Raw genomic sequence first — 57671 nt, 5'->3', positions numbered from 1 at the left:
ACACAATGGTTGCCGCCCCCCGAAACGCAGGAGAGTATAATACACATAATTTTTAAAGCTAAGATTCTTCAGCTATAGGCTGAACGATACTTTAAAACCAACAACAATATGGCGAGATACACAGGACCTACGTCCAAAATAGCCCGTAAATTCAGGGAACCGATTTTTGGGCCAGACAAAGCATTAGAACGAAAAAACTATCCTCCGGGACAGCATGGGATGTCCAAAAGGCGCGGCAAGCAATCAGAGTATGCTGTGCAGCTGCTTGAGAAGCAGAAGGCGAAATACACATATGGTGTACTGGAACGCCAGTTCGCCAACCTATTTGCCAAGGCCTCTTCCAAGCATGGTATCACAGGTGAAGTCTTCTTGAAGTTGCTGGAGGCCCGTTTGGACAACACAGTTTATCGTTTGGGCATTGCATCGACTCGTGCTGCTGCTCGTCAGCTGGTCGGCCACAAGCACATTACAGTGAACGGAGAAGTGGTTAATATTCCGTCTTACAGCCTCCGCCCTGGTGATATTGTGGCGGTGCGGGAGCGCTCAAAATCGCTTGAATCCATTACCAATGCTGTTGCCGGCCGCAAGATCAATAAGTTTAGCTGGCTGGAGTGGGATGCAAACGAATTGACCGGCAAGTTCCTTAATTATCCGGAACGCACTGAGATCCCTGAGAACATCAAAGAAAACTTAATTGTCGAGTTGTACTCGAAATAAGTAACACGCAGGAGAAGCATAGCCTTTGGGGTTATGCTATTCTTGCTGTATAGCAATTTTGTAACAAACATTAAGAATAAATAAATGGCAATCTTAGCATTTCAACGACCTGATAAAGTTATCATGCAGAAATCGACGGATTTCGATGGCACGTTTGAATTTCGGCCATTGGAACCCGGTTTCGGTGTGACCATCGGTAATGCTTTACGCCGTATTCTACTGTCCTCATTGGAAGGATATGCAATTACGTCGGTTCGTTTCTCAGGTGTATCGCATGAGTTTTCTACCATCAAGGGTGTTGTGGAAGACGTCACCGAGATCATTCTGAACTTGAAACAGGTACGTTTCAAGAAGACTGGCGAAATGGGCGATTCCGAAAAGGTTTTCATGGTAATCAACGGACAGGATCAACTGACCGCGGGAGACATAACCAAATTCTCCACTAATTTTACGGTATTGAATCCGGATTTGGTGATTTGCAACATGGAAAGCTCCATTACCCTTGAATTGGAAGTTAACGTAGGAAAGGGACGCGGGTATGTTAACGCAGAGGAAAATAAAGTAGTTGATGGTCCCGTGGGCTTAATCGCCGTGGATTCTATTTTTACACCGATTAAGAACGTTAAATATACCATCGAGAATTATCGTGTAGAACAAAAGACCGACTACGAAAAATTGTTGCTCGATATTTCAACAGATGGATCTATCCATCCGGAGGATGCACTGAAGGAAGCGGCTAAGATCCTGATTCAACATTTCATGTTGTTTTCTGATGAGAATATGCTCCTGGAATCGCAGGCAAAGGAAGAGACAAAGGTGGTGGATGAGGAAATTCTGCATATGCGCAAAATACTGAAAACCGAACTGGTGGACTTAGATTTGTCTGTGCGCGCGCTTAACTGTCTGAAAGCAGCTGATATTCGTACGCTCGCCGAGTTGGTCACCTACGATGTGGCAGATATGCTTAAATTCAGGAACTTTGGTAAAAAATCCCTGAGCGAAATCCAGGAATTGGTTAAGTCTAAAGGCTTGTCATTTGGTATGAATTTAGCCAAGTACAAACTGGACGAAGAATAAAAAAAGTTAGCGACCTGTTGCATAATTCCCCTTTGATTCCTTGTTTCCTAAGGTTTATTCAAAAAAGGACGGTATGCACAAATTTTAAAATCAAATGAGACACGGAAAAAAATTTAACCATTTAGGCCGCACAGCAAGTCATCGTAAAGCGATGTTATCAAACATGGCCACTTCGCTGATTAAGCACAAGCGTATCACGACTACATTGGCCAAGGCGAAGGCACTGCGTCAGTATGTGGAGCCCCTGATTACTAAATCGAAGGATGACACGACGCATTCCCGCCGTACGGTATTCAGTTACTTGCAGGATAAAGAAGCAGTGACCATTCTTTTTCGCGAGATTTCCGAAAAGGTAGCGAATCGTCCGGGTGGTTACACCCGCATCATCAAGCTAGAAAACCGTTTGGGCGACAATGCCGAAATGGCGTTTATCGAGTTGGTAGATTATAACGAAATATACAAGAAAGACGGAGTTGCTACCGAACGGAAGTCGACCCGACGACGTGGTGGCAAGAAGAAAGCAGGCGCGGGTGCCCCGGCTGCGGATAACACCACCGGCGAAGCGGCGGTCGCCGAAGTAGCGGAAACCGAAGCGCCTGCAGTAGCCGAGCAACCGGCTGCCGAAGCGGACGATTTGCAAGAAAAGACCGAAAAAACGGACGAAACTCCAACAGAACGCAAAAAAGAGGACTAACACGATTAGTTCGTTAATGAGTTAAACCCGTTTTTATCCGAAAACGGGTTTTTTTATATATAGATTTTTTAACTTTATCGATAAAGATGAACCTATTTGACGTATACCCGATTAATCCCGTGGAAATAGCAAAAGCGGCGGGAAGTACGGTTTGGGATGCCAACGGGAACGAATACCTCGACTTGTATGGAGGGCACGCCGTTATTTCCATCGGTCATACCCACCCGCACTATGTAAAACGCATAGCCGAACAATTGAACCGGATCGGCTTCTATTCCAACTCTGTGGAGATTCCCCTTCAGGTTCAATTGGCGAGCGCGTTGGGCAGCATGTCCGGCAAAGACGATTATCAGCTGTTTCTATGCAATTCGGGGGCTGAAGCTAACGAAAATGCTTTAAAGTTAGCCTCGTTTCATAATGGGCGCAAGAAAGTGATCGCTTTCCATGGCTCGTTCCACGGGCGGACCTCGCTAGCGGTCGCCGCCACGGATAATCCCAAAATTGTGGCACCTGTAAACCAGACCGCTAACGTGATCTTTCTTCCGCATAACGATGTGGAAGCGTTGGAGCAGGTCTTTAGGGAGCAAGGGGAGGAAGTCTCTTCCGTCATCATTGAAGGTATACAGGGGGTAGGTGGGGTAAGGGTCGCCTCCGACGAATTTCTTCGAAAGATTAGGGAGCTTACGACAGCCTACGGGGCGTTATTTATTGCCGATGCGGTACAATGTGGATATGGCCGCACGGGTAGATTTTATTCGCACGACCACGCGGGAGTTAGTGCCGATATTTACAGTATGGCCAAGGGAATGGGTAATGGTTTTCCGATAGGGGCGATTTCCATATCGCCTGCGGTAAAGCCGTCTTATGGTATGCTCGGCACTACTTTTGGAGGCAACCACCTGGCATGCGCGGCTGCGTTGGCCGTCTTGGAGGTCATGGGCGAAGAAATGTTGATGCAGAACGCTGCAGAAGTAGGAGCCTATATTATCGGTGAGTTGCAGCACTTTGACCGCATTCGTGAGGTGCGTGGAAAAGGTTTGATGATCGGCATCGACCTGCCCGATGAGTTAGCAGCGGTCAAGAAGAATTTATTGGTCAAAAACCGTATCTTCACGGGCGAATCAAAACCGAATGTAATTCGGTTGCTTCCGGCGCTGAATATTTCAAAGAGGCATGCAGACCGTTTTCTTGAAGCGTTGGAGGAAAGGCTGAAAGAACTTTAACGTGATCAGTTGGGTATAACGGACAATTTGGATTGCCGTCACAGAAAGGCATGAGGGCGATAAAACAAGTAATTTTCGAATGAAACAGTTTTTTTCGGTAGCGGATGTGATTGATCTATCCGGCATAGTTGATGAGGCGTTGCGCCTGAAGCGCGAACCATTTGCTTATTCGAATTTGGGCAAGCGGAAAACCTTGGGGCTGGTATTTCTAAACCCAAGCTTACGTACACGCCTAAGCACACACAAGGCAGCCGCCAACTTGGGCATGGATGTCATGGTCATGAATATGGACAAAGACGGCTGGGCGCTTGAAACACGTGACGGCGTGGCTATGGATGGCACAACGGTAGAGCATATCCGGGAAGCTGCCGCGGTAATGGGCCAATATTGCGATATCCTCGGAATACGCTCATTTCCAAAACTGGTAGACCAAGAGGAAGACTATAGTGAGGACTTGTTTGGAAAGTTTATCCGGTTTTGCGGGGTGCCGGTCATCAGTTTGGAAAGTGCTACGCGACATCCGTTGCAAAGCCTTACTGACCTGATCACCATCCGCGAGCATTGGAAGGATGATCGAAAGCCCAAGGTTGTAATGGCTTGGGCTCCACACGTAAAAGCGTTGCCGCAAGCTGTGCCCAATTCGTTTGCCGAATGGATGTGCCGGGCGCAGGCGGAAAATATCCTCGACTTTACTATCGCGCATCCCGCCGGATATGAACTTTCCAGTGTATTTACTCAGGGAGCTACGGTCAAGTATGCGTTGGACGACGCATTGGAAGGCGCAGATTTTATATATGTGAAGAATTGGTCGTCTTTCAAAGATTATGGCAAAATCCATTCCGTACGCGAGCAGTGGATGCTTGATCAAGGTAAGCTGGAGCTTACCAATCAGGCCAAGGTCATGCATTGCTTACCCGTGAGGCGGGATGTCGAGCTGGCCAGCGAAGTGCTGGACGGACCACAGTCACTGGTAATCGAGGAAGCAGGAAACCGTGTATGGGCAGCCCAAGTGGTATTGAAACGGATGCTCGATGAACTGACCACTCTTAATCAATTGTAGTACCATGGCGGCAAAGATGTGGATAGTTAAAATCGGCGGTAATATTATCGACCACTCCGAAGGGTTAAGTCGTTTTCTCGAGCACTTCGCAAACCTGCGCGGGAATAAGATCTTGGTGCACGGAGGTGGAAAAATTGCCACGCGGACGGCTGCCGATCTGGGTATTGAGGCGGTGTTGGTGGAGGGGCGGCGTATTACGGACGAGGCTATGCTGCGTGTCGTAACCATGGTGTATGCTGGGTTGACCAACAAGCAGTTGGTAGCAGGGTTGCAAGCTCGTGGCTGCAACGCGATCGGCCTCAGCGGGGCGGACGGTAATACCATTAAAGCAGAGCGGCGCCCCGTGAAAGAAATTGACTACGGATTTGTCGGTGACTTGTGGCCCGGTTCGGTCGATGCCGACGCCATAGCCACACTTGTTGCCGGTGGCTTTACGCCTGTCTTTTCAGCAATTACGCATGACGGCCGTGGGCAGTTGCTTAATACCAATGCCGACACAATCGCCTCGGCATTGGCCGTTGCTTTGTCCGCAAAATATGACACATCATTGGTGTACTGTTTCGAGAAGCGAGGGGTATTGCGTAATATTCAAGACGATAATTCCGTTATACCCGAAATACGGGCCGCGGAATTTGAGCAACTGAAGATGTCGGGTGTCATCGCCGACGGCATGGTGCCCAAACTACATAATGCTTTTCAAGCCATCGCCCGAGGGGTAAGTGAGGTGTGCATCGGCCATGCCGATGAGCTTTGCTTGCTGCGCCAACAGCAATTTGGCACCAGGATGATAAGGTGAGATTTATTTACGACTTACGACTAACAAAATGAATAAAATAACCATCATTGGAAGCGGCAATATCGGGCTTTCGTTGGCAAAAGGCTTGGTAAGCAAAGCGTATTGCAAGGCTGAGGATATCACTTTGACGCGCAGAAGCCTTCGATCACTCAGTGATGAGGCTGCCAAGGGATTCAAGGTGAGCGATAATAACAAAGTTGCCATCTATAATGCCGACGTCATCGTACTGGCCGTCCTTCCACAGCAATTGAAAAGCGTATTGGAAGAAATTGCCCCTGCGGTTTCACCGGAAAAGCAAATCGTTGTGTCGGTAGTATCGGGGGTCACCTGTGCTGACGTGCGCGATAAACTGGGCAACAACATGCAGGTAATCCGGGCGATGCCGAACACCGCCATTGCCATCGGCCAGTCAATGACCTGCATCGCAACCGACAATGCATCCGATGAGCAGCTGGAGCGAGTAACCAAGATGTTCGAGACCGTAGGTGCCGTCGTGACCATCAATGAGGATCTGATGACTTCAGCGACGGCCCTATGCGCGTGTGGAATCGCATTTTTCCTCCGTAGCATCCGCGCAGCATCACAGGGTGGTGTCGAGATCGGATTCCATGCGCATGACGCATTGAAAATGGCCGTGCAAACGGCCAAGGGAGCCGCTGATTTACTGCTACAGACCCGAAGCCACCCAGAGGGAGAGATTGACAAAGTAACATCGCCAAAGGGTTGTACCATTGCCGGATTGAATGAGATGGAGCACAATGGATTCAGCTCGGCCTTCATCAAGGGAATTAAGCTTTCGGCACTCAAAGCTGGAGGACTGTATAATGATTAGCGTTTAGATCTTGAGCTACCGAACGGCTATAAATCTGAAACTAAAAATCGTCACGTTGAAATGACAGAAAAACTTACTGAAGATAGCGTTTCGCTGTTGCGCGACCTCATCCGTATTCCTTCCTTCAGCAAGGAGGAAAATCAAACCGGCGATGCAATCGAACGGTTTCTGCAGCAGCGTGGCGTTAGAACCTATCGTAAGCTGAACAATGTGTGGGCGTACAACAAGTTTTATGATCCGTCCAAACCCACTATCCTGCTCAATTCTCATCATGATACTGTGAAACCCAATACGGGTTACACGCGCAATCCGTTTTCGCCCGACATGGGGGATGGAAAACTGTTTGGCTTGGGAAGCAATGATGCCGGTGGATGTCTTGTATCGTTAATTGCTGCTTTTTTGCACTTTTTCCCGCAAGAAGGTCTCCGCTATAATTTTTGTCTTGCTGCAACTGCGGAGGAGGAGATTTCCGGCACAAACGGACTTGAACTTGTTGTCCCTGATCTCGGTCCGTTGGCATTTGCTATTGTGGGGGAGCCAACGTTGATGCACTTGGCAGTTGCCGAACGGGGACTCATGGTGCTTGATTGCACAGCCCATGGCAAAGCTGGGCATGCTGCGCGCGAGGAAGGAGATAATGCCATCTATAAAGCGCTGCGGGATATTGAATGGTTTATCAGCTACCGCTTTCCCCGGGAATCTGAGGAATTCGGTCCGATTAAGATGAGTGTTACCGTCATCCACGCGGGCTCGCAGCACAACGTGGTTCCAGCGTCGTGCGAGTTTGTGGTGGATATCCGGGTAACCGATGCTTATCGCAATGAAGAAGTGCTGGAGATTATCCGTAAGCACGTAAGCTGTGAAGTAAAGCCCCGTTCTGTAAGACTGAAACCATCATCTATTCCGAAAGATCACCCCATTGTACAGGCGGGTATTGCCCTGGGTCGCACTACCTATGGGTCTCCGACGACCAGCGATCAAGCGCTGCTGGATATTCCATCGCTGAAGCTAGGGCCGGGCGATTCTGCCCGTTCACACATGGCGGACGAGTTTATTTATATCGACGAAATAGGCGAAGGTATTCGCCTATACATCGCCATATTAGATAAGGTGGTGAAAGGAAACTGATTCCGGTAGCGATCCGAAGAACATCAGTTTTCAATAATCGGGTATACCCGGACGTAGTCTATCTCCATGGTGGCTGGGAAAATCTCATCGTCTACACCTTCGATGCCGCCCCAGTTTCCGCCGACTGCTATGTTGATAAGCCAGTGGAATTTTTTATCAAATGGCCATACATGGAATCCGGTGCCTTCATTGGTGAAGCTGAAGATTTGTGTGCCATCAACAAATCCGCGTATATATGTGGGCGTCCAATCTACTCGGTAAGTATGAAATGCTGTTGTTGCACGTTCAATTTTTTTTTTGGCGGTTTTCTGGGTGCCAATTGCATGATTATATGCGGCCGTATGGACACTGATGTGAATCACATCCTCATCGTGGCCCACATGTTCAAGGATGTCGATCTCGCCGGATGCGGGCCATGCGCCGTACTCCCAGTCAGTGGGTAGCATCCATACCGCAGGCCATGTACCACGCCCTGGAGGTACTTTTGCGCGCACCTCAAACCTACCATATAAGAAATCGGCTTTGCCGCGGCTTACCAGCCTTGCAGAAGTATAGTTAAAGCCCTCGTATTCTTCTTTTACGGCAGTGATCTTTAAAACCCCATCCGCCACACGGGCGTTCTCCGGCCGTTTCTCGGTGTAATATTGCAGCTCATGATTACCCCAGCCGTTGTTTTGTGAACCCACATCATATTCCCATTTTTCATCATCGGGCAATCCGTCGTAGTCAAATTCGTCCGCCCAGGATGGCGTGCTGGCAAAGGTATATTCTTTTGGCTGTGGCGGTTTGGGTGTAGGATTATTCGGTGCCGCAGTGTCTTTTCCATGCGTAAGGAGAAGCAGCGGAATCAAAAAAAAGCTTGTCATGCAATAATCATTTTTGTTACCTAAGGCGGTCCGGCATTGGTCCGACGAGTTTATTCGGCAACAAAGGTAAGGATAATTGCATAGTTTAAGCATTTTGAGTAGGTTTGTATCAGATACACTATTAACAAGCAGTTTGCATGGCTCAATTCGCACTTAGGCTGATATTGGGTTTATTGGTTTTGCCGTTCGTTGTGGCAGTGCCTGTCTTTTCCCAAGATCAGGTTTCCATTATTCCCCAGCCCAGTACATTGGAAATCCGTGAAGGAACCTTTGTGTTTCCTGCGGTCACATCGCTCTATGCATTCGAACCGTTTATGGAAGTAGCTTCAGTGTTGTCAGAGCATCCATACACCAGTTTTTCAGCCGTCGAACGTATCCGATCACACAGACGTATCCCGGAAACCGGCGTGCGGCTTATACAGGCCCGTGATATAGATCGGTTGCCCGTCAATGCCTATCGGCTGGAGGTCGACACCTCGGGAATCCAGATTACAGCCCATGGGCCTGCTGCCATGCTCCATGGGATATTTACCGTGCTGCAACTGTCCTATACATTGCCGAACGGGAGGGAGTTGCCGGCACTGTTGATCGAAGACAAACCAAGGTTTGGTTACCGCGGACTTCATCTCGACGCCTCGCGGCATTTTTATCCTGTGTCATTTCTGAAGAAATTCATTGACATCATGGCGCTTTACAAATTCAACACCTTTCATTGGCACCTCACGGACGGGCCGGGCTGGCGGTTGGAGATCAAGCGCTATCCCAAACTGACCCAAAAGGCGGCATGGCGGACGCATGTGGAGTGGCAGGATTGGTGGCAGAATGGGCGGCGGTACCTGGATGAAGGACACCCCAATGCCAGCGGAGGGTATTATACCCAAGAAGAGGCAAGGGACTTGGTTACTTATGCGGCACGGAAAGGAATCACCATTATACCGGAAATCGAAATGCTGGGGAATTCCGGTGAAGTGCTTGCGGTTTATCCTCAATTGTCATGCACGGGTACGCCGTACCGGCACCCCACGTTTTGCGTGGGCAATGAAGAAAGTTTTACCTTCGTGAGAAATGTATTGCAGGAAATCATTCCCATTTTCCCGTCTGAATATATTCATATTGGGGGAGAAGCAGTGGACAAGGAAGCTTGGAATACTTGCCCTAAATGTAAGGCATTGATGGAAAAAGAGGGATTGGAGGATGTAGAAGAATTGCAAGACTATGCCGTAAAACGCATTGGGCGTTTTCTGCAATCGCAGGGCAGAAAACTCATCGGATGGGATGCACTATTGGAGGGCGGGCCTCCGCCTTCAGCAGTCGTGATGAGTTGGCTCGACAGAGAAAGCGGCGTGCAAGCAGCAAATGCGGGACACGACGTAATCATAACAGCCCCCAGTAAAGAACCCGAAACAATCGGCGAAGATATACCCCTGAGGAGTGTATACGAATACGAACCGGTCAGCGGCATATCGGCCGATAAGCAGAAGCATGTCTTGGGGGCTCAAGGCAATGTATGGACGGAATACCTCCCTACACCAGCTCATGTAGAAAACATGGTGTTTCCGCGTGCTTTGGCGTTGGCTGAGGTCGCCTGGTCAGCACCCGAACGACGCAATTGGGACGATTTCGCAAAGCGCGTGCATCAGCACTATCTGTTGCTTCAGCGACTGGGTGTCAACTATCGCAGGCCTTCTTTCAACGTCGACCTCACCGTTGATTTCAACGCTGACACGCTGACGAATACTGTTTCGATGACGTCGGAGCAGCATAAGCTGGGCATTCGCTATACAACAGACGGTGAAGAACCCGATGCCAAATCACCGTTGTATACCAAGCCTATTGAACTGGCAGTCCCTGCTATCGTCAAAGCAGCTTATTTCATCGATTCGGCGCGTGTTGGACCGATTGCTGAAGCAAAGGCCGATATTCATAAAGCTATCGGCAAAAGCATCCAGTACCAAACGCCATGGGATACCTATGCCGCGCAGAAAGACAGTACACTCCTGAACGGACAGAAAGGCGGGAAACGTCCTGATGATGGGCAGTGGCAGGGCTTTTCAAATAATTTCGATGTGACTATCGATTTAGAACGCAGGGAAGCGATCAACTCAGTAGCTGTTGATTTCTTGCTCGATCCTGCAGCCAATGCACAGCTTCCGGGAGAGGTGAAGGTATTATTGTCCGACAATGGTAAAAATTTCAGGGAGGTGGGTACAGTGAGGGATGACGGGCCATCCGATAGCAGTATAAGGAAAGTCAAAACCTTCCAACTTGATTTTGACACCGTGCACACTGCAAGGTATGTGCGTGTGGTGGCTACCAATGTCCAAAATGCACTGTTGCTTACAGATGAGGTGGTGGTGTATTGACGGCTTATAGGCTTCAATTTACAGAAAAATCGTACCTTTGTTGTTAATTGAATACACTAACAGCCAGGGATGTTATCCAAAAAAACGAAATACGCGATTAAAGCGTTGATTGTTCTGGGCCGCAATTACGGCAGGGAACCCATGCAGATTGTGCGTATCGCCGAGGAAGAGCGCATCCCGAAGAAATTCCTCGAACAGATTTTGTTGGAGATGCGCAATGCTGGTATCCTTTATAGTAAAAAAGGGGCTGGTGGTGGCTATAGCCTCAATAAGGCGCCAGCGGATATCCGGTTGTCGCAGGTAATGCGGCTCATTGATGGCCCGATAGCGTTACTACCCTGCGTAAGTCTAAATTTCTACCGAAGCTGCGACGAGTGTAAGTCGGAAGAGGTGTGCGGCATCCGCGACACCTTTGTTGACGTGCGGAACGCCATGCTGCAAATTCTCAACGACACCAGTATTGCAGATATCATCAATAAAGAAAAGCGGTTGTCGCTGGGTATGTAAAAACATTTATCTGGATCAAAACGTTTCTTCCCTTAATGAAGCCTATCTGGAAATTGGGCCTTGGCATCGCCGCTGGCTTGCTGGTCTTTTTCGTAATTGCCAATTGGTATGTAAGCCATCGATGGGTGCCGCGGCTGGAGACGCAATTGGAAGCCTTAGTGGCTTCGGAAACAGATGGCTTGTACCGATTAGCTTATGACAGCCTTAGGGTATCGCTGTTTACGGGGAGCGCGGAGGCAACAACTGTGCAGCTTATTCCCGATACCGCCGCCCGGAATACCGTGTATGATATTCGTATTGGGCGTCTGCAAGTAAAAGGGGCGGGGTTGCTGCGGTTGCTCTTTTCAGGCAAAGTATCAATCAACACCGTGGTCATCGATAAGCCGACAGTGCGCTTGATCCTAGGTGGCCAATCAGACACGGCAAACGCCGACACAGCAAATGAATCTTTTTTCGAACGCCTCCAACACACGCTAAATGGGACACGGGTAAAGCACATAGTTTTGAACGAAGGGCAACTGGCGCTTACAGCTCGGAATGATGCGACACGCTTGCTAATAGACCAGATGGACGTAACAATCGGAGATCTCCGCATTGATTCGGTAGCTTGGCGCGATACCACGCGACTGTATTACGCTAAGAATATGGAAGTGGACGCAAGGAACGTTAGCTATACAAGGGGCGATAGCTTGTACCGCCTCCGTTTGAAAGCATTGAAAATGAGCATGGCGCAACGGGAGCTGCTGATACGGGATCTCCAGTACGGGCTGACGGTGAGCAAAGCGGCATTTTACCGGCAAGTGGGCCTGGCGGAGGACATTGCGGATGTAAACATAGAATCGGTAAGGCTGGAGGCTATCGATGCAGCGCAATGGACCGCCCAGGGGCTACTTGCCGCCGGCGCGCTACACATTGATAGCGGAGCCATTTCGATTTATAAGGACAAGCTACAGCCTAATCCGCCGGAAAATAAAATCGGCAAGTCGCCCCACCAGCAACTGATGAGTTGGGAGCAGCGGATAAGAATCGACTCAGTGCGTTTAGGAGCACTAGATATCCGGTTTACAGAGGTGAGCGATCAAACGGGAAAGGCGGGATCAGTGACGTTCGAACAGACAGAGGCCATGATCCGTAATGTAACGAATGACACCGTTGGGTTGAGGCACAACCGGTTTCTGACGTTTGATGCGAGATCAAAGGTGATGGGGGCGGGCGACTTGTCTGTCAGTTTCCGTTTTGATCTGCTAGATAGCCTCGGCGGGCATACTTATGAGGCCGAGCTTGGGCCGATGAATGGAAATGCATTCAACCGCATGCTAACCCCGCATCTGAACGTGGAGGTGGAGCATGCTGACATCCAATCGATGCGCTTAGAGATGAAAGCTGACGACCGACGCACCGAAGGCACGTTACAATTCGATTATCAGGGGCTGAAAGTAAACCTCTTGGAAGGCTCTGGCCGCAATGCCGGCGAAAGGAAATCGGTGGTTTCTTTCTTCGCAAACCGGTTTTTGCTGAATGATAGCAACCCTGACGCCAATGGTGTGTACCACACCGGTACGGTTTACATTTCCCGCCCGGAAACGTTTTCCTTCTTCAAGATGATCTGGCGCAGTATCCGCGAAGGGACGAAAGCGTGCATCGGCCTTGGAGATTAGCGGATCGTTGCTGGCAAAGCAATCCCGAACTTTGATCCAAGGGCTTCCAGGCTCTCGACCACTTTGCCCGCCAAGGGTATGCCCTGCTTTTTGCGTTGGTGCATAGCTTGATATTCCGGCTCTCCGGGGATGATGACCCCCTGCTCGGGATTGACACGCCGGGCGTTTTTAAAGCGGGTGATCCATTGGTCAATATGGATTTTAAACTCGGCAACCGGCCGGAAGCCGTCTACGCGCATAGCACCTACAAAGTGGCCTATTCCTTGCCCTGGTTGATCAGCCAAAGGCTGAAGGTATGCTACGAATGGCGGTACCCAAGGGCCATAGTTTGCGCCCGATAATACCCCAGACAGGATGTCTACCGTGGCTGAGAGGGCGAACCCTTTGTGGCTGCCGCGCCCGTACTCGCTTCCTAAGGGCAGCAGCGCCCCGCCGGCCGTAACGGCATTAGGGTCCGTGGTTGGTTTTCCATCCGGTGTGAGCGCCCAGCCTTCCGGGATAGGAACGTTCATCCGCTGGGCAATTTCCAGTTTGCCGTTTGCCGCCGCGGAAGTAGCCATGTCTACCACTACAGGTGGGTATTGACCTGCCGGAAAGGCGTAGCATACCGGGTTGGTGCCCAAGAGACGTTCGGATGAAAAGGTGGGCGCCACAAGGGGGCTGGCGTTGGTCATGGCATAGCCGATCATGTCGTGCTGCACCGCTTTCAATGCATGATAGGCGGCAATGCCAAAGTGATTGGAATTTCGGATGGCCACCCAGCCGGAGCCATATTGCCGGGCTTTCTCCAAGGCGATATCCATGGCGTATGGTGCAACAACCAGCCCAAGGCCGCGGTCGCCATCGAGTGTAGCCGTTGTGGGCGTTTCATGTGCCACGCGAATACTGGGCGTGGGATTGAGCCGACCGTTTTCCCACAGCCGCACATACCCGCTTAGGCGGGCCACACCATGCGAATCAATGCCACGGAGGTCGGCCGAAAGAAGTACATCTGCCGCCAGTGCTGCGTCAGCGTCCGGGCAGCCAATCGATTTAAAGACTTCATGGGTAAACGCACGCAACTGCTGCTCAGTAATTTTCATTTAGTAGTGCTTTATGTGTATTGCCGCAACCAGCTGCCAGTCAGTCTTCCAGATCATCAAACCCCCCATTGAATAAGCTGCCCAGCATGTCGGCGAAGCCGATACCGCCATTGAGGTAGTTTTTGCTGAGCTGCGAGTACTCCGCTAATCCATGTAGTACAAATTCCATGAGCAGCAATTGCTGGCTTTCGGCAAGTTTGGGATGCAGCTTTTTGACCAATGTGTGCAAGCCGGGAACCTGCATGAGTGTCTTTTTGTATTGGCTGTCAGAGAGGTGATCCGTCAGCTCGAGATGGTTTCCCAGCGTAAACCAGTCGATGACGGCGGAATAAGGGTTTTCGACTTTTGATTTTTTTGCCTTCTCAGGATGTGGAAAGTACTGCGTAAAGAGCGTTTTGACCGCAGATCCAATCAGTCGGTGCGCTACATGCACCGGGCCTTCCAGCTCACCTTCATATACCAGTTCGATCTTTCCGGTGATGGCAGGGATAATGCCTGCAAAGTCTGATAAGCGGGCTACAGTTTTCCGCTGGCCGGAAACGAGCATCCGCCGCTCAGCGGCGCTTATCAAGTTTTCATAGGCTGAAATGGTGAGCCGGGCCGATACCCCCGACTTTTGATCGATGAACTCACTTTGCCGCGCCTCGAACGCCACCTGTTCCACTAAATCTTTCAGCAAGCCATCGACATCGACAGCAGCTTGTTGCTCAGGTGTAATGCGAGCTTCCTGAAAGGTTATTTTACGGGAAATGTCTATATTTTTCGGATAATGGGTTAGAATTTGGCTTTCGATACGGTCTTTGAGCGGGGTAACAATGGCTCCCCGGTTGGTATAATCTTCCGGGTTCGCGGTAAACACAAACTGGATATCAAGGGGCAATCTAAGTTTGAAGCCCCGTATTTGGATGTCTTTTTCCTGCAACATATTGAAAAGGGCTACTTGGATTCGGGCTTGGAGGTCTGGCAGCTCGTTGATGACGAAAATGCCTCGGTGCGCTCTTGGAATCAATCCGAAGTGGATGACGCGTTCGTCATTATAGGTCAGTTTCATTGTGGCAGCCTTGATGGGATCGACATCGCCGACCAGGTCGGCTACGGTTACATCAGGTGTGGCTAGTTTTTCGGTGTAGCGTGCTGAACGGTGTAGCCAGGCAATGTGGGTGTCGTCGCCTTTCGTGTCAATCTCATGGCGGGCATACCATGAAATGGGCGCCAATGGATCGTCATACAGCTCACTCCCGGCGACATAAGGTACGTATTCATCCAGCAGGTGTATCATCAGACGTGCGATACGGGTTTTAGCCTGACCGCGCAGACCGAGCAACAGGATATTGTGCCGCGAGAGAATGGCTGTCTGTAGTTCAGGGATCACGGTGTCATCATATCCTACGATCCCTTGAAAACCTGCGTTGTTTTCCTGCAACTGCTTGATGAGGTTAGCTCTTAGTTCTTCTTTTACGCTTTTGGGTTGGTAACCGGTTTTTTTTAATTCGCCTAACGTCGTGATGTGGTCGGTGACCAGTGATCTGTGATCGGTATTCATTCGTTGTTTTTAGTTCTTGATTTTTGTTCTTGATTCATTAGGCCACTAATCACTTTAGTGTCTTTCTCCGGTTTCGGATGTAATCTTCGAAGATGTACTCACCCAGCCCTTGCAGTGAGCTATAAAAAGCTTTGCCTCCATTGGTCTCGGTAAACTGGCGGACGAATTGCTGTAAATACGGGTCTCGAGCGATCATGAAGGTGGTGATGGGTATATTGAGGCGCTTGCATTGAGCCGCCATGTTCAGTGTTTTGTTAACTACTTTGCGATCTAGCCCCACGCTGTTTTTGTAATAGCGCCCATGCTCTTTGAGACACGTTGGTTTGCCGTCTGTGATCATGAAGATCTGCTTGTTGTGCGTCTTACGCCTGCGCAACAGATCGGTGGCCAGTTCCAGCCCTGCCAGTGTATTGGTGTGGTAGGGGCCTACTTCCAGGTAAGGGAGGTCCTTGAGGCTAATAGGCCACGCGTCATTACCAAAGACGACAATGTCCAGCGTATCTTTCGGGTAGCGGGTTCGGATAAGCTCTGCCAATGCCATGGCTACTTTCTTGGCCGGCGTGATGCGGTCTTCGCCATAGAGGATCATGCTGTGTGATATGTCGATCATCAACACGGTAGATGTCAAAGTCTTATAGTCTCGCTCCTCGACTTCCAGATCGCGTTCAGTAAGCAAAAAATTCCCGATGCCATGATTGACCTGAGCGTTGTGGATGGATGTGGTCATGTCGATCTGATCAAGGCTATCACCGTATTGGTATTCGCGCCGGTCCGCATTTTTTTCATCGCCCAACCCCGAAAAATTGGTGTTGTGGTTGCCCTGGCTGGTTTTGCGGAGTTTGCCGAAAATCTCTTCCAGTGCTGACTGGCGGATGGTTTGCTCACTCTTGGCGGTGATGCGCAATTGCCCGGCAGATGGATCGTCGGTTAGGTAGCCTTTGTCTTTGAGCTCTTGGATAAAGTCGCCGATGCCATAATTGTCATCGGTAAGGTTATATTGCTTATCCAATTCGTTGAGCCAAGCCAACGCTTCTACGGCATCACCTGCCGTGTATTGCAGCAACTGCATAAAAAGGTTCAATAGCTCATCGAATCCCCCCTTGGGCAGGCTAGATGGGGTGTATGGTGAAAAATGGTAACCGCGCATGTTTTCCTGTCAAATCATTAATTTGTTTACCCCTGCTTCGTTTTGGTGATTAGTCGCTAAAAATCGTTTTCACAAGGGTACCAAATCGAGCAGGAAATCTACTACTATTTCCTATATTTACAAAAACATAGCTAGTCAATTATTGTTTCTCGTTCACACTTGCAGTTCTGTTTATGAAATCGGTTTGGAAATGGGTAATTGGCATTGCGGTTTGTTTGCTGACTGTCATCGCGATAGGAGCGTGGTATCTAAGCCGGCATTGGAAACCCATACTGGATGCTCGAATCAAAGAAGCAATCATCAGCTCCACCGATAGCCTTTACCTGATCGCTTATGACGATTTAAAATTCAATCTGATTACCGGCCATGCCTCGATTAAAAACTTACGCCTAACGGTGGATACCAACAGGTACGCAGTGATGGAGCTCGAACGGCAGGCCCCTGACAATGTTTACAACATGAGTATCGAAAATTTACGGATCAGGCGCTTCTATCCAAGGGATGTTTTGTCTGACCGGCGGTTGCGGATAGACGACATCATTATTGACACGCCAACCATTCATGTGGTCAATACCTATCACGCCTACAACGATACCTTAACAACCAAGCGTGATACGCGGACGCTGTACCAACGGATATCTAGCATACTCACCGAAGTCAGCGTAAGCAATATCCACTTCAACGGTATTCAGTTTAGATTTTCCAAGCGAACGGACTCCACGATGAATGAAACGGTTTTGCAAAACTTAAATGTAAAAGTAAGTGACATCCTGATTGATTCGGTTTCCCAATTTGACACTACCCGATTCTACCATACGCGGGCTATTGAAGTGGATATGCCCGGATTCAGGTATGAGACTCCAGATAGTTTTTACTACATCAGTTTTGACCACCTTCAGATAGCAACTCTGTATAGACAACTAACGTTGACCGGGCTGACTTACGCCCCCCGGATGAGCAAAGCTGAGTTTTACAAGCGAAAACAGGCAGCCAAGGATATGGCCGTTATAGCGTTCCCATCCATACGCTTGGAGGGCGTCGATTTTCAGCGATTTGTAGATCATAATCAGCTTTATGCCGGAAGCTTACATATCGACAGCGGCACGGTGGCCATCTCCAATGATTTGCGGTATCCGAAGCAGCCCACGGACAAGATTGGCAAGTCTCCTCATCAGCTGTTGCAGAACATACGGCAGCCGCTAAAGATCGACTCCGTGGTATTGAAGGATGTGTACATCAGCTATGCTGAAGTGGGCCGCAAGTATAAAAAAGAAGGAAAAATTACGTTTGACCGCACAAGCGGCGTGTTCAGGAACGTCACGAATGACTCCCTCGCCTTAGTGCATAACAAGACGATGGAAGCCGATCTGACGACCTACTTGATGAACTCCGGCAAATTGAATATGGTATTTGCCTTTGACATGTTGGACGAACGAGGGGCGTATACCTATAGGGGAAAGCTTGGTGCCATGGATGGGAGGCCACTTAACCGCATTATAACCCCCTTACTAAATGCGGAAATTGCCAGTGCAACTATCAGATTCGTAAGTTTCGATGTTCAGGCTGACGATCGCCGTTCGCGGGGATCCTTGCGCTTTAATTATGATAACATGCGGTTACACTTGCTAACCGCGGATGACAATGCGAAAAGCTCCTCCATGCGGGTGGCCTCTTTTTTGGCAAACAGTTTTATTATCAATGATAGCAATCCGGACGCCAACGGGAAATACCACAGAGGCCGAATCAATTACACGCGCCCGCGAACAGCGTCTTTTTTCAAAATGCTCTGGCAAAGCTTGGCTCAAGGTATCAAAGAATGCGCTGGCATTAGCCCCGAGCGAGAACGGCGGCTGTTGAATGCGGCCGAAGAGGCCAAAAAGGCGTCTGAAAAAACAGGCGACTTTTTCCGGCGAATATTCAAGAAACGGAGTGAGGGGACGCAGTAGCAGCGCATAAGCTTGGCTCAGTCAGCCAGTTCCAACACCACCGGACAATGGTCCGAGTGTATAGCTTCCGGCATCAGCGACGCGTGGAGCAGGCAGTGTTCGAGCGACTTGCTGACCATGTTGTAATCGATACGCCAACCAAGGTTTCTGGCGCGGGCGTTCGCCCGGAATGTCCACCAGGTGTAATGATGCGGTTCGGGATGGAGGTGGCGGAATGAATCGATGAACCCCGAATTTATAAAGTTTTCCAACCATTCGCGTTCGGCAGGAAGAAATCCCGATGATTTTGCGTTGCTAATCGGATTATGGATATCAATAGGTCGGTGACAAATGTTGTAGTCGCCACAAATAACCAGGTTTGGCAGCGACTCGCGCAGCCGGTCGCTGTACCATTGGAAGTCGTCAAGGAACCGGTATTTGAACGCTTGCCGCACTTCACCGGTAGTACCCGATGGGAAATAGGCGCTCATGACCGAAAGGGTGTCAAAATCAACGCGGATCATACGTCCTTCACGGTCATAGTCTTCGTGGCCGCAGCCATACGCCACATGCTTAGGGCTGATCCGGGTGAGGATAGCCGTGCCGCTATACCCCTTTTTTACTGCCGGGAACCAATAGTGTTCATAGCCCAGCTGTTCAATCTGGAGTAGCTCAAGCAATTGGTCGGGCGTAGCTTTGATCTCCTGTAAGCACACCACATCGGCATCGGTGATTTTTAGCCACGTTAGCCAGTCTTTGCGCATTGCCGCACGGATACCGTTGACGTTGTAACTAACGATTTTCATCCCGTCAGTATCAATACTTTGGCCTGAATAAGTCCAAAAACTTGCTGAAGAGCCCATTGCGCGGCTTCAGCCCGGCTTGTTCGCGTTCCAGGTTGATAGCTTCCCGGCGGGTGAGCAAGACCATATCCATGTGCTGGTCGTCTATAGGGCGGTCAAACCGATCGGTTTCTACGGCGGCAATGCGATCAACGACATCAATACCCGAAATGAGTTCGCCAAATACGGTGTAGCTTTGATCGAGATGAGGTGTGCCGCCGAGCGTTTTGTATACTTCCCGTTGGTGGGGTGGTATTTTCCGCCCACCGAGCCGTAATTGTTCCAAGCTGTCCAACCCCCTGTCCGTAAACGTACGCCCTTGCACTAGATAAAACTGGGACCCGCTGGACGCTTTTTCCGGGTTGTCATCACGCGCTGCGCCAATAACGCCTTTCTTGTGAAAGAGACTATCGCTAAATTCGGCAGGAATGGTGTAGCCCGGCCCGCCTTCGCCCAGCCGCTGCTTTTCGGCGGCATACCGCGAACTGGGGTCGCCACCCTGAATCATGAAATTCTGAATGACCCGGTGGAACAACAGGTCTTTGTAATACCCCTCACGCACCAGCTTGACAAAGTTGTCGCGGTGTAAAGGAGTTTCGTCATACAGCTTTAGCAGGCATTCGCCCCGGGAGGTAATAATTCGCACGTATTTATTTGGTGGAGCAGCAGCATAGAGCGCAGTTTGAAAGGCGATGAGCGCCGTAATAAGCAGCAAATGTTTCATTTAACTATTTGGTTTTTCTTATTATGTGTGTTGATCAATTGTTGTAGATGGTGAACCATAAGCACGGTGCACTGCTTGTGCTCATGGGCTATGGAGCGCATCTTCGAAGTAATCAATAATCAGCGACTTAATGATCATTTCTTGCTCCAGCAGCGTGTAGTTGGGGATCGGCTTAATAAGGCGCCAATGGGGCCAGCCGTCTTGGTCTATTCCTTCCAGTTCGTAGAAACCCATAGCGCTGAAGAGGCGGCATGTAGCAATATGCATTAATTCTTCCTTCTGCCGCTTGTTGAATTTCATGGGCCCCTTGCCCAGTTCTTGGACCCCGATGAGAAACAGCATTACTTTGATGTCAGGTTTCTCCGTTTCAAAACGATCTGCTGTTTTCGCTTGCAACTCAGCCCATTTCTTATTAATTACGGACGCATTCATTCCTACAAAGATACATTTTTTTTAGTAGCGGATAGCCAGTAGATACGCTTCCATAGGTTCATGATAAGACTCGTTAATGGGTAGGAGATCAAAAGTTGATGAGTGGCGGTAATGCTGTGGAATAACTTCCACATTATGGGGAGTAATGTCAGCGCGTTCGAGGCGAACCAATGCGGCGGATTGATAGTGGGGTATTTAGAGTCGCATGCTGTTTGTCTAAATATCAGTAAGTTATAAGTTGAGGTTAGCAAATAGGGTCCTCAGCGTTGGCACGTCTTCTTATTGGCACGATATTGCTATAACGATAAGCATCTTAGAAAGTAACGGTAAATTACTTCGTATAGTATGAACTGTTTGTTTTAGTATCTGGAAAGGCGTCGCTTCGGTGGCGCTTTTTTATTTAACAGTTTTTAATACCTCGATCAGCTCCCGACATCGAGTTTCTATTAGCTGATATACCGGCTCAAATAGCCCGTCGTCATAATAGGGGTCTGGTACTTCCTTATCTTCCATAAAAAGCCGGATGCGTGAGCGTTGTGCAGGCGTTTGGGCTAGGGCAAGTACATTGCGGAGATTGGAGCGATCCATGGTGAAAATGAGGTCAAACGTGTCGAGGTGACCGCTGTGAAGTTGCTGGGCACATTGCCTGCTAATATCGATACCGTATCGTTTAGCTACAGCTATCGCACGCGGATCGGGCGGATATCCGACATGCCAGCCGCCAGTGCCGGCCGAGTCGATATACCAATTAAGGCCTTCCCCTTCGACCAGGTGCTGCATCACGCCATGCGCCAGGGGCGAGCGGCAGATGTTTCCCAAGCAGACCATCAGTATTTTCATCGTCGCGCAAAACTATGAATTTTGGTCAAAATTGCAGTGTAAAGGTGCTGCCTTTTCCTTCTTCGCTGTGTACGAGAATATTTCCACCATGAAGCAGCATAATTTGCTTGCTGAGTGTAAGGCCAACTCCGCTGCCTGTTTTGCGGGTAGTGAAAAACGGGATAAAAATATTTTCAAGCAAATCGGATGGGATGCCTTTACCGTTGTCCGTTACTTTTATTTGCGGCCTGCCATCATGGGCCGAAGCAAAAAGAGAAATGTACGGATTGGGTGTTTCCTTGACCGCTTCCATGGCGTTAAGCAAAAGATTGATCAGCACCTGTTCGATGAGGTTGACGTCGAGCTCAAGTTGTAGCTGAGTGTCTTTCAGAATGATGTCCAATTCGATGTTCTTTTGGACAAGCGAAGGCTCCATAAGTTGGTAAAGGTTTTCAAGGAGGTCGGCGGCGTATACCTTAGTCAGGTTGGGGCGTTCGATTTTGTTCAACGAACGATACGTGCCGGCGAATCTGAGCAAGCCTTCGCTTCTGCGTTTGATGGTTTCGGTACCCAGCCGTATGTCTTCCAGCTCCTCATTCTTCGGCAAGTTGTCCAGACGGCTCTTTAGGGTGTCGGCGAGCGACGATATCGGGGCAATGGAATTCATGATTTCATGCGTGAGGACGCTCAGCAGCTTTTGCCAGGCTTTCGCCTCCGTCTCGTCAATTGCTTCATTGACGTTTTGATAAACGATAAGTTGGAATTTCCCTTCTGGTGTCTGAAAGTGGCTGGCGGTGAGCAGCAATTTGATGTTCCCTTTTGCGGAATTGGCATTGAGCAGGGTCTGTTCGCCGGGGACTAATTGTGTGGTTTTTTCGTAGAGGTCAGCATTCTTGCGCTGAAGTGCTGAAAAACGGTGCAAATAAGGGATACCAAACAGCTTTTTAAATGCATCATTCATCCAAACGACTTCATGGGTATCCATATTGTAGGACAGGATGGCGGTGTCTACAATTTGCAATATTTGGTTTAGGTATTGGTATTGGGTTTCCCGCTCACTGCTGATTTTTTTGAAGACTGCGTTTATTTCGTTGAAAGCACTCCGAAGAGGGAGCAGCTCGGCACGGGCATAGCTCAGGGGGAAATAGCGTGTAAAATCACGATAACGTGCTGCTTCGGCAAACTCTTCAAGTTCCCGATAGGCACGCAGTTGCGAACGAAAATTGAGTGTAAGTATCCATATGCATAGAGGGGCCAGTAGCAATGCATAGAGATACTGCCGATGGAACAGCAAATAGGCCAAGCCCGTCAAAGCCATCAAAAGCAATACCGCCCGGAAAAAGATCAACCGCCTGAACCGCCGCATCCCTAGATATCATATTTGCTTAACCTTCTGTATAGGGCAGTACGTGTGATGCCGAGTTCTTTGGCAGCTTTGCTGATGTTTCCCCCGTGTTTTTCCACTACGTTTGCGATGGTCAAGCGTTCAAGCTCAATCAAGTTGTGCTCTTCCGGCGCGCCGAGTCGGCCATGGGGCGGCGCTTGTTCGATGGCCGAAAAGATAATATCCCCTGATCCGAGGGTTTCGCCATCGGCCATAATCACGGCCCGTTCGATGCTGTACTGGAGTTCGCGCACATTGCCTGGATAGTGGTATTTGAGCAGCTTCTGCTCAGCATTTTTATCGAAGCCTACGGTTGACTTCATGTATTTCTGCGCGTATCGATGCAAAAAGTGATTGGCCAATAGCAGGATATCGTCTCCCCGCTCTCGTAAAGGCGGTACTTGAATATCTACCGTATTGATCCGATAGATCAGGTCTTTTCGGAAGCGGCTTTCGTTGGCTAGCTCGGTGAGTGGCACATTGGTTGCGCAGACCAGCCGGATGTCTACAGGAACCGGTGTGTTGCTGCCAAGAGGGATGACTTGCCTGTTTTGCAGCACGCTCAGCAGCTTGGCCTGTTGCTGAAGGGAAATGTTGCCGATTTCATCAAGGAAGAGTGTGCCCCCATTTGCTGCTTCGAAGCGGCCTGCCCGATCTTCCCGTGCATCGGTAAATGCACCTTTTTTGTGGCCGAAGAGTTCGCTTTCAAACAGGCTTTCGGTCAATGCGCCCACGTCTACCTTTACGAGTGGTTTGCTGCTACGGTTGGATTGCCGGTGGATAGCCGCCGCGATAAGGTCCTTGCCAGTGCCGTTCTCGCCAAGCACCAGTATATTGGCGTCGGTAGGGGCTATCTTGCTGATTTTATAACGTAGATCCTGCATCATTCCAGACTCTCCGATAAACTCAGGGTCGGCGGTGTTGTCAATACGCTCGGTTTTGCTGCGGTCTTTTTTCGATAGTAGTCCTGCAATTACTCCGATTAGTTGTTCATTTTGCCAGGGCTTGACTACAAAATCAGTAGCTCCCTGCTTTAGCGAAGTTACCGCTAAATCGATGGCGCCATAGGCTGTGATCATAACAACAGGCAAATCCGGTTTGCTGGCTTTTATGCGGTTCAGCCAATACAGCCCCTCGTTGCCGGTATTGATGGTGCTTTTAAAGTTCATATCCAGCAGTACCAAGTCAAGCGTTTCCTTAGCAAGTATGGCTGGAATTTGTTCAGGACTGTGTTCAGTGATAATTTTACCGGTCTGTTGTTTAAGCAATAGGCGTACAGCGGTCAGGACATCCGGATCATCGTCTACCACTAAAATGTGAGCGTGCTTCATATGAATTGCTGAGTGGAATCATTATGTAAAGCTACAATTAATGCGGCTACCCTCAAAAAAATGAAAAAAAATTTTGAATGTCATTTAACAGCACTATATTTGCAAACCCAAAACAAAGGGAGCTTAGCTCAGCTGGTTCAGAGCACCTGCCTTACAAGCAGGGGGTCACTGGTTCGAACCCAGTAGCTCCCACCAATCAAAAAGCCGTTTTCTTGCAGGAAAGCGGCTTTTTTTATTTGGTCGAAATTTATTTTCGTGTGGCCTGGAACCGAGCTAATCAGGTCAAAGTTAGCGCACGCCGAAAAGTCAAGTTTAACGGATTGCCTTGGTAGGTTTGGCTCGGTTCGCTGCCCGGCTGTGCCGGGCTGGCTGAACAACAGAAACAGCAAACGAAGACAACGGATAAAAAGACGGCTTTGATATAGCGGATCATTGCCGAATAATATCTGCTCTCATGTGGTCAGGGCAGCGTCACTTCCTTTAGAGGAGTACCTCCATCAATATATAATTTCCCGTTTTTGGTCAACGCTTTTGCGATTTTTGATAATGCGCGGGCTTCAATTTCAGGATGCCGGCCGTCTAATGCGCCGACGCGTATGGCAAACGCGATGTGAAACGGCTCTTCACCATTCGCGAGCACAAAATCTTCAATGGCGACCTGCCGGAAGGAAAGCCTCTTGGACGTAATTTCATTTTGCGAGCCTGCAATGGCTTGCTGGATGGCCTTTGCAGAACGGTCAATCGCTAAAATGTGCCCACTGCCGATACGTTTTGACACCTCTCTGGCTGCTGCCCCTGGTCCACAACCAATCTCAAGGACCCGGATGCCATTGAACAAAGGGAGTGCATCCACGGCCTCTGTAAGCCGTTTTGATAGTTTAGTCGTCATTTTCTCAGTTGAAAAATGAAAAGCCTGCATTTTGATTTATCAACGTAGTTGTCCGCTTTGTATTGCTGGTCGGAGGCAAAAAATACGGCCCTAATCATAAAACTTCCATGCAATCCCTACGCGGAGATTGGCATTGCCCATAGGATACCTGCGTACCGTATAATATCCTGCTGGCCAAATATGCTGGTTGACGAAATTATAGCTGAGGAACAAGTTGGCGCGTTTGAGCGTTGCCGTTGTCCAGACATCCACAATCGGATAGCTGGAAAATTCAATACCTACGTTGTCATTGTAGAACTGGCCGATATTGATGGCGTAGGATTGGGCTCGGAACGGTGTGTTGAAACGTACGTCGAGCCCGAGATTGAAATCGACGATCTTGTATAACAGTCCGTTGTAATATATGCTATGCCAAGTATATAGTTGGGGGATGGCGAGCACGTCATTATAGTCCGACTGTTGATAAACGGCGTGATTGTCTAAATGAAACCTGCCAAATGTAAAATTTTGGCTCGCCGTGAGCTTCAGAAGGTTAATATTATTTCCCAATTGGGTGGGCTCGATGACGCGAAGTAGACGCGCGTTTAGATTGTTGGGATTGGCCACTTCTTGGAAATAAAGGTGATTCGCAATCAGAAAGTACTCCGCTTTCCCCGAAAAGCCGAGCTGCCGGTTTTCATAGGCAAAAGAAAAGTTTGTGGTCTTCGTCTTTGCAAAGTCATGCATCCACTGGTGGTAGGTATAATTGACACGCTGGAAGAGCCATTCCGGTGATTTGTTTTGGGTATAGGCACCCATAGTTATTCGCCCGATGGTCTTGCTCAATAGGATATCTGCGGAGGCTTCATACAGGTAATCGCCAAAGTTGGCTCCCTGCACAATTTGGTTTAGATTTCCGGTAACGCTGATTCGGTCGCTGAATCGGTACCCAATGCCTACCTTCAACATGTTGTTCTGCAGGAATGTGTGATAGCCACGGTCCCTGTACCAGTGCATGTCGTGTTGGTAGCCGAGGTCTAGCTTCACTTCATTTTTGATAAAGGCCAGCGATTTTCCCCGCAGATAAAAACTGTATCCAAAATCGTTGGTAATGGTAGACACCCGGGTGGTGTCTTGCGCCAACACGTTGCCGCCAAAGGGGAAGGCTCCATGGATGTCCTCTTCGTTCTTATAAAATTGGAAATTGCGCATCCGAAGGCTGAGACTGTGCGACATTCGGTTGGTAGGAAGGAGCTGTTGCTCTGGTTTACCGGCATTGATGGTGTCCAAGCGCCCTACAAATAAACTTTGCCTCAGAAACAGGCTGTTATCACGCCAGGTATGCCTCGGACGTTCATCGCGTGTACCTACTAATCTGGTGGGTTCAGAGTTACTGGGCCGTCGGTCGATGTCGCGAAATACCGTGTCATTAAGTATGGAGCCGTTTTCGGTGGACGTAAGCCGGTTGAATACCACATTCGTCAACAAATTATAGCGATGGTTTTCCGATTCATACCAAGCAAAGAGTGCTGATTTGATATCATTATACCGCTGATTGTTGTAATAACCATCGGCCCGGGCTGCATGGAATTCGCCGCCAAGATTAAGCCGCGGATTGATGTTTTGGGTGACCTTCGCCCGGATAATCTGGTCGTCAAAAAAAAAGCCGACGTTGTATAGTTCCGAAAAGGGTGCGCGAGCACGGTAATATTTAATGGAATCCGACAGGTAGAGAAAGCGCTCTAAGCTGTGAAATCCGGGCTGGAAGCCAATGGTTTTATTGGGGACAAAAAGGAGGTCGCGCGTTGCCAATCCATAGCTTCCTAAATGAATAGTTGGGTTTCGTGGTTGGTTTTGTGGGTTGTAGTACTGAAAATTCTTGTGTAATGTGTCGATCTGGTAAGTAAACGTCCCTTGCTTCATCATGGCCAAAGTGGTGTAACGGATATACCTTGCCGTATAGATAACGGTGTCTTCCTTGCTATCTTCAGCCGCGCGCGCCGAGTCCAGTGCGCTACTAAACTCTTCCTCTTGCGCGAATAGCGCAGGTAAGAGCGCAAAAAAACACAGTAAGAGCAGCGAAATGCGCAGCAGTACCTTCATCACTGCAAAGCTACCAATTCTTTCAGTATTAATGTCATTTTCGGCTCGGCTGAAGAGGCCACTTTCATGATCCCAGCGATGGAAACCGGTTGGAGGTCTTCATGGAAGCCTTCGTCGGTAACCACCGAAATGGCAAAAACCCGTAGACCGATGTGGTTTGCCACGATCACTTCCGGTACAGTGCTCATGCCAACGATGTCTCCTCCGATCAGGCGCATATAGCGGTATTCTGCCCGTGTTTCAAGGTTAGGTCCAGGCGTAGATATGTATACCGCACGATGGACGGTAATCGCGTGCTGTTGCGCAATTTCGATGCCTTTACGGATCATGTCGATATCATAGGGCTGGCTCATGTCCGGAAACCTCGGTCCGAAGCGGCTATCATTAGCTCCCCGGAGCGGGTTGTCTGGCAACAGGTCGATGTGGTCGTCAATGATAGCTAGGTCCCCTTTTCGAATATTCGGGTTGAGGGAGCCGGAAGCGTTGGATACAAACAGCTTGCTTATGCCTAAGGCCTTCATCACTCGCACCGGGAAGGTGATCTGTTGCATGCTATACCCTTCATAGTAATGAAGGCGGCCCTGCATGGCCACGATGCGCCTGCCATTGAGCATACCGAAAATCAGCTGACCGGTATGGAATTCTACGGTTGAAATGGGAAAATTGGGTATATCGGCATACATCAGCTGATAGCTGACGTCGACTTCATCTACGAGCTTGCCTAACCCCGTACCTAGAATAATGCCATATTCAGGAATGAAATCGCCGATGCGGTGTTTGATAAATGAGGTGGTTTCTTCAATAAAATCGTACATAGTCATCAAAACTTATCTCAAACGTAAACTATTTTTTGGAATGGTCAAAAAACTACGCCCGCGTGTCATTCCCGTGATAAATGCTGAGGTAGCTTTCATAACGGCTCGATGCGATATATCCTTGGTGGAGCGCTGTCAGTACGGCGCAACCCGGTTCGTTGATATGCCGGCAGTCGTTGAAACGGCAATTATTTATCAGCTCCCGCATTTCAGGAAAGAAGTGGCTCAGCTCTTGCTGCTCAATATCGATGACGCCCAGCTCGCGGATGCCCGGGGTGTCGATGAGCCGTCCGCCAAACGGAAGCATAATCATTTCGGCAAACGTAGTGGTGTGCCTGCCTTTGTCAGACCAGTCTGAAATATCCGCCGTGCGCAGCTTCGCCTCCGGATGGATGGCGTTTATCAATGTGGATTTCCCGACACCGGAATGGCCGGAAATCAACGTAGTCTTGTCTTTGAATAACTCCTTAATGGCATCGGTATTCGTGCCTTCCAGGGCCGAAACTTCATAATACGGGTAGTTGATCGTTTGGTAAATGGATTCGTAATCGCGCAATACGGCAAGGCCTTCGTCACTAAAAAGGTCTAGCTTGTTGAAGATCAATCCGGCAGGAACGTCATACGCTTCGGCCGTGACCAAAAAGCGGTCGATAAACCCCAATGAAGTAAACGGCGAAGCTAAGGTGACAACCAAATACGCTTGGTCCAGGTTAGCGGCGATAATTTGAGCTTGCTTGGAAAGGTTTACCGACTTACGGATAATGTAATTTTTTCGTTCATGCAGTTGGGTGATGATCGCAGTGTCTTGGTCCGGTTCAAGGCTGAGATCCACCCAGTCGCCCACGGCGATAGGATTGGTGGTTTTAATGTCTTTGGTTCTGAACTTGCCTTTAATTCGGCTTTTATAGTTGCTGCCATTTTCGGCAAGCACCTCATACCAGCTTCCCGTTGATTTGGTGACCAGGCCTCTCATGCAACTAAACGATTAAGCATCAATGGATGTGCTGTCATTACCACAAAAGTCGGAAAAAAAACCACAATATCGTTATCTTTGTGTCATTACCAACATACAACTTGCGTGAAGAAACTGTTTCTTTTAGATGGTATGGCCTTGATTTACAGGGCTTATTTTGCATTGAGCAAAACGCCCCGGATTACTTCTACTGGCTTTAATACCTCAGCGATATTTGGGTTTGCTAATACGTTGCTGGAGCTGCTGCGAACCCAACAGCCGACACACATCGCGGTGGTATTTGATACCATGGCGCCAACTAACCGCCATGTTGAGTTTGAATCCTACAAGGCAAACAGGCAGGCTATTCCCGAAGATCTTGCTGCCGCCATTCCCTATGTTTATAAACTGGTTGAGGGGTTCAATATTCCACTAATTGCATTAGATGGTTATGAAGCTGATGACATCATTGGCACATTGGCGAAAGAGGCTGAGCGCAAAGGATACACGGTGTATTGCATGACACCTGACAAGGATTTCGGCCAGCTGGTGACAGACAATATCTTCATCTATAAGCCAGCACGTCTCGGAAATGGGGCCGAGACATTGGGGGTGGCGGAGATTCTGGAGAAGTGGGGCGTGTCGGATGTTAGGCAGGTTATTGATATCCTTGGCCTGTGGGGTGATTCGGTAGACAATATCCCGGGTATTCCGGGAATAGGCGAAAAAACAGCAAAAGATTTGATCAAACGTTTTGGCTCGATAGAGAACTTATTGGCCAACACGGACCAGCTTAAAGGCAAGCAACGTGAGAATGTAGAGACTTTTGCTGAGCAGGGACTGATCTCCAAAAAATTAGCGACCATTCAATTGGATGTGCCCATCGAACTGGATGAAGCAAAGCTGGAGCGGCGTGATCCGGATAGGGAAGCATTGGAGCCGCTGTTTGCAGAGTTGGAATTCCGGACATTGGGCAAACGTGTTTTCGGCGATGACTTCAACCTAGACGCTAAGTCGGCGAGCGGTACGCAGATGGATTTATTTGGCAATGCCATTGAAGGCAACAGGCAGGTAACCGCGATTACCGCGGCTGACTATACCCCCCCGCCTGCGGCGAAAAACGTCCACAACACAACACATGAGTATTTCTTGGCCAATACACCGCAGGCGCAGCAGGAATTGGCAGCCTTGTTGGCTGCCCAGCGTAGCTTTTGCTTTGATACGGAGACGACCGGTACCGATGCAAACACCGCCGATCTGGTGGGCCTGTCGTTTGCCATTGAGCCGGGCAAGGCGTGGTACGTGCCGGCCCCGTCCGACCGTGAAGAATGCCTTCGCATGTTAGGGTATTTTAAGCCCATATTTGAGGACGAGACGATCGAGAAGGTGGGGCAAAACACGAAATTTGATATCTTGTTACTGGCGCGCTATGGAATTATGGTAAGGGGCCTGCTGTTCGATACGATGCTTGCCCACTACCTTATCGATCCGGATACCCGCCATGGCATGGATGTATTAGCTGAAACTTACCTCGGCTATACACCCATACCGATCACCGATCTGATTGGGCCTAGGGGTAAAAATCAGGGTAATATGCAGGATGTAGACATAGAAGTCATCAAGGAATATGCTGCTGAGGATGCGGATATCACGCTCCAGCTGAAAGCTGCCTTTGAGCCGCTGCTGGAAAAGGCGGAAGCATCAGCACTTGCTCGCGATGTGGAGTTTCCGTTGGTACATGTGCTTGCCGATATGGAACAGTGCGGAGTTAACATCGACGTACCCGTACTCCGGCAGCTATCAGCATCCCTGGAAAAGGACATCGCCGCAATCGAGACGACGATCTATCAAAAGGCCGGCGTACGGTTCAATATCGCTTCTCCCAAGCAATTGGGAGAAGTGCTTTTTGAAAAACTGCAACTTGACCCAAAAGCAAAAAAGACCAAAACCGGACAATATAAAACCGGCGAAGATGTGCTCCTCGCACTGGCTGCGAAAAGCGATATTGTAAAGGATATTTTGGAATTCAGGCAGCTGCAGAAGCTCAAGTCGACCTACGTGGACGCATTGCCGATGATGATGAATCCGATCACGGGCCGTGTGCACACCTCGTACAACCAAGCCGTTGCAGCCACGGGAAGGCTGAGTTCTACCAACCCGAACCTGCAGAATATCCCTATTCGGACGGAACGCGGACGTGAAGTGCGCAAGGCGTTCATACCGAGGGATGAGGATCATGTGATCTTGTCCGCAGACTATTCGCAGATCGAATTGCGGTTGGTAGCCCATATGAGTGGCGATGAGGGCATGCTCGAGGCGTTTGCAAAAGGGCTGGATGTGCACCGTGCCACAGCAGCCAAGGTTTATGGCGTGCCGCTGGATGAGGTCACCTTAGCGCAACGGCGGAATGCAAAAGCGGTAAATTTCGGGATTATCTATGGTCAATCTGCCTTCGGGCTTTCGCAAAACCTTGGTATCCCACGCACGGAAGCAGCGCAGATCATTGAACAGTATTTTGCCCAATACCCGGGTATCAAAAGATATATGAACGATACGATTAATTTTGCTAAGGAGCACGGTTATGTTGAGACACTGCTCAAGCGGCGCCGGTACCTCAGGGACATCAATTCTGCTAACCAGACCGTGCGTGGATTTGCAGAGCGGAATGCGATTAACGCACCGATTCAGGGATCGGCTGCGGATATGATAAAAGTAGCGATGATCGGCATTCATAAGGGCATCAGGCAACATGGATTGCGCGGGAAAATGACCATGCAAGTACATGACGAGTTGGTGTTTGATGTTCCTAAAGCGGAGGTACCTGCGTTCAGGGAACTTGTTGAAAATCATATGAAGAATGCCCTGACCATGTCGGTGCCCATTGTGGTTGAACTTGGTGAGGGGCGCAATTGGCTCGAAGCACATTGATGAAGAGCATGAGGTTCAAACTGTTGATATACCTGTTGGTTGTGCCGTTTGTGGCATCTGCAATGCGCTTGGATACGGTGCCGGGCAAACCGGTTTATTACGAAAGCGCTACAAATGGTTTGACCAGATTCTATTATGACGATTATTACTTCCTGGCCGATAAAAATTGTCAGTTCAAGGCCATCGAACGCGTAGGGCGGTACGATTTCCAATTGCAAACCTTCGTCGGGGAATTTACCGATTTCAACCGTCATGGACGGGCCATCCTGACAGGCAGCTACCGGAACGGCGATAGACACGGTGATTATAAAGCCTACCATCCGAACGGGCAGCTGAAATGGGAGGTTTCTTATGATCGGGGCGCCCCTGCGGGCCTGTGGAAGTATTACTATCCTGATGGCAAGCCCTTGCTCGACGTAGCGTATCGGGATGGCGGTGTTTTTATCCTTAATTTCTGGGATCAGCGGGGCCGCCAGCGCGTAATCGACGGGAATGGAAGATACGAGTTTGCCGTGGAAAGCGAAGGATACAATGAATTTGGCTACATTCGTTACATTCGTAAGGGGAGAGTGGCAGATGGACGGCCCCACGGTACATGGGCAATCGAATACGTGTTTGCTGATGGTAAAAGCGAAGGCGCCGGCTACGAATATTACCGAAATGGCATTTTCGAAAATGGATACGAATTGTTCAAGGATGAAAGATTTTCTGACGGACCCAGATACCGGATATTGCCGGGTGATTTTTTTACCCGAGCCGAAGAGATGATCGGCAAAGCTTGTACCATTGATGAGTATAGTGGTTTCACAGGCTATTTGCGTAAACACCTCGAAGAATGGTTCGAGGGCGCGGTGGACACGATGCTAGACCCAATAAAACTCGAATTTACTGTAGTCGTAAAACAAAACGGCGAACCGGGGAGAGTCGAAATGATAAACACGTTTAGTCACAGGCGGTACCGGGATTTGCTTCAGGAAGCACTTAGCCGGGTAGATTTTTGGTTTCCTTCCTACGCGGATGGTGCGTACATCGAAGACAAGCTTACCGTCGCCGTGGAGGTTTTTCCGGACCTTGCCGAACGCAAATTGAGGTTCTTTGACCTTGATATACGGCGCGAAAAGGGGATATAACGGTTGCGATTGATATCCAATTCTTCTCCGTATATTTGTTGCCTATTAAGATCTGATACATGACCATCCATAAAGAAGGATATACCAGCATTGCGATTGCAGCGTTAGTGATTTTTATAGCCAACGCGTTAGTCCACTATTTTATACCGGACAATGCACTTGTCGTGTGGACGGTTTATGTGCTTTCTTTTTTGCTTTTCGTTACGGTATTGCAGTTTTTCAGGAGTCCGAGAAGGCGTGTTGTAACAGACGACAACTTGATTCTATGCCCTGCCGATGGTAAAGTCGTGGTCATTGAGGAAACTGAAGAGACGGAATATTTTAACGATAAGCGAATTCAGGTGTCTATATTCATGTCGCCGATCAATGTGCACATCAACCGCAATCCGGTGAGTGGGGTGGTGAGCTTCTTTCGTTACCATGCTGGAAAATATTTGGTTGCATGGCACCCCAAGTCCTCTACACTCAATGAGCGGACAACCATTGCAGTGCGTACTAACCATGGGAAAGAGGTGCTTTTCCGTCAGATTGCAGGTGCCCTGGCCCGGCGCATCGTATGGTACGTCGAGGAAGGAGTGACGGTAAAGCAAGGAGAGGAATTCGGGTTTATCAAGTTCGGCTCCCGTGTGGATGTCTTTCTGCCCCTCGACGCCAAAGTGGATGTGAAAATTGGCGACCTGGTGTCAGGCGGTTTGACGGTTTTAGGGCGTTTCGAATAATCATTTTGTAACCATGCGGTTTATTCTGCTAGTTTTTATCAATGCCTTTGCTGTAGGACTGGCAATAGCCTGTGTAAACTTCTACTTCCAACATAGCTGGCAGTATTTTCTTATCACGTTCGCTATATCGTTTACTGTCAGTTTCATAGCATTTTACTACCTGTTCCAGCGGTACATTTATAATAAGATGAGACTTATATATAAGCTCATTCATAACCTTAAACTTGGAAAGGACTTGAAAGAGGCCTTAGGTGATAAGTTGAGCGATGATCCGATTAACGACCTGGAACAACAGGTAAAAGATTGGGCCAGAGAGAAAAAGAAGGAAATAGATACCTTGAAGGAGCAGGAGAAATTCCGTCGTGAATTTCTCGCTAATATTTCTCACGAATTTAAAACGCCACTGTTTGCTATTCAGGGCTATATTGATGCGCTGCATGACGGCATGATGCAAGAGGACCCTCAAATGGCTGCGCAATTTTTGTCAAAAGCATCCCAGAACCTTGATCGGTTGACGTTTCTGATTAAGGATCTTGATGAAATCTCCAAGTTGGAAAGTGGTCAGATACCCATCAATTATCAAAAGTTTGACCTGGTTGTGTTAGTAAGGGAGGTGCTGGAGGCTATGGAGGACAAAGCAGCGGTTCATGGTATATCGCTCGTTTTTAAGGATAAGTACCAATCCCAAACGATGGTAAGTGCTGATAGGGAAAAAATAAGGCAAGTATTGGTCAACCTGGTTAGCAATTCGATTAAATATGGGAAAGAAAGGGGACAAACCGACCTCCGCATATATGAGCTTTTTGAAACCGTGTTAGTCGAAGTGACAGATGACGGGATTGGCATCGAAGAAAAAAATTTACCGAGAGTTTTCGAACGGTTTTACCGAACCGATAAAAGCCGTTCGCGTAAGATTGGAGGTTCTGGACTGGGGCTCTCCATCGTGAAACATATCATTGAAGCTCATCAGCAGACCGTCAACGTGCGGAGTACCGAGGGCGTTGGTACCACTTTCGCCTTTACCTTGGAAAAAGTAAAACCGGTGATGTAAATTCGTTTGCCCTATTTAACTCGCCATGTATTGTTAATTAACATTGAATTAACATTTACATCATATTTTTGTAAGAAATAAATGCCCTATGTCGCTCAATAGCATATTTCAATATTTCGTTCCCAAAGACAAGAAATTTTTTCCATTGTTTGAGCAAGCTAGTAGCAATCTCATTGAGATGGCGAAGTTATTGAAAGCATTGGTAAATTTACCGGATGCAAGCAATCGGAAAGAACTCTGTATAAGGATCGAAGACCTGGAACACCGTGGGGATGATATTTCTCATCAGATTCACTTAGAATTAGGCAAAAATTTTATCACGCCATTTGACCGTGAGGACATCCATACATTGACAAGTTCGCTCGACGATGTGGCTGATTTCATACATGGGGCATCTAACCGTATCGACCTCTATAAGGTGGAGCGGATAACGGATCCGATTATCGAGATGGCAGATCTGATACTTGAAGCTACTGAAGATGTCGCGAAGGCCGTGCACGAATTGCGCAACCTCAAAAATATCCGGAATATCACGGATTCTTGTGTACGCATCAATAGCATTGAAAATAAAGCAGATTACATCTTTGATAAGGCCGTAGGAGAACTGTTCGAATTCGAAAAGGATGCAATTACGCTTATTAAGTACAAAGAGGTGCTCTCTGCCATGGAAACCGCTACCGATAAATGCGAGGACGTGGCCAACGTGCTGGAGAGCATTCTCGTGAAGAACGCCTAATTCAATACCGCGCATATGCTCACGACACTATTGGTTATTGTCATTATCCTTGCTATCGCGTTCGACTATATCAATGGTTTTCACGATGCGGCAAACTCCATTGCCACTATTGTTTCCACGAAAGTGCTGTCGCCTTTTCAAGCGGTGTTGTGGGCGGCGGCTTTCAATTTTGCAGCTTACTTCTACTTTACCGATCATAAGGTGGCAAACACCGTTGCAAAAACCGTTTTGGAGGAGTATATTACCCTTGAAGTGATTTTTGCAGGATTGATGGCAGCTATCGGTTGGAACCTGTTTACCTGGTACTATGGTGTTCCCTCGAGCTCTTCCCATACATTGATCGGCGGGTTTGCGGGTGCAGGGATGACACATGCGTTTATATTGGGCGACGGTGTTATTGGAGCGATAAATCTGAATGCGACGTTAACAATTATTTCCTTCATTGTATTGGCGCCACTGATCGGTATGGTCATCGCTATTACAATTACGTTGGTGATTATCAACATTTCCAGGAGAGCGAAGCCATCCGTTGCCGAATGGTGGTTTAGGAAACTGCAACTTGTCTCTTCGGCGGCGTTGAGTTTTGCCCATGGAGGGAATGACGCCCAAAAAGTAATGGGGATTATTTTCGTGGCTATGGTTGCTGGTGGTTATCTGCAATCGGGCGATCCTATGCCCGAATGGATACCTTTGACGTGTTACTCTGCTATTGCTTTAGGCACCATGAGTGGCGGCTGGAAAATCGTAAAGACAATGGGTACCAAAATCACCAAGGTGAATGCCCTTGAAGGGGTTGGAGCGGAAACAGCGGGGGCACTTACCTTGGGCATTACTGAACATTTTGGAATCCCGGTGTCTACTACGCATACCATCACCGGTTCGATCATAGGAGTGGGTGTGGTAAAACGCGTTTCAGCGGTGCGATGGGGAGTTACCATCAGTTTGCTATGGGCATGGGTGCTCACAATTCCGGTTTCGGCTATCTTAGCAGGAGCTATGTATACTATGATACATTATATTTTTTAAATTTGAAGCGGTTTTTAAATAATACGTTGTTTAGTAGGAAACCAGGTGTTTAATCTGTAGCTTTACATCGTTTTTGCCAGACTGACCATTAAAATGGACATGCTGGGAAGCGGAGCGCAATGTGTAGCCTAGAAATATTTCGGGAGCTTTTTAAGTGAGCAAAGGTCATTGAAATTTCGTGAGCGGTCACGTTTCAAGATGCCTTAGAGTGTGTAATCGGCTGTTAGACAGGTTGATGAGTTGATTTTTTATGATGTTTTGGCCTATTTTGGCGTTATTTTTTTGGAAAATCAAGAAATCAAGAAAAACTGGAATAGTATTTGCAAATGTTGCGTGAATCAAACTATTGGTTATTTTTGCGAAAAATTAGACAATTAAAAATTTTTAACCTTAAAAAAAACAAGAGTATGAATTATTCTACAATCAAAACGGCAGTTGCTTGCTCGCTGGTAGCAGCCTTAGGATTGGCTGAAACAGCACAGGCACAGGAGCCGACTGTATTTGGAGGAAGATCCCAGTACAGGACGTGGACGATCGGTGTCAATGGTGGTTTTACTACACCGTCAGTAATCATCGGCGGCTCCAATTCATTTGGAAAAGAAGTAAATTATTTCGAGTACAAGCTGCGTGAATATTATGGCGTTTCAGTTCGTAAGCAGTTTTCAAGCTGGTTTGGATTGGAAGGAGCTGTTAACCGCGGACGTATTTTCGCGCATAACGAAGGAGGAGCGAAAACTTTTATCGCACCATGGGGTTCACCTGCTCCGGCTGCTGACCCAGCAGGGTACGAGTCTGCAGAAACCTCAGTTCAGTATAATGCTAGCTTAAACGGTGTATTCCAATTGGCTACTATCGATTTCCTGCGTCGTGAAAATGCAGTGAACTTTTATGCTAGCGTTGGTATCGGTATGCTCGCTTTCAACCCTGTACTTTATACGGACGCTGAGGGCTCCGCAGGTGCATGGGACAATGGCGGCAACTGGGGTCAGGAACGTGGCGACGGTGCTGAATTGACCGGCGACAGGGATTTCAAAAGAGCAACCAATATTCCTGTTGGAGTTGGTTTAAAATTCAAATTGTCTGACCGCGTGGCATTGAACTTGGGTTACACAATGAACTTTGTTGATGACAAAGCATTGTACGGTCCGGTTGGTACTTATAACAACGGCAGCTTTGTACAAAAAGCGACTAACGACAAGTTCTCTTACACCTATGCTGGATTGGAATTCTCGTTGGGCTCTGCTTCAAAACGCGACTTGACTTGGCACAATCCTGTATCTTCTTTGTATGACGAGTTGAAAGATCCTTCATTGCGCAACGAGCTTGAAGCATTGAAGCAACGCGTATCTACTTTAGAAGGTTTGGTTGATGAATTGAGCCGTGACGAAGACGGTGACGGTGTATCTGATAAATTCGACAAGTGCCCGGGAACGCCTGCCGGTACTCAGGTTGACGGTGCTGGTTGCCCTATCAAATTCCCTGAGCCTCAAGAAAGGGCTGTGACAGGTACTTATCAGAATATTCAGTTTGAATTCGACAGCTCTGTATTGAAGACTGAGTCTTACTCAATTCTTGATCGGCTGTCGTCCGAACTGCGTGAAACTGGCGCAACTGTAACATTGGATGGCCATGCGTCATCTGAAGGTTCTGAGGCTTACAACTTGAACTTGTCTCGCGATCGCGCTAACTCTGTAAAGCAATACTTGGTTAACTCTGGCGTAGACGCTGCTAAGGTCAACGTTCAGGCTTTCGGTGAATCAGCTCCGATAGCATCTAACGCAACTGAGGAAGGCCGCGTTCTTAACCGTCGTGTTGAAATCAAAACAGGAAAATAGGCAATTAGTTCTTCAAACAATTGCTGAGTAAAGAGACGGCCACCCCATAAAGGTGGCCGTCTCTCTTTGTTTTCAAACTTTTGTGCTGCGTGGTTGTTTGTTGTTTAGTAATCACTTAACACGAATTATTATGAGCAACTTGAAGTTAAAAGGAAACTGGAACGAGCTTAAAGGAAAAGCTAAGCAGCAATACGCAGATTTGACGGATGATGACCTGCTGTACGAAGAAGGGCAGGAAGATGAGTTGATCGGTCGCATCCAAAGAAAGACGGGAAAGGCACGTGACGAGGTGGTCGATTGGCTAAATTCGTTATAATGACGCAAAGTTTAGAAGAAGCGTCGCCGGTGATTGTCGGCGGCGCTTTTTCTTTTAACTTAGTTTTTCTTATTAACTTAGGCCCATGGTTAAAAAACGACCTGCAATTCTCGTTGTCAATGACGATGGAATTACCGCGCCAGGCATCAAGGTATTGATTGAGGAAATGCAAAAGATAGGCGATGTAACCGTGGTCGCACCGGAAGGGCCTCAATCCGGCACCGGACATGCCATAACCATAGGTAAACCCTTACGCATTGACCGGATTTATATTTATCCGGAGGTAGAAATGTACAAATGTTCAGGGACACCGGTAGACTGCGTGAAACTGGCAGTAAACAAGGTATTCAAAGGAAGGAAGCCTGACATCTGTGTGTCGGGTATCAATCACGGGCTTAACAACTCAATCAATGTGCTTTACTCGGGTACCATGTCTGCTGCGGTTGAAGGGGCCATCGAAGACATTCCTTCCATTGGGTTTTCCTACGATGATCTAGAGTTCGATGCAGATTTTTCGCAATGCAGACCTTATGTACGGCAGCTTACGGAGCAGGTTTTGACAAACGGACTACCCAAGGGTACGCTGCTTAACGTTAACTTCCCGAAAGTAGATCGAATCAAGGGAATAAAGGTCTGCCGCCAAGCTGATGCCAAGTGGGCCGAAGAATTTGATGAACGGCGCGATCCCAGCAACCGAGGTTATTATTGGCTTACCGGCGTATTTCAGCTGCGCGACAAAGGTGAAGACACGGATGTATGGGCCCTGCAAAATGGTTTTGTCTCCGTGGTGCCCGTTCAATTTGATATGACTGCTCATCATGCCATACCTATACTCAACTCCTGGGACTTTAAAACCGATTGATTTTATTGAAGTGAAGAAAAATTCTTTTTTATTTGGTTCAATCATCGGACTGTTGGCTCCGTCCATCGCATATTTCATCATGTTGCTTACCCCACCATTGGCTATAACGATCGGTGTCAGGCCCTTGGGTTTATACGCCGTCTCAGCGCTCATAAACCTGCTACTTGTACGGTTCTTCTATCGGAATACGCTTGAGAAGAGTGCCCATGGCGTTGTGTTGATTACCTTTGCGGCAGCATTGTGGTTGATTTTTACACAGAATTTGTCTCTGGAATGAAACTGACGCTTGGATTTTCGCCCTGTCCCAACGACACGTTTATTTTCGATGCGTTAATTCATCGCAAGATAGATACCGAGGGACTAAATTTCGATGTATATTATGAGGATGTCGAGACGCTAAATCAGAAGGCGTTCAACGGTGAATTGGATGTCACCAAACTCAGTTATCATGCTTATGCCTTTGCAGTGGAAGACTATGTGCTGTTAAACGCAGGCAGCGCACTGGGGTTTGGTGTCGGACCTCTCCTGATTTGCAAGCAAAAGGGGTTAGCGGAGCAATTGGCGTACGCCAGTGATCAATGGACGGTAAGCGGCAGTGAGTTGAAGGTAGGGATTCCGGGGAAGTATACGACAGCAAATTTTTTGTTAGGGTTGGCATACCCCGGGTTGACTAATAGACATGAGCTATTGTTTTCGGACATTGAACAGGCGTTGCTGGATGAGCGGATTGATCTCGGTCTGATTATCCATGAAAACCGGTTTACCTTTCAAAATAAAGGACTATACCAGGTGGTCGATTTGGGCGATTTCTGGGAAAAAATGGCCAGCGCTCCCATCCCATTGGGGGGCATTGTCGTCAAACGGGGACTGCCTGACGAGGTGAAGCACCGAGTTGATACCGCGATCCGTCGGAGCGTGGAATATGCGTTTGCTAATCCTAAGTCGAGTATCGATTTTGTCCGTTCGCATGCGCAGGAGATGAGCGAAGCGGTCATGTATAAGCACATCGAGCTTTATGTGAATAGATATTCGCTGGCTCTCGGCGAAGAAGGACGCGCGGCGATCCGGACGCTTTTTGAAAAGGCATGGCAACTAGGGCTTGTACCCCAGACCGCCAACGAATTGTTTTTGTTTTCCGCCTAAGCTGTTGGCCCATTCGTATGCCAAATTCTCAAATCTAATAATTAACTTTGCCCATTATGCCATATTGGCGGCGCGGGGGTTTTTTGGTGTTATTGTTGAACAATATGGTACGTCATCTAGTAAAAGATAGAAAATGTTAACATTCCTAAGTAAAATATTCGGAAGCAAATCTGAACGGGACATCAAGCATGTTCAGCCTTTGTTGGAAAAAATCAAGGCGGAATATCCAAAGCTTGAAAGTCTGACAAACGATGAACTCCGAGCAAAGACAGCTGATTTTAAACAGCGCATAGCTGAATACCTCACTGATATTGACAAAGAGATTGCGGAGCTGAAGCGTGAAGCGGAGCAGGAAGGGGTCGATATGACCGAAAAAACGGCGATCTACGATAAGGTTGACAAGTTGGGGAAAGAGCGCGATCAGAAATTGGAAGAAATTCTGCTGCAACTGCTTCCTGAAGCGTTCGCCGTGGTAAAAGAAACCGCCCGACGGTTTACCGAAAACAAGGAGTTGGAAGTAGCCGCATCGGACTTCGACCGTGAAATCGCCGCGGCAAAACCGAACGTGCAGATTGTCGGCGACAAGGCAATATGGAAGAATACATGGTTAGCTGCCGGCAGCGAAGTTACATGGAACATGATACACTACGACGTGCAGTTGATCGGTGGTATTGTACTCCATGAAGGTAAAATCGCCGAAATGGCCACTGGTGAAGGTAAAACCTTAGTAGGTACCCTTCCTGCCTACCTGAATGCATTGTCCGGTCAAGGCGTTCATATCGTCACCGTAAACGACTACCTCGCACGGCGCGATTCCGAGTGGAATGGACCATTGTTTGAATTCCATGGGTTGCGGGTTGATTGTATTGATAAACATCAACCGAACTCGCCGGCCCGTCGCAACGCGTATGCGGCAGACATCGTGTTTGGCACCAATAATGAATTCGGCTTCGATTACCTGCGCGATAATATGGCACAGGCGCCCGAAGCGCTGGTCCAGCGCAAGCTGCACTTTGCAATGGTGGACGAGGTAGACTCGGTTTTGATCGACGATGCCCGAACACCGCTGATTATCTCCGGCCCAATACCGCGCGGTGATCAGCATGAATTTTATGAGCTTAAGCCCCGCATTGAACGCTTAGTCAACACACAGAAAGCGTTTATCAACGGAGTGCTTAATGAGGCAAAGCGGGCTATCGCAAATGGTGATACCGGTGTAGAAGGAGGTGGGCTGGCGCTTTTGCGTGCGCACCGCGGGTTACCCAAAAATAAGGCGCTTATTAAATTTCTGAGTGAGGGAAACAACCGCCAGATCCTCCAGAAAACAGAAAACTATTACTTGCAGGAACAAAGCAAGAATATGCACAAGGTAGACGCCGAGCTTTATTTTATCATCGATGAAAAGAACAATCAGGTCGAACTGACGGAAAAAGGCATCGAGTTGATCACCGCTTCGGGAGAAGATCCCAATTTCTTCATTATGCCGGACGTGGGCACTGACGTAGCCGAGATCGAGAAATCGTCGCTCAGCCCCGAGGAAAGACTAGCAAAGAAAGAAGAGTTGATGCGCGATTTTTCGATCAAGTCCGAACGAATCCATTCGGTCAACCAACTGCTCAAAGCGTATACGTTGTTTGAGCGTGATGATGAATATATCATTGACGAAGGTAAAGTCAAAATCGTGGATGAACAGACCGGCCGGATCATGGAAGGCCGTCGTTATTCCGATGGCTTGCACCAAGCCATAGAGGCGAAAGAAAATGTAAAAGTTGAAGACGCCACCCAGACCTATGCCACCATCACGCTGCAAAATTATTTCCGTATGTATCACAAGCTGGCAGGTATGACCGGTACAGCGATTACGGAGGCAGGTGAGCTCTGGCAAATTTATAAACTGGACGTGGTTGAGATTCCAACTAACGTTGTGACGCAACGCGAGGATAAGCATGATTTGATTTACCGCACCGCGCGCGAAAAGTACAACGCTGTCGTTGAGGAAATTCATAAGCTTACGCAAGAGGGGCGGCCTGTGCTGGTTGGTACCACATCCGTGGAAATTTCCGAGTTGTTGAGCCGCATGCTTAAACTTCGTGGTGTGAGACACAACGTGTTGAATGCAAAACTGCACCAACGCGAGGCCGATATTGTGGCTGAGGCTGGGCAAGCGGGTATGGTCACCATTGCGACAAACATGGCAGGCCGTGGTACGGATATCAAGCTCGGCCCGGGGGTAAGAGAAGCGGGCGGTTTGGCAATCATCGGCACGGAACGCCATGAGTCACGCCGGGTAGACCGGCAGCTGAGGGGGCGTGCAGGCCGGCAAGGAGACCCCGGTTCGTCCCAGTTTTTCGTGTCGCTTGAAGACCCCTTGATGCGCTTGTTTGCATCTGAGCGGATCTCCAACATTATGGTGCGCATGGGTGTTCAAGAAGGCGAGGTGATGCAGCACAGCATGCTGACTAAGTCGATTGAACGGGCGCAAAAGAAAGTGGAGGAAAATAACTTTGGGATACGTAAGCGGCTGCTGGAATACGACGACGTAATGAACTCCCAGCGTACGGTAATTTATGCCAAGCGTAAAAATGCTCTGTTTGGCGAACGTCTTGATGTGGAGTTGAACAATACCATTTTTGATGTGGTTGAAGACGTGGTGGCAACTTATAAGGAAACAGGCACCTATGAAGATTTTCAATTGGAGGTTATTCGTATATTCTCCTTGGATCCCGATATTGACGCCGAAGCGTTTGCAAACAGCAATATCACTGCGCTTACCGACAGGCTTTTCGCTCAGATAAGTGCTTATTATCAGGAGAAAGCCAATCGCACTGCTAAGCAAACGCTACCGGTATTGACAGACGTCTTCGCTACGCGGGGGGAGCAGATTGAAAACATTGTGGTCCCGTTCTCTGATGGCCTACGGGGTATACAAGTGGCGACAAACTTGAAAAAGGCAGTTGAGTCAGGCGGGACCGAAGTGTTTAAGTCGTTTGAAAAAGGGGTTGTGCTCGCCTTGATTGATGAAGCGTGGAAAGAGCACTTGAGGGACATGGATGAATTGAAGCAATCTGTACAAAATGCGGTATATGAGCAGAAGGATCCGATCATCATCTATAAGATGGAAGCCTTCAATTTATTCAAACAGATGCTGGTCAACATGAACAAGGATCTGGTTGGCTTCCTGTTCAAAGGCGAAATCCCGAACCAACAGCCGCAGGATGTTCGTGAGGCGCGGCCGTTGCCAAGGCAGGAAACACGCGTAAAGACTTCCAAACCCGAGCTCGTTGCGTCTGGAGGTGGTGCGCCGGCTCAGGATACGCGCGAAATTCAACGGACCCAACCCATCCGCAATGAGCAGAAAGTTGGTAGAAACGACCCCTGTCCTTGCGGAAGCGGTAAGAAATACAAAAATTGCCACGGGGCGTAAAAGAAATAGGAAATGACTAAAAAAGGCATCGTACTCCTTGCTGTGTTTGTGTGTGTGGCAGTCCTGTCTGGGTATGCGCAGAAAAAAGGACAAGTAGAAGTAGTGGCAGACCCTTTGATTAGTCTGATGCAACGGAATCGGATGGGAACTAATATTACAGCGAGGGCCACTTCAAGTAAACCAGCTGTTGACAGGAAAAACGCTACCCGTACGACAGCGATGGGCTTCCGGGTCCAGATTTATTCAGGGAGTGATCGTTCGGAAGCGTATGCCGAGCAAGCCCGCTTTAAAAGGTTGTATAAGGATATTGACACCTATGTGAGTTACGAAGAGCCCAACTACCGGGTTAAGGTGGGCGACTTTAAAAGTAGGGCTGACGCGCAGGAATTGATGCAGGGGCTGCGTAAGCAATTCAATAACGTGTTTATCTTTACCGAGGAAATCTATGTCTACCAATGATCGAAGGGCTGATGATGAAAGATAGGATTAAAGCGCTCGCCACCCAAATCTATGGGAAAACAGTGGCTCAACGGAGACACCTTCATCAGTATCCTGAGTTGTCATTTGAAGAATACGAGACATCAGCCTTTATAAAGGCCGAGTTGGATGAACTGAGCGTACCCTATGTTTCCATGGCTAATACCGGGTTGGTAGCTCACATTATCGGCGAACGGCCTTCCGATAAGGTGATTGCGCTACGCGCAGATATGGATGCGCTTCCAATTACCGAAATGCCAGGCCGTGAATACGGCTCGAAGAAACCCGGCGTTATGCATGCCTGTGGGCATGATGTGCATACGGCTTCTTTGTTAGGGACCGCTCATATCCTTCAGTCGTTAAAGGCTGAATTTGGAGGGACTGTCAAACTGATTTTTCAGCCCGGGGAGGAGCGGCTTCCTGGAGGAGCAAGCTTGATGATCAAAGAAGGTGTATTGCAAAACCCTGTTCCTCAAGCCGTGATCGGGCAACACGTAATGCCGCTGATTCCTGTGGGCAAAGTGGGGTTCCGTGCAGGCAAATACATGGCGTCCACCGATGAACTATATGTGACGGTGCGGGGAAAAGGCGGGCATGGAGCGCAACCGCAGCAGAATATTGATCCGGTGGTTATCACGGCGCATATCATCACAGCTTTACAGCAAATAGTCAGCAGGGGCGCAGACCCCAAGATGCCGACCGTGTTGTCTTTCGGAAAAGTCATCGCCAACGGGGCGACTAATATAATTCCCGACGAGGTATATCTTGAGGGCACGTTTCGCACGTTTGACGAGGACTGGCGGAAGGAGGCCCATACGCGAATGAAAAAAATGGCGGAAGGCATTGCCGAAAGCATGGGAGCAGCTTGTGATTTCGAAGTTCGTGTGGGATATCCGTTTCTCACTAACGAAGAGGAACTGACCGGAAGGGTGCGCGGTTATGCAGGAGAGTTCCTTGGCAGTGAAAATGTAGTGGATTTAGACATTTGGATGGCGGGTGAGGATTTTGCCTATTATTCTCAAGCCTCCGCTGCCTGCTTTTATCGATTGGGCACTGGCAATGCGCAAAAGGGTATTACTTCTGCGGTGCACACGCCGAAATTCGATATCGATGAGCATGCGTTGGCATTGAGCACTGGACTGATGGCTTATATCGCATTGCGGCAACTGGGCAACTGATATTTCTTCGCAACACCCCTATGCCTCCGCATCACGTTGTCGAAGGAGACCAGGAGGCCGGCCCTGATTGCCTTGGAAATCGTAGGCATTAGCCGGTCGGGGCGAAAGCTGATAACCGATGAACGATATTACCATCTGCATAGCGACGTTAGACGAGGTATTTGTCATTAACAGACTGGCACACGAAATCTGGTGGCCCGCCTATGCCAAGCTGCTGCCGCATGACCAGATCGACTTTATGTTAAAGGCAATATATTCCTTTGACGCATTGCGGAATCAGATGGCTGCAGGGCAACGCTTCTGTCTGGCAAAAAGGAATGGCGACGCGATCGGATTTGTCGGGTTTCAGCCAAAGCCGTCCGTCCGCAGCATCATGCGTATTGAGAAACTTTACGTGCTGCCTTCCGAGCAAAAGAAAGGAATTGGTAAGCTTTTGATCGATTATGTTGCTCAAATTGCATTGACGGCTGATCTCCACTGCCTCGAATTGAATGTCTATCAATACAATCCGGCTAAGGCATTTTATGAGCGCGAGGGGTTTAAGGTAGTTGAAGCTGTGGAAATCCCATACCACGGCTATGTTCTGAATGACTATGTAATGCAGAAACAGCTACCTTAACATCGTTTTTTGGGGTAACTGCAAACAATGCCGTCCCGATGATTGTCTCTCAACAGGAAGCTTTCCCGCTTGGGACTGTATACTTGATGAGCGCAGATGATTAATAAAAATCTAATTTCCTTTTATTGCGATGCGTTAGCTTTATTGCAAAGCAATCAATGCGAGTTTATGGTTGGAGGTGGATATGCAGTTGTCCACTATACCGATGTGCACCGGGCCACCAAAGACCTGGATATTTTCTGCCAGCCACATGAATATCCGAAAATCCTTAAGTGCTTTGCCGACAACGGATATAGCACAGAGCTAACTGATTCAAGATGGCTGGCTAAGGTGTTTAAAGACGACCACTTTATTGACATTATTTTTGATACGGTAAATAATATCTGTAAAGTGGATGATACATGGTATGCATATGCGGAAGAAGGTAATTTCTACGGCGTACCGGTCCGGTTTATTCCGCCGGAGGAACTGATTTGGTGCAAGATATACGTGCAGAACCGGGAAAGAAACGACAGTGCGGACGTAAATCACCTGCTATTGAGAACCGGCCATCGGTTGGATTGGACAAGACTCTGGAAGCGGCTGGATACGCATTGGCACCTGTTGTTGGCACAGCTGCTGATCTTTCAGTTTGTATATCCATCCGATTACCGCAGCATCATACCCGACTGGTTGTTTCATGACCTGCTTACCCGGGCAAGAGAACAGTACGATTTGCCGTCCTCATTGGAAAAGGTGTGTAGAGGCCCATTGATTGATCAAACGCAATATGAAGTGGATATCAAAGAGTGGAATTATAAAGCATATACGATAAAAACGGTATGACGACAAGCTCATGGAAAAGGAAAAGAAAACAATAAAGATAGCTGCGATCGGGGATTTGCATGTGCGCGAAACAGATCGTGGCAAATGGAAAGATTTCTTTGCAGCGATCAACAAAGTCGCTGATATTTTAGTGGTTGCGGGTGATATTACGGACACGGGGGATGAGGATGAGGCAGCACTGTTTGTTGAAGAGTTAAAAGGATGCAACATGCCCCTGGTAGGTGTACTGGGCAATCATGATTATGAAAAGGGCCGGCATAAAACCATTAAGGCAGTGCTCCAAGAAGCTAACATGCATGTGCTGGATGGGGAATCCACAATCATAAGCGGAGTCGGTTTTGCAGGAATTAAGGGCTTTGGTGGAGGGTTTGGTGCGCGTATGCTTTCGCGGTTCGGCGAAGATATGATGAAATCATTTGTGCAGGAAGCGGTTGATGAAGGGTTGAAACTGGAACGGGCCTTGTCGCGGTTAGGACAGCACCGCGACGAGATCAGTAAGATAGCTGTTATGCACTACGCTCCGATCCCCGAGACTGTGGAAGGCGAACCCTTGGAAATCTATCCGTTCTTAGGTTCCTCGAGATTGTTGGAACCACTTCAACGAACTAAGGTAATGGCCGTGTTTCACGGACATGCCCACATGGGGAAATACGAGGGCGAAACTCCCGACGGGACGAAAGTATGGAATGTTTCGTTGCCGGTATTGGCTCGCCAGGGTATGCAATATCCTTTTCATCTTATGGAAGTGGAGGCCGTGGAGGAGGAAACCGCGGGAGCGGTGATTAAGTAACAAAGCGCAGACGGTTGTTGGTTTTGCTCATTGTTTTTCTATTTTTGAGGCCTTAAGGCATTTTCGCTTTAAACCAAAAATTGTCAAAACATGGGAGACCGGCACGTTTATAATAGTGGGATCATCGGAAATTGTGCTTACTTAGCACACATACAAACGGACACAAACATATCTTGGTTATGTTGGCCATCGTTTGACAGCTCATTTATATTCGGGGGGCTATTGGATACAGATAGGGGAGGTCGGTTTTCCATACAGCCCTCGGCCGAATTCACGAGTGACCAATATTATACCGAAAATACAAACGTGCTTTGCACGGAAATCACCACTGCCGACGGGAGCTACCGGATTACGGACTTTGCTCCCCGTTTCAGGCAATACGAGCGTTATTTCAAACCCTTGATGCTCATCCGGAAAATTGAGCCATTGGCTGGCAATCCACGAATTCGTGTGATCTGTGAACCAATGAGCCAATACGGTCAACGTGCGTTCGATAAATTCCGAGGAAGCAACCACGTGGAATTCAGCAATGGCGTAGAGCGGATGCGGCTGACGACCGATGTTTCAATAAGCCATTTTTTCGGTGAGGAGCCGTTTGTGTTGAGTGAGACCAAGTATTTGGTGCTTACATATGGACAGCCTTTGGAGGCACCGCTCGAACGCACTGTTGAGCACTTTCTTCGGGAGACGGTAGGTTACTGGCGTAGGTGGATAAAGCATGCTACGATTGCCCCGTTTCACCAAGAGGCGGTTATCCGTTCGGCACTCGCCTTGAAGATTCACCAGTATGAAGATACGGGAGCCATCATTGCCGCGGGTACGACCAGCCTTCCCGAACACCCGGGGAGCGGACGCAATTGGGACTACCGCTATTGTTGGTTGCGCGACAGCTACTACGTGCTCACGGCGCTAAACCATATCGGTCAGTTTGAGGAAATGGAACTGTACGCGCACTACATCACCAACATTACACACGCCAATAGTGGCAGGTTACAACCACTTTACGGAATAAGCGGGCAGGTTGAATTGACTGAGCGGATCCTGGATAATCTGAGCGGTTATCAAGGAAACAAGCCGGTGCGGATCGGCAATCAGGCTTATGAGCATATCCAAAATGACGTATATGGGCAAGCAATGATTGCATTGCTACCGCTATATACAGACTACCGATTCGTTTTCAAGGAACGGTCGGACGCAGGACGTTGGGTAGACTACATTCTCCGAAAGATCGAAAAGACCATTGACGAAAAGGACGCCGGTATCTGGGAATTCAGGAATTTCGCCAATCATCACTGCTATTCGAATCTTTTTCAGTGGGCGGGAAGTTCGGCGGCGTGCAAAATCGGGAGGGTCATCGGTGACCAGCAATTAATTGAACGGGCAGAGGCGCTAATGAAGCGTGCCGAGCATTACATCGAAGCATGTTACGATGCGGATCGACGGGTGTATACCAATGCGGTAGGCAGTCCACATTTGGATGCCAGCACCCTACAATTGATCGTGATGCACTACCTTGACCCCTCGTCGGAGAGAGCCCGCGCCCATCTTGAGGCGTTGGAACGTGAACTGAAAACCCCACAAGGACTCTTTTACCGTTACCTACACGCGGATGACTTCGGCAAACCAAAATCTACGTTCCTCATCTGTGCATTTTGGTATGTGGAAGCACTGGCCAGCGTAGGCCGCGTGGACGAAGCCATCACAACGTTCGAAAGGTTGCTGACCTATGCCAATCACCTCATGCTCTTCAGCGAGGATGTCGATGAATCGAATGGAAGCCAATGGGGCAATTTTCCCCAAGCTTACAGCCATGTCGGGCTGATGAATGCGGCTTACCGTATAGCGACGAAACTTGATCGTCCCATCTTCGTCGGTTAAAGAGCTCCCGGTGCGCCTGATACGCGCGCAAGTTTTCCCAGCAAAACGCGCACGTCTTGCTGTTTCTTGAGGTAAAACCGCGCAGTGGAAACTTCCGTTCCTACTTTGATGGTATATGCATCCGGAGGCAATGCCTGGAAGGTGTCTTCATCAGTGCGATCGTCGCCTATTGATAGGATAAAGTCGTACCTGTTTTCGTGGAGGATATCCAGTGTCGCCCGGCCTTTGTTCACTTCGGCGCTCCGAATCTCAACTACCTTGTCGCCGTCTAACAGTTGTAGTCCGTACGCGGCGGAGTAATCCCGTAAGCTATCGATCAGCTCATGTGCCAGAAGAGGCCCCAGATCGCGTTGTACTTTGCGATAATGCCAGGCAAGCGAAAAGCTTTTTTCTTCAACGAATGCGCCCGGTGTGCGGTCTGCATAAGACTCCATGAGCGCACCTACTTCTTCTTTCCAGGTGTTGGAAAGCCCGCTTTTGAGCCGCCATTCCATTCCGGGCTCTTTCGTCCAGACACCATGTTCGGCCACCAAGCTATAGGCTTTGCCGCAAAACCACTTTTCAAGGGTACTGTGTTTCCGTCCACTGATGATGACCAGGTGGTTATGTACGTCGGCTTCCAGCATATCGAGTAATTGGTAAAGTTCCTCGTCTGGTGAGGCCTTGTCGATGTCATCCTGAAAGCCTACTAAAGTGCCGTCGTAGTCGAGCAATAGCAGGCGGCTGCTTGCGTTTCGATAAGAAGTGATAATATGTTCCTCTATGCTTGCACCAACAAGCCTGGCTTTTGTAGTCGATTGTACGTTCTTTATTTCTTGAAGTCTGTTCATAAATAGATTTGCCCAGTGTTGCACGTTAAATTTAAATACAATGGTACGCATGGATTTCATACGTCTGTTCATTTCTGCCATCGGCATGTTTAAGGCTTGCAGCAATGCGCTGCGGATGTCATGGATGTCATTCGGGTTTACGACCAAGGCGTCAAGGAGCTCTTTGGCTGCTCCCGCCATTTCGCTTAGAATTAGCACGCCCGAATTGTCGTTCCTGCTAGCTATATATTCTTTGCTCACAAGGTTCATTCCATCACGCATCGGCGTCACTAAACAAACGTCAGCCACGTTGTACAATGCCGATATTTCTTCAACAGGGTAGCCGTGGTAAAAATAGGCTACCGGATACCAGTCATATACCCCGTATTGTGCATTGATATGGCCTACCAACCGGTCTATTTGATCTTTAAGTTCCCGGTACTGGGGCACTGTATCGCGCGATGGAACCACTACCATATACAAGGTTACCTGTTTATGGAAAGCGGGGTTCTCCTGCAAGAAAAGTTCGAAGGCCTCTAACCGTTGAAGGATACCTTTACTATAATCCAATCGATCTATAGTTAGGATGATTTTCTGCTCGGCAAACGTTGCTCTCAGTTCAGCGATACGGTTTTGCACCGCTTCCTCAGCAGATAATTCAGCAAACCGCTTAGCGTCGATGCCCATGGGGAACGGTTCTGCAAAAACCGTTCGTCCATCCACTTCCAGCCGGTTGGAGTTGTTGTTGGTTGGGGTGAGACGGGTAGCCGAGCTAACAAAATGGCAAACGTCATCGAACGTATGAAAGCCGAGCAAATCAGCTCCTAACATACCCTGTAACAATTCTTTTCGCCAGGGGATGAGCCGGAAAAGCTCCTGCGACGGAAAAGGAATGTGTTGAAAAAAGCCGATGGAAGCATCAGGAAGCGCATCGCGGAGTAGGCCAGGAAGCAAAAGGAGCTGGTAGTCGTGAACCCAAATCGTGTCATCGGGCGTTGCATGCTCGATGATCAAGTCACGAAATTTTTCGTTCACGCGCACATAAGTCTCCCAATTAGCGAGGTCATAGTTTGCATAGGAAGGCAAATAATGGAAAATGGGCCACAGCACCTCGTTCGAAAACCCTTCATAAAAACCCTTGATCTCTTCCTCGCTCAAAAAAAGGGGAACTAAGCGCCTTTCTTTCAATAACGATGTAAAGTGTGACCGCTGTGCTTGATCATCGACGGCAACTCCGGGCCAGCCGATCCAGGTATTTTCACCTTGAGCATGTATCGACGCTAATCCGGTCGCTAATCCGCCCTCACTGGGTTGTAATGCATAACCGTCACCTTCTTCGATAATTTTAATAGGCAAACGGTTTGATACAATGATAGTCTTACTCACGTTGTTTCAATAAATTTTATTTATACTCCTACTTATTGCGGATAGGTGTGTAATCTAGCATCGATACCTGATCCAGTGGTAGGTGGCGGATGGCACAATTTAGGATTATGCCAATTGCCAATTTGATACATGCTTCACAATATAAGGATAAACAAGTAAAGTACCAAAAGTTTGGCTTTATTTGTCTTTTTCAGTGCTGTTAAAAGCAATCACCTCATAAACAATCTGAATAGTACGCTGTTATCAAAAAATGCAGCATATGAAGACCATTTCAGATAGCGCACTTACCGCGGATTCACTAAAGCGTGACGGTGTTTTGGCAAGCCCATGGCAAAATGAAATAAACGTTGAGTTTCAAGAGCGGGTTAGCGCAACCAACCAGATCTGGGGCGTGCTTATTGTAGGCGGCGGTATTACCGGGATAACTACAGCAGTACTGCTACAGGAAGCGGGTTTAAGTTGTGCCGTAGCAGAAGCTCGCCACGTGGGTTTTGGCACCACAGGGGGGACGACTGCCTATATCAATACCATGTTGGACACGTCCTATCACATGCTGGAGAGTGATTTTGGTGCATCGGGAGCAAAGTTGGTCGCCGAAGCGACGCATCAAGGAAGAAACCAACCGCCAGCGAACGTTGACCTGAGGTATCATTTTACAATTATTGTACATTAAGTCTACGATTTGCTACACCGGCTCGCTGGAGTGCGGGCTGCGCTTACGAACAAGTTTGCCTATTGTGGTGAACGGTAGGATTTTTGCGAACGTTTTGCTATAGCCATATGGATGAACATAAACATAGGAAGCGTTGGAAGTGGAAAAAGAAACACAGCATTATTGCAGGTGTGGTGGTGGTGATTATCTTGTTTAGGCTGCTGTTGCCGACGTTTGTGCTACGGTATGCTAACCGGGCACTGGCGAACCTTGACGGCTATTACGGACAGGTTGCAGATATCGATATCGCGCTCTATCGCGGCGCCTATCAGCTTGACCGGCTTTACCTTAATAAAGTTGATTCGGCATCCGGGGAGCAAGCTCGTTTTTTTGCAGTGCAGCGTGTCGATTTGTCCATCGCATGGCATTCGCTGTTTCGAGGGGCGCTCGTGGGTGCGATGACGTTCGACGCACCGGAATTAATCTTCACAAAGGAAAAAGCTGAAATAGATGCCGTAGCAAAGGACACAAACGACTTTCGTCAGCTTCTAAAAAATTTTATGCCACTGCGGGTCGATCGGTTTGAAGTTCACAACGGAAGTATACGCTATACCGATAGCACCGCGTCTCCCATAGTTGATATTTCATTAGAAAAGGCGCACATCGTAGCTGAGAACCTGAAGAACACCAACCGTGAAGGTGAAAAGCTACCATCTACGATTCGGGCAGATGCGCAAGCCTATGGCGGCACGCTCGCCCTCGACATGCGGTTGAATGCATTGGCTGAACAGGCCACGTTCGATCTTACTGCCGAGATAGAGGGGGCTAATTTGCCTGAACTGAATGACTTCTTCATTGCTTATGGACGATTCGACATCAGTAAAGGTACCTTTGGGCTTTATTCTGAATTTGCAGCAGACAGTGGTCGGTACAAAGGGTATGCGAAGCCCATAATCAAAGATTTGGAAGTAGTTGGCCTCGAGGATCGGAACGATAGCTTTTTCCAGCGGGCAAAGGAAGCCGTTGTTGATCTGGTAGGTAGCATCTTGGAGAATCCCGAAGAAGAGCAGGTCGCTACTCGCATTCCGATCGAGGGGAGCTTTGGCCAAACCGATGTATTGGTGTGGGAGGCCATCTGGCAGATACTGAAGAATGCCTTTATTGAAGCGTTAATGCCGAGCATAGATCATGCGATAGACATCAATTCGCCTAAAGAAGTAGAGGGAAGGAAAGGCGTTTTTGATGCCAATTGAGCATCCTCATTCCAACAGACAGGGTATACCCTAGACAGAGGAGGACACGCGTTTGAACGGGAAGATACCAGAGATATGCTTATTGAAATACGCTCCTTTTGACCTCGCCTGCCGCAAACCCATGTACACCGCTTCGGGAACCCCGTAGTAGTTATAAATCGCTCCCGTTTGGAACGTGATTTGTAAACGGCTTGCGTCCTCTTGGTAATCGATGTTCCTGATGACAGTAGACGGCATCTCTTGCTGCGTTTATCATAACAACCCCGTGATGCGGGGCTTGTTTGGTCTTTTTGATCATCGAAACAATTGTTGTGGTCTGATGTTATTTCTTGCACATGGATGATTATCATGAGGATATGGAAAGATTGAAAGATAACGTAGCATTGATCACGGGTTCAGATTCAGGCATCGGGCGGGCCATCGCCATTGCATACGCTGCCGAAGGCGCAAAAGTGGTGGTTACCTACCGCTCTGACGAGGAAGGGGCGAAGCAAACCGTTGCAGATATCAAGGCCAACGGTGGCCAGGCGATCTACCTCCACTTAGACGTGATTGATGAGGCAAGCGTCACACACGTGTTTGCTGAGGCCATCCGGCAATATGGGCAGATCGACATCCTCGTCAACAATGCGGGTGTAAATGGCAATGACGTGCCGGTTGCCGAGATGGATACCGATATGTTTGACCGATGCATCAAAACCAATCTTTATGGTCCCTTTTTTTGTTGTAGGGAGTACCTTCGCAAAAGAAAAAAGAGTTCAGCCGAAGGTAATATCATTTTTATCAGTTCGATCCATGAAGACGTCAACACCGCCGGGAATGCTGATTACAACGCTTCAAAGGCAGGGATTAAAAACTTTAGCCGTAGCCTGGCCTTGGAGCTGGCAGACAAAAACATACGAGTAAATAATATAGCACCGGGCATGATCCTTACTGAAATGAATCAAGAAGCTTTATCGGATGGAGCGGTACGGAAAGCGAAGGAACAGCACATCCCAATGAAGCGGGCAGGCAAGCCGGAAGATGTGGCGCATGTCGCAGTCTTCCTCGCATCACCTGCTAGCGGCTATGTGACCGGGGCCACATATGTCGTGGATGGCGGTTTAATGATTCACCTCGGCCAGGGTGCATAACCTAATACAGATGCAGCACCCCCGGTACCCAAGAATCCCCGCGACATGCTATGCGATTTGCCGCTCAACGCGCGCAACGAAATTGTCGATATCAAACGGTTTTTCAATAAAGTCTTCCGCATCGCAATCGGTCGGCATCCGGCTGAAATGCGCAGATATCATAACGATGGGCGTCTGACGCGTCTCCGAATTGGACCTCAGCCGCTGACATATGTCAATGCCGCTGCCATCGGGTAGCATGATGTCCAATATAAAGAGATCAGGACTGATTTCAGTCAGCGCATTGAGAAAGGCTGTTACCGTATCGAATGAAACGACATCAATTTCATTATCTTCGAGAATATACTCGATCAACTCGCGGATATTTGGGTTATCTTCAAGTACCACAACCTGCTTTTTCATAGAATTTTATCGAATGCTTCACTATCTGGCTGTTTAAATGTGGCAGCGTGAAATAAAATTCACTGCCCTTTCCCGGTTCACTTTTGCAAGCAAGCTCGCCGCTGTGGCTTGTTATGATTTCCTTACTCAAGTAAAGCCCCAGCCCCAACCCGGGCACTTTGGTAGGTGTGCTTTCTACCCGATAAAAGCGGGTGAAGAGCCCTTTCTGTTGCATCTCCGTCATTCCAATCCCTTCATCCCTTACGCTTATTTTAATATACTCGCCTATGTTTGACAAACTTACATACACATTTTTTGACTGTGGAGAATACTTCACTGCGTTATCAAGAAGGTTGATTAACACCTGTTCAATACGCTGCCTATCCGCACAAACCATTGCATCGTTAACAGTGTCGTAGTAATGCATACTACGGTCGGGATACGTGTGCTGGAATGTTTCTAACATGTCAAACAACAACATTTTACAGTCAAACGCTTCCATCTGAAATGGCAGCTTCCCATTCTCCACCCGTGTCACATCTAGCAAGTCCGATACCAATTTATTCAGCTTCACTACTTCTGTGATCGCTTTGTGGATAAATTTTGCAGTGTGTGGATTATTAGCTTTCTTTTGGATGATCTGGAGGAAGCCGCTGATGGAGGTAAGGGGAGTTTTCAGCTCATGACTTGCCAGTCCGATAAATTCGTCTTTCTTTTTATTGAGCGCCTTTACCTCTTCAAAAAGCTTCGAGTTATCCAATGCAATCGCGGCGTGTGACGCAATACTGCTTACCAACTCTTCGTGCCTGTCATCGAATGCGGCCTGCTGCGGGTGCCCAAAAAACAGCTCACCGACCACGGTCCCATTTGATGAAATGACCGGTATTTGTAAGTAGCTGGCCATATTCGCGCGTTGCATAAGGGATATCCGGTAATCTATTGCCAGCGGGCTGGCAGGTTCGCTGCCTATGTTCTTGATATTGATGATGAATGGGGGCGTCATTATGGCCTCATCGTTCCTTGCAGGCCTTAACGATATGCCGTCTACCCACCCTGGCAAGGTTTCATCACCACCTGATACGGTGTATAGCAGGGTGCTGTCTCCATCAGCTGTTTTCGTATCTGTTTCATAAAAGAAGCATCCGAACGCCGCACCTGTTAGCCCGGTGGTCACATCGGCGACATACTGCATGATTTTAGTCACTTCCAGCTTTTCAGCTATTGATCTGCTTATGGAATTGATTGCTTCCAGGTTACTGGCGTACAACCGTATGGCGGTTTCGGCTTTCGCCTGTTTGGTAATATCTCTTGCGATCTTTGATGCACCCACAATACGACCGCTGTTATCTTTTACCGGCGATACCGTCAACGATATGAAAAGCTCTTCGCCATGTTTGTTTATCCTCACGGTTCGAAAATGGTCCACTTTTTTACCGATCCTGATTTGGCTGAGAATATGCGCTTCTTCCTGAATACGTTCATCAGGAATCAGTATAGTTATCGGTTTGCCAAGTACCTCATGTTCGGTATAGCCGAATATTTGTTCCGCTCCTTTGTTCCAGCTTGTGATAACCCCATTGAGGTTTTTGGTAATAATGGCATCATCTGATGATTCGACGACGGAAGAAAGAAAGGCATGCCGGGTTTCGGTTTCGTCTTTGGAGGTGACGTCTACCAGATAAGCGCCCGCTCCTATGACTGTGTTGCCCTCAAAAAAAGGTTTCGGGTATACCAACACTCTCCGCCGGTTGCCATCCGGCTGTTCAATAATCATTTCTTCGCGGTCGATAGCCGTCTTGCTTTTGATTACTTTCGCCATTGGGCATTCCCACCATTCCATGATGGATCCATCCCGGGAATACGATTTCCAAGCTCCACACCAAGTATCTTTGCCGATTGTGGGTTTTCGGCCCCAGAGGTGTGTTGCAGCGCCATTATAATCCGTAATATATCCATCGCCATCGCACGTGTACATAGCGATAGGTGAGTCGTCCGTTAGCCATCTGAGCGACTGACGTTGCATACCTAGTTTGTTAGTCATTTACTTAGCTGCATGTCGTGCGGTTACATGCTTGTCAGGTGGATTCCGATCATCGTTTCATTTGTTATCTACCGGTTCTTGCTGCTTACGCATTTGATTTGCTGCTTTGCTGTCAGACATCAGGCCGCTCATGGCGACCTGAGCCTTATTCTTGAAGCCTGATATAACCATGTCCTTCCCCTCCATAAGTG

The 57671-nt window shown here is 48.4% G+C and carries 53 protein-coding genes and 1 tRNA gene (2 of these 54 cut by a window edge); 35 read left to right on the top strand and 19 right to left on the bottom strand.

All coding sequences use genetic code 11. The features are described 5' to 3' along the window. The 9 genes from rpsK to ACFOET_RS20595 all read left to right on the top strand — a co-directional run. On the top strand, window positions 1–40 hold the 3' end of the coding sequence (gene rpsK / locus ACFOET_RS20635) for a 30S ribosomal protein S11 (RefSeq protein WP_379026274.1). 350 nt of this gene lie to the left of the window's left edge; 40 of the gene's 390 nt are visible here — the last part of the coding sequence; the start codon falls outside the window, past its left edge; the stop codon is at window positions 38–40. Between the two features lie 68 nt (window positions 41–108). Continuing rightward, complete coding sequence (gene rpsD, locus ACFOET_RS20630) at window positions 109–717, top strand: 30S ribosomal protein S4 (RefSeq protein ID WP_379026272.1); 609 nt, start codon at window positions 109–111, stop codon at window positions 715–717. Window positions 718–801: 84 nt separating this feature from the next. Next, entirely contained in the window at window positions 802–1794 is a 993-nt protein-coding gene (locus ACFOET_RS20625) for a DNA-directed RNA polymerase subunit alpha (protein ID WP_379026270.1), read from the top strand. 94 nt (window positions 1795–1888) lie between these two features. Beyond that, entirely contained in the window at window positions 1889–2488 is a 600-nt protein-coding gene (gene rplQ / locus ACFOET_RS20620; protein WP_379026268.1) for a 50S ribosomal protein L17, read from the top strand. Window positions 2489–2574: 86 nt separating this feature from the next. Continuing rightward, a complete protein-coding gene (locus ACFOET_RS20615; RefSeq protein WP_379026266.1) occupies window positions 2575–3711 on the top strand; it encodes an aspartate aminotransferase family protein in 1137 nt (378 codons plus the stop codon). A 79-nt stretch (window positions 3712–3790) separates the two neighbouring features. After that, window positions 3791–4771, top strand: coding sequence for a Rossmann-fold NAD(P)-binding domain-containing protein (locus ACFOET_RS20610; protein WP_379026264.1), 981 nt, complete (start codon window positions 3791–3793; stop codon window positions 4769–4771). Between the two features lie 16 nt (window positions 4772–4787). Then, window positions 4788–5567: an acetylglutamate kinase gene (gene argB, locus ACFOET_RS20605; RefSeq protein WP_379026262.1), complete on the top strand. Its 780-nt coding sequence runs from the start codon at window positions 4788–4790 to the stop codon at window positions 5565–5567. Between the two features lie 28 nt (window positions 5568–5595). Next, entirely contained in the window at window positions 5596–6399 is an 804-nt protein-coding gene (gene proC, locus ACFOET_RS20600; RefSeq protein ID WP_379026260.1) for a pyrroline-5-carboxylate reductase, read from the top strand. 60 nt (window positions 6400–6459) lie between these two features. Beyond that, complete coding sequence (locus ACFOET_RS20595; protein WP_379026258.1) at window positions 6460–7527, top strand: M20 family metallo-hydrolase; 1068 nt, start codon at window positions 6460–6462, stop codon at window positions 7525–7527. A gap of 23 nt (window positions 7528–7550) precedes the next feature. On the opposite strand, the gene ACFOET_RS20590 is transcribed toward ACFOET_RS20595, so the two are convergent. Beyond that, window positions 7551–8393 (bottom strand): glycoside hydrolase family 16 protein, encoded by an 843-nt coding sequence (locus ACFOET_RS20590; RefSeq protein ID WP_379026256.1) that lies wholly within the window; start codon window positions 8391–8393, stop codon window positions 7551–7553. 137 nt (window positions 8394–8530) lie between these two features. Between ACFOET_RS20590 and ACFOET_RS20585 the strand changes: the two genes are divergently transcribed. The 3 genes from ACFOET_RS20585 to ACFOET_RS20575 all read left to right on the top strand — a co-directional run bounded on the left by ACFOET_RS20585 (window position 8531) and on the right by ACFOET_RS20575 (window position 12921). Beyond that, a complete protein-coding gene (locus ACFOET_RS20585) occupies window positions 8531–10756 on the top strand; it encodes a glycoside hydrolase family 20 protein (protein ID WP_379026254.1) in 2226 nt (741 codons plus the stop codon). Window positions 10757–10825: 69 nt separating this feature from the next. Continuing rightward, window positions 10826–11263: an RrF2 family transcriptional regulator gene (locus ACFOET_RS20580; RefSeq protein ID WP_379026252.1), complete on the top strand. Its 438-nt coding sequence runs from the start codon at window positions 10826–10828 to the stop codon at window positions 11261–11263. A gap of 35 nt (window positions 11264–11298) precedes the next feature. Beyond that, window positions 11299–12921 (top strand): AsmA family protein, encoded by a 1623-nt coding sequence (locus tag ACFOET_RS20575; RefSeq protein ID WP_379026250.1) that lies wholly within the window; start codon window positions 11299–11301, stop codon window positions 12919–12921. On the opposite strand, the gene ACFOET_RS20570 is transcribed toward ACFOET_RS20575, so the two are convergent. From ACFOET_RS20570 to ACFOET_RS20560, 3 genes are read right to left on the bottom strand one after another with little or no spacing between them, the layout of a single operon-like run. Further along, on the bottom strand, window positions 12918–14003 hold the full coding sequence (locus tag ACFOET_RS20570; RefSeq protein ID WP_379026248.1) for an Ldh family oxidoreductase: 1086 nt from the start codon (window positions 14001–14003) through the stop codon (window positions 12918–12920). The two genes, ACFOET_RS20575 and ACFOET_RS20570, sit on opposite strands and share 4 nt — an antisense overlap. Before the next feature lie 40 nt (window positions 14004–14043). Next, the gene (locus ACFOET_RS20565; RefSeq protein WP_379026246.1) at window positions 14044–15546 is read right to left on the bottom strand and encodes a sigma 54-interacting transcriptional regulator; all 1503 of its coding nucleotides are present in this window, start codon (window positions 15544–15546) and stop codon (window positions 14044–14046) included. A gap of 49 nt (window positions 15547–15595) precedes the next feature. Next, complete coding sequence (locus ACFOET_RS20560) at window positions 15596–16693, bottom strand: vWA domain-containing protein (protein WP_379026244.1); 1098 nt, start codon at window positions 16691–16693, stop codon at window positions 15596–15598. 173 nt (window positions 16694–16866) lie between these two features. Between ACFOET_RS20560 and ACFOET_RS20555 the strand changes: the two genes are divergently transcribed. Then, on the top strand, window positions 16867–18639 hold the full coding sequence (locus ACFOET_RS20555; protein ID WP_379026242.1) for an AsmA family protein: 1773 nt from the start codon (window positions 16867–16869) through the stop codon (window positions 18637–18639). Between the two features lie 17 nt (window positions 18640–18656). Here ACFOET_RS20555 and ACFOET_RS20550 read toward each other — a convergent pair whose 3' ends face one another. From ACFOET_RS20550 to ACFOET_RS20525, 6 genes are all read right to left on the bottom strand, one after another. Then, entirely contained in the window at window positions 18657–19424 is a 768-nt protein-coding gene (locus ACFOET_RS20550; protein WP_379026240.1) for an exodeoxyribonuclease III, read from the bottom strand. A gap of 10 nt (window positions 19425–19434) precedes the next feature. Then, on the bottom strand, window positions 19435–20184 hold the full coding sequence (locus ACFOET_RS20545; protein WP_379026238.1) for a peptidylprolyl isomerase: 750 nt from the start codon (window positions 20182–20184) through the stop codon (window positions 19435–19437). Between the two features lie 81 nt (window positions 20185–20265). Beyond that, window positions 20266–20616, bottom strand: coding sequence for a hypothetical protein (locus tag ACFOET_RS20540; RefSeq protein WP_379026236.1), 351 nt, complete (start codon window positions 20614–20616; stop codon window positions 20266–20268). A gap of 396 nt (window positions 20617–21012) precedes the next feature. Beyond that, a complete protein-coding gene (locus ACFOET_RS20535) occupies window positions 21013–21456 on the bottom strand; it encodes a low molecular weight protein-tyrosine-phosphatase (RefSeq protein WP_379026234.1) in 444 nt (147 codons plus the stop codon). A gap of 25 nt (window positions 21457–21481) precedes the next feature. Beyond that, the gene (locus ACFOET_RS20530; RefSeq protein ID WP_379026232.1) at window positions 21482–22801 is read right to left on the bottom strand and encodes a sensor histidine kinase; all 1320 of its coding nucleotides are present in this window, start codon (window positions 22799–22801) and stop codon (window positions 21482–21484) included. Between the two features lie 2 nt (window positions 22802–22803). Next, window positions 22804–24150, bottom strand: coding sequence for a sigma-54-dependent transcriptional regulator (locus tag ACFOET_RS20525; protein ID WP_379026230.1), 1347 nt, complete (start codon window positions 24148–24150; stop codon window positions 22804–22806). Window positions 24151–24267: 117 nt separating this feature from the next. Between ACFOET_RS20525 and ACFOET_RS20520 the strand changes: the two genes are divergently transcribed. Further along, a tRNA-Val gene (locus ACFOET_RS20520) sits at window positions 24268–24345 on the top strand. A 265-nt stretch (window positions 24346–24610) separates the two neighbouring features. On the opposite strand, the gene ACFOET_RS20515 is transcribed toward ACFOET_RS20520, so the two are convergent. The 4 genes from ACFOET_RS20515 to rsgA form a co-directional block, all read right to left on the bottom strand. After that, a complete protein-coding gene (locus ACFOET_RS20515) occupies window positions 24611–25039 on the bottom strand; it encodes a class I SAM-dependent methyltransferase (protein WP_379026228.1) in 429 nt (142 codons plus the stop codon). Window positions 25040–25129: 90 nt separating this feature from the next. After that, complete coding sequence (locus tag ACFOET_RS20510) at window positions 25130–27121, bottom strand: putative porin (protein WP_379026226.1); 1992 nt, start codon at window positions 27119–27121, stop codon at window positions 25130–25132. After that, entirely contained in the window at window positions 27121–27936 is an 816-nt protein-coding gene (locus tag ACFOET_RS20505; protein WP_379026571.1) for a purine-nucleoside phosphorylase, read from the bottom strand. Before ACFOET_RS20505 ends, ACFOET_RS20510 begins: the two co-directional genes overlap by 1 nt. 52 nt (window positions 27937–27988) lie before the next feature. Continuing rightward, a complete protein-coding gene (gene rsgA, locus ACFOET_RS20500; protein ID WP_379026224.1) occupies window positions 27989–28909 on the bottom strand; it encodes a ribosome small subunit-dependent GTPase A in 921 nt (306 codons plus the stop codon). A 105-nt stretch (window positions 28910–29014) separates the two neighbouring features. Between rsgA and polA the strand changes: the two genes are divergently transcribed. The 18 genes from polA to ACFOET_RS20410 all read left to right on the top strand — a co-directional run bounded on the left by polA (window position 29015) and on the right by ACFOET_RS20410 (window position 49825). Beyond that, window positions 29015–31816 carry a DNA polymerase I gene (gene polA / locus ACFOET_RS20495; protein WP_379026222.1) on the top strand — a complete coding sequence of 934 codons (2802 nt, stop codon included), beginning with the start codon at window positions 29015–29017 and terminating at the stop codon, window positions 31814–31816. Between the two features lie 8 nt (window positions 31817–31824). After that, window positions 31825–32946, top strand: a complete 1122-nt coding sequence (locus tag ACFOET_RS20490) for a toxin-antitoxin system YwqK family antitoxin (protein ID WP_379026221.1) — start codon at window positions 31825–31827, stop codon at window positions 32944–32946. Between the two features lie 59 nt (window positions 32947–33005). Next, window positions 33006–33665, top strand: a complete 660-nt coding sequence (locus ACFOET_RS20485; RefSeq protein ID WP_379026219.1) for a phosphatidylserine decarboxylase family protein — start codon at window positions 33006–33008, stop codon at window positions 33663–33665. Window positions 33666–33678: 13 nt separating this feature from the next. Beyond that, window positions 33679–34716: a sensor histidine kinase gene (locus tag ACFOET_RS20480; RefSeq protein ID WP_379026217.1), complete on the top strand. Its 1038-nt coding sequence runs from the start codon at window positions 33679–33681 to the stop codon at window positions 34714–34716. 88 nt (window positions 34717–34804) lie between these two features. Beyond that, the gene (locus tag ACFOET_RS20475) at window positions 34805–35452 is read left to right on the top strand and encodes a DUF47 domain-containing protein (protein WP_379026215.1); all 648 of its coding nucleotides are present in this window, start codon (window positions 34805–34807) and stop codon (window positions 35450–35452) included. Between the two features lie 15 nt (window positions 35453–35467). Continuing rightward, a complete protein-coding gene (locus tag ACFOET_RS20470) occupies window positions 35468–36478 on the top strand; it encodes an inorganic phosphate transporter (RefSeq protein WP_379026213.1) in 1011 nt (336 codons plus the stop codon). A gap of 407 nt (window positions 36479–36885) precedes the next feature. Continuing rightward, window positions 36886–38313 carry an OmpA family protein gene (locus ACFOET_RS20465; protein WP_379026569.1) on the top strand — a complete coding sequence of 476 codons (1428 nt, stop codon included), beginning with the start codon at window positions 36886–36888 and terminating at the stop codon, window positions 38311–38313. Between the two features lie 130 nt (window positions 38314–38443). Continuing rightward, window positions 38444–38629, top strand: coding sequence for a CsbD family protein (locus ACFOET_RS20460; protein WP_379026211.1), 186 nt, complete (start codon window positions 38444–38446; stop codon window positions 38627–38629). A gap of 85 nt (window positions 38630–38714) precedes the next feature. Then, window positions 38715–39491, top strand: coding sequence for a 5'/3'-nucleotidase SurE (gene surE / locus ACFOET_RS20455; RefSeq protein WP_379026209.1), 777 nt, complete (start codon window positions 38715–38717; stop codon window positions 39489–39491). A 10-nt stretch (window positions 39492–39501) separates the two neighbouring features. Then, window positions 39502–39768, top strand: coding sequence for a hypothetical protein (locus ACFOET_RS20450; protein ID WP_379026207.1), 267 nt, complete (start codon window positions 39502–39504; stop codon window positions 39766–39768). After that, entirely contained in the window at window positions 39765–40634 is an 870-nt protein-coding gene (locus ACFOET_RS20445) for a 1,4-dihydroxy-6-naphthoate synthase (RefSeq protein WP_379026205.1), read from the top strand. The genes ACFOET_RS20450 and ACFOET_RS20445 overlap by 4 nt, the downstream gene beginning before the upstream one ends. A 133-nt stretch (window positions 40635–40767) precedes the next feature. Next, complete coding sequence (gene secA, locus ACFOET_RS20440) at window positions 40768–44058, top strand: preprotein translocase subunit SecA (protein ID WP_379026203.1); 3291 nt, start codon at window positions 40768–40770, stop codon at window positions 44056–44058. 12 nt (window positions 44059–44070) lie between these two features. Next, entirely contained in the window at window positions 44071–44517 is a 447-nt protein-coding gene (locus tag ACFOET_RS20435; RefSeq protein ID WP_379026201.1) for an SPOR domain-containing protein, read from the top strand. 11 nt (window positions 44518–44528) lie between these two features. Beyond that, on the top strand, window positions 44529–45713 hold the full coding sequence (locus ACFOET_RS20430; protein ID WP_379026199.1) for a M20 metallopeptidase family protein: 1185 nt from the start codon (window positions 44529–44531) through the stop codon (window positions 45711–45713). A gap of 118 nt (window positions 45714–45831) precedes the next feature. Next, complete coding sequence (locus ACFOET_RS20425) at window positions 45832–46332, top strand: GNAT family N-acetyltransferase (RefSeq protein ID WP_379026197.1); 501 nt, start codon at window positions 45832–45834, stop codon at window positions 46330–46332. A gap of 96 nt (window positions 46333–46428) precedes the next feature. Further along, entirely contained in the window at window positions 46429–47157 is a 729-nt protein-coding gene (locus ACFOET_RS20420; protein WP_379026195.1) for a nucleotidyltransferase, read from the top strand. Between the two features lie 10 nt (window positions 47158–47167). Further along, window positions 47168–47947: a metallophosphoesterase family protein gene (locus ACFOET_RS20415; protein WP_379026193.1), complete on the top strand. Its 780-nt coding sequence runs from the start codon at window positions 47168–47170 to the stop codon at window positions 47945–47947. A gap of 90 nt (window positions 47948–48037) precedes the next feature. Further along, the gene (locus tag ACFOET_RS20410) at window positions 48038–49825 is read left to right on the top strand and encodes a glycoside hydrolase family 15 protein (protein WP_379026191.1); all 1788 of its coding nucleotides are present in this window, start codon (window positions 48038–48040) and stop codon (window positions 49823–49825) included. Here the strand turns inward: ACFOET_RS20410 and ACFOET_RS20405 are convergent. Further along, window positions 49822–52020, bottom strand: a complete 2199-nt coding sequence (locus ACFOET_RS20405) for a bifunctional alpha,alpha-trehalose-phosphate synthase (UDP-forming)/trehalose-phosphatase (RefSeq protein ID WP_379026189.1) — start codon at window positions 52018–52020, stop codon at window positions 49822–49824. The genes ACFOET_RS20410 and ACFOET_RS20405 overlap by 4 nt on opposite strands. A 259-nt stretch (window positions 52021–52279) precedes the next feature. Between ACFOET_RS20405 and ACFOET_RS20400 the strand changes: the two genes are divergently transcribed. Beyond that, complete coding sequence (locus ACFOET_RS20400) at window positions 52280–52693, top strand: FAD-dependent oxidoreductase (protein ID WP_379026187.1); 414 nt, start codon at window positions 52280–52282, stop codon at window positions 52691–52693. Window positions 52694–52800: 107 nt separating this feature from the next. Then, complete coding sequence (locus tag ACFOET_RS20395) at window positions 52801–53925, top strand: DUF748 domain-containing protein (RefSeq protein ID WP_379026185.1); 1125 nt, start codon at window positions 52801–52803, stop codon at window positions 53923–53925. A 30-nt stretch (window positions 53926–53955) separates the two neighbouring features. On the opposite strand, the gene ACFOET_RS20390 is transcribed toward ACFOET_RS20395, so the two are convergent. Then, window positions 53956–54162: a KTSC domain-containing protein gene (locus ACFOET_RS20390; protein ID WP_379026183.1), complete on the bottom strand. Its 207-nt coding sequence runs from the start codon at window positions 54160–54162 to the stop codon at window positions 53956–53958. Window positions 54163–54281: 119 nt separating this feature from the next. Between ACFOET_RS20390 and ACFOET_RS20385 the strand changes: the two genes are divergently transcribed. Continuing rightward, a complete protein-coding gene (locus ACFOET_RS20385; RefSeq protein ID WP_379026181.1) occupies window positions 54282–55058 on the top strand; it encodes an SDR family NAD(P)-dependent oxidoreductase in 777 nt (258 codons plus the stop codon). 48 nt (window positions 55059–55106) lie between these two features. On the opposite strand, the gene ACFOET_RS20380 is transcribed toward ACFOET_RS20385, so the two are convergent. The 3 genes in view from ACFOET_RS20380 to ACFOET_RS20370 are tightly spaced (at most 57 nt apart) and all read right to left on the bottom strand, a layout consistent with a single transcriptional unit that may run on beyond the window. Then, window positions 55107–55460, bottom strand: a complete 354-nt coding sequence (locus ACFOET_RS20380; protein ID WP_379026179.1) for a response regulator transcription factor — start codon at window positions 55458–55460, stop codon at window positions 55107–55109. Beyond that, window positions 55435–57480, bottom strand: coding sequence for a PAS domain S-box protein (locus tag ACFOET_RS20375; protein WP_379026177.1), 2046 nt, complete (start codon window positions 57478–57480; stop codon window positions 55435–55437). Before ACFOET_RS20375 ends, ACFOET_RS20380 begins: the two co-directional genes overlap by 26 nt. A 57-nt stretch (window positions 57481–57537) precedes the next feature. Further along, window positions 57538–57671, bottom strand: partial view of an SDR family NAD(P)-dependent oxidoreductase gene (locus ACFOET_RS20370; protein WP_379026175.1) — the final stretch only. Its footprint extends 661 nt past the window's final position; 134 of the gene's 795 nt are visible here — the last part of the coding sequence; its start codon lies beyond the right edge, outside the window; its stop codon occupies window positions 57538–57540.

Origin of the sequence: Parapedobacter deserti, assembly GCF_042646065.1 — a bacterium.
Lineage (GTDB): Bacteria > Bacteroidota > Bacteroidia > Sphingobacteriales > Sphingobacteriaceae > Parapedobacter > Parapedobacter deserti.
This window is presented reverse-complemented; position numbering and strand designations above follow the sequence as displayed.

Coding starts and splice junctions, on each gene's coding strand:
- rpsD (WP_379026272.1), top strand. CDS start 109: ATGGCGAGATACACAGGACCTACGTCCAAAATAGCCCGTAAATTCAGG.
- ACFOET_RS20625 (WP_379026270.1), top strand. CDS start 802: ATGGCAATCTTAGCATTTCAACGACCTGATAAAGTTATCATGCAGAAA.
- rplQ (WP_379026268.1), top strand. CDS start 1,889: ATGAGACACGGAAAAAAATTTAACCATTTAGGCCGCACAGCAAGTCAT.
- ACFOET_RS20615 (WP_379026266.1), top strand. CDS start 2,575: ATGAACCTATTTGACGTATACCCGATTAATCCCGTGGAAATAGCAAAA.
- ACFOET_RS20610 (WP_379026264.1), top strand. CDS start 3,791: ATGAAACAGTTTTTTTCGGTAGCGGATGTGATTGATCTATCCGGCATA.
- argB (WP_379026262.1), top strand. CDS start 4,788: ATGTGGATAGTTAAAATCGGCGGTAATATTATCGACCACTCCGAAGGG.
- proC (WP_379026260.1), top strand. CDS start 5,596: ATGAATAAAATAACCATCATTGGAAGCGGCAATATCGGGCTTTCGTTG.
- ACFOET_RS20595 (WP_379026258.1), top strand. CDS start 6,460: ATGACAGAAAAACTTACTGAAGATAGCGTTTCGCTGTTGCGCGACCTC.
- ACFOET_RS20590 (WP_379026256.1), bottom strand. CDS start 8,393: ATGACAAGCTTTTTTTTGATTCCGCTGCTTCTCCTTACGCATGGAAAA.
- ACFOET_RS20585 (WP_379026254.1), top strand. CDS start 8,531: ATGGCTCAATTCGCACTTAGGCTGATATTGGGTTTATTGGTTTTGCCG.
- ACFOET_RS20580 (WP_379026252.1), top strand. CDS start 10,826: ATGTTATCCAAAAAAACGAAATACGCGATTAAAGCGTTGATTGTTCTG.
- ACFOET_RS20575 (WP_379026250.1), top strand. CDS start 11,299: ATGAAGCCTATCTGGAAATTGGGCCTTGGCATCGCCGCTGGCTTGCTG.
- ACFOET_RS20570 (WP_379026248.1), bottom strand. CDS start 14,003: ATGAAAATTACTGAGCAGCAGTTGCGTGCGTTTACCCATGAAGTCTTT.
- ACFOET_RS20565 (WP_379026246.1), bottom strand. CDS start 15,546: ATGAATACCGATCACAGATCACTGGTCACCGACCACATCACGACGTTA.
- ACFOET_RS20560 (WP_379026244.1), bottom strand. CDS start 16,693: ATGCGCGGTTACCATTTTTCACCATACACCCCATCTAGCCTGCCCAAG.
- ACFOET_RS20555 (WP_379026242.1), top strand. CDS start 16,867: ATGAAATCGGTTTGGAAATGGGTAATTGGCATTGCGGTTTGTTTGCTG.
- ACFOET_RS20550 (WP_379026240.1), bottom strand. CDS start 19,424: ATGAAAATCGTTAGTTACAACGTCAACGGTATCCGTGCGGCAATGCGC.
- ACFOET_RS20545 (WP_379026238.1), bottom strand. CDS start 20,184: ATGAAACATTTGCTGCTTATTACGGCGCTCATCGCCTTTCAAACTGCG.
- ACFOET_RS20540 (WP_379026236.1), bottom strand. CDS start 20,616: ATGAATGCGTCCGTAATTAATAAGAAATGGGCTGAGTTGCAAGCGAAA.
- ACFOET_RS20535 (WP_379026234.1), bottom strand. CDS start 21,456: ATGAAAATACTGATGGTCTGCTTGGGAAACATCTGCCGCTCGCCCCTG.
- ACFOET_RS20530 (WP_379026232.1), bottom strand. CDS start 22,801: ATGCGGCGGTTCAGGCGGTTGATCTTTTTCCGGGCGGTATTGCTTTTG.
- ACFOET_RS20525 (WP_379026230.1), bottom strand. CDS start 24,150: ATGAAGCACGCTCACATTTTAGTGGTAGACGATGATCCGGATGTCCTG.
- ACFOET_RS20515 (WP_379026228.1), bottom strand. CDS start 25,039: ATGACGACTAAACTATCAAAACGGCTTACAGAGGCCGTGGATGCACTC.
- ACFOET_RS20510 (WP_379026226.1), bottom strand. CDS start 27,121: ATGAAGGTACTGCTGCGCATTTCGCTGCTCTTACTGTGTTTTTTTGCG.
- ACFOET_RS20505 (WP_379026571.1), bottom strand. CDS start 27,936: ATGTACGATTTTATTGAAGAAACCACCTCATTTATCAAACACCGCATC.
- rsgA (WP_379026224.1), bottom strand. CDS start 28,909: ATGAGAGGCCTGGTCACCAAATCAACGGGAAGCTGGTATGAGGTGCTT.
- ACFOET_RS20490 (WP_379026221.1), top strand. CDS start 31,825: ATGAGGTTCAAACTGTTGATATACCTGTTGGTTGTGCCGTTTGTGGCA.
- ACFOET_RS20485 (WP_379026219.1), top strand. CDS start 33,006: ATGACCATCCATAAAGAAGGATATACCAGCATTGCGATTGCAGCGTTA.
- ACFOET_RS20480 (WP_379026217.1), top strand. CDS start 33,679: ATGCGGTTTATTCTGCTAGTTTTTATCAATGCCTTTGCTGTAGGACTG.
- ACFOET_RS20475 (WP_379026215.1), top strand. CDS start 34,805: ATGTCGCTCAATAGCATATTTCAATATTTCGTTCCCAAAGACAAGAAA.
- ACFOET_RS20470 (WP_379026213.1), top strand. CDS start 35,468: ATGCTCACGACACTATTGGTTATTGTCATTATCCTTGCTATCGCGTTC.
- ACFOET_RS20465 (WP_379026569.1), top strand. CDS start 36,886: ATGAATTATTCTACAATCAAAACGGCAGTTGCTTGCTCGCTGGTAGCA.
- ACFOET_RS20460 (WP_379026211.1), top strand. CDS start 38,444: ATGAGCAACTTGAAGTTAAAAGGAAACTGGAACGAGCTTAAAGGAAAA.
- surE (WP_379026209.1), top strand. CDS start 38,715: ATGGTTAAAAAACGACCTGCAATTCTCGTTGTCAATGACGATGGAATT.
- ACFOET_RS20445 (WP_379026205.1), top strand. CDS start 39,765: ATGAAACTGACGCTTGGATTTTCGCCCTGTCCCAACGACACGTTTATT.
- secA (WP_379026203.1), top strand. CDS start 40,768: ATGTTAACATTCCTAAGTAAAATATTCGGAAGCAAATCTGAACGGGAC.
- ACFOET_RS20435 (WP_379026201.1), top strand. CDS start 44,071: ATGACTAAAAAAGGCATCGTACTCCTTGCTGTGTTTGTGTGTGTGGCA.
- ACFOET_RS20430 (WP_379026199.1), top strand. CDS start 44,529: ATGATGAAAGATAGGATTAAAGCGCTCGCCACCCAAATCTATGGGAAA.
- ACFOET_RS20425 (WP_379026197.1), top strand. CDS start 45,832: ATGAACGATATTACCATCTGCATAGCGACGTTAGACGAGGTATTTGTC.
- ACFOET_RS20420 (WP_379026195.1), top strand. CDS start 46,429: ATGATTAATAAAAATCTAATTTCCTTTTATTGCGATGCGTTAGCTTTA.
- ACFOET_RS20415 (WP_379026193.1), top strand. CDS start 47,168: ATGGAAAAGGAAAAGAAAACAATAAAGATAGCTGCGATCGGGGATTTG.
- ACFOET_RS20410 (WP_379026191.1), top strand. CDS start 48,038: ATGGGAGACCGGCACGTTTATAATAGTGGGATCATCGGAAATTGTGCT.
- ACFOET_RS20400 (WP_379026187.1), top strand. CDS start 52,280: ATGAAGACCATTTCAGATAGCGCACTTACCGCGGATTCACTAAAGCGT.
- ACFOET_RS20395 (WP_379026185.1), top strand. CDS start 52,801: ATGGATGAACATAAACATAGGAAGCGTTGGAAGTGGAAAAAGAAACAC.
- ACFOET_RS20390 (WP_379026183.1), bottom strand. CDS start 54,162: ATGCCGTCTACTGTCATCAGGAACATCGATTACCAAGAGGACGCAAGC.
- ACFOET_RS20385 (WP_379026181.1), top strand. CDS start 54,282: ATGGAAAGATTGAAAGATAACGTAGCATTGATCACGGGTTCAGATTCA.
- ACFOET_RS20380 (WP_379026179.1), bottom strand. CDS start 55,460: ATGAAAAAGCAGGTTGTGGTACTTGAAGATAACCCAAATATCCGCGAG.
- ACFOET_RS20375 (WP_379026177.1), bottom strand. CDS start 57,480: ATGACTAACAAACTAGGTATGCAACGTCAGTCGCTCAGATGGCTAACG.